Annotated in this window: 65 protein-coding genes and 1 pseudogene (1 of these 66 running past the window's edge); 56 read left to right on the top strand and 10 right to left on the bottom strand. The window is 37.1% G+C overall.

The genetic code is table 11. The features are described 5' to 3' along the window. The 14 genes from P9E47_RS04870 to P9E47_RS04805 form a co-directional block, all read left to right on the top strand. Positions 1-102: the 3' portion of a phosphoribosylanthranilate isomerase gene (locus P9E47_RS04870; RefSeq protein WP_326162714.1), read on the top strand. The gene continues 564 nt to the left of window position 1, outside the view; the window shows 102 of its 666 coding nt (coding positions 565-666); its start codon lies beyond the left edge, outside the window; it ends in the stop codon at positions 100-102. 99 nt (positions 103-201) lie between these two features. Further along, complete coding sequence (gene hisC / locus P9E47_RS04865; protein ID WP_326162734.1) at positions 202-1293, top strand: histidinol-phosphate transaminase; 1092 nt, start codon at positions 202-204, stop codon at positions 1291-1293. A gap of 12 nt (positions 1294-1305) precedes the next feature. Further along, positions 1306-2409 carry a prephenate dehydrogenase gene (locus tag P9E47_RS04860; RefSeq protein WP_326162712.1) on the top strand — a complete coding sequence of 368 codons (1104 nt, stop codon included), beginning with the start codon at positions 1306-1308 and terminating at the stop codon, positions 2407-2409. 12 nt (positions 2410-2421) lie between these two features. Continuing rightward, on the top strand, positions 2422-3717 hold the full coding sequence (aroA, locus tag P9E47_RS04855) for a 3-phosphoshikimate 1-carboxyvinyltransferase (RefSeq protein ID WP_326162710.1): 1296 nt from the start codon (positions 2422-2424) through the stop codon (positions 3715-3717). Between the two features lie 75 nt (positions 3718-3792). Next, positions 3793-4686: a hypothetical protein gene (locus tag P9E47_RS04850; RefSeq protein ID WP_003331140.1), complete on the top strand. Its 894-nt coding sequence runs from the start codon at positions 3793-3795 to the stop codon at positions 4684-4686. A 73-nt stretch (positions 4687-4759) separates the two neighbouring features. Further along, positions 4760-6022: a tetratricopeptide repeat protein gene (locus tag P9E47_RS04845; protein ID WP_326162709.1), complete on the top strand. Its 1263-nt coding sequence runs from the start codon at positions 4760-4762 to the stop codon at positions 6020-6022. Between the two features lie 115 nt (positions 6023-6137). Continuing rightward, the gene (locus tag P9E47_RS04840) at positions 6138-6701 is read left to right on the top strand and encodes a ReoY family proteolytic degradation factor (RefSeq protein WP_003331138.1); all 564 of its coding nucleotides are present in this window, start codon (positions 6138-6140) and stop codon (positions 6699-6701) included. A 119-nt stretch (positions 6702-6820) separates the two neighbouring features. Continuing rightward, entirely contained in the window at positions 6821-7285 is a 465-nt protein-coding gene (locus P9E47_RS04835; protein ID WP_326162707.1) for a DUF2487 family protein, read from the top strand. A 141-nt stretch (positions 7286-7426) separates the two neighbouring features. Next, positions 7427-7924, top strand: coding sequence for a ubiquinol-cytochrome c reductase iron-sulfur subunit (locus P9E47_RS04830; protein ID WP_003331135.1), 498 nt, complete (start codon positions 7427-7429; stop codon positions 7922-7924). Positions 7925-7938: 14 nt separating this feature from the next. Beyond that, on the top strand, positions 7939-8613 hold the full coding sequence (gene qcrB, locus P9E47_RS04825) for a menaquinol-cytochrome c reductase cytochrome b subunit (RefSeq protein WP_003331134.1): 675 nt from the start codon (positions 7939-7941) through the stop codon (positions 8611-8613). A gap of 31 nt (positions 8614-8644) precedes the next feature. Further along, positions 8645-9418, top strand: coding sequence for a menaquinol-cytochrome c reductase cytochrome b/c subunit (locus tag P9E47_RS04820; protein ID WP_003331133.1), 774 nt, complete (start codon positions 8645-8647; stop codon positions 9416-9418). Between the two features lie 71 nt (positions 9419-9489). Then, entirely contained in the window at positions 9490-10083 is a 594-nt protein-coding gene (gene lhaT / locus P9E47_RS04815; protein ID WP_003331132.1) for a lipoprotein heptaprenylglyceryl N-acetyltransferase LhaT, read from the top strand. 58 nt (positions 10084-10141) lie between these two features. Continuing rightward, complete coding sequence (gene ypjB / locus P9E47_RS04810; RefSeq protein WP_003331131.1) at positions 10142-10924, top strand: sporulation protein YpjB; 783 nt, start codon at positions 10142-10144, stop codon at positions 10922-10924. An 82-nt stretch (positions 10925-11006) separates the two neighbouring features. After that, positions 11007-11687: a zinc metallopeptidase gene (locus P9E47_RS04805; RefSeq protein ID WP_003331130.1), complete on the top strand. Its 681-nt coding sequence runs from the start codon at positions 11007-11009 to the stop codon at positions 11685-11687. A 31-nt stretch (positions 11688-11718) separates the two neighbouring features. On the opposite strand, the gene P9E47_RS04800 is transcribed toward P9E47_RS04805, so the two are convergent. Further along, on the bottom strand, positions 11719-12594 hold the full coding sequence (locus tag P9E47_RS04800) for a YitT family protein (protein WP_003331129.1): 876 nt from the start codon (positions 12592-12594) through the stop codon (positions 11719-11721). Positions 12595-12771: 177 nt separating this feature from the next. Between P9E47_RS04800 and P9E47_RS04795 the strand changes: the two genes are divergently transcribed. The 17 genes from P9E47_RS04795 to P9E47_RS04715 all read left to right on the top strand — a co-directional run bounded on the left by P9E47_RS04795 (position 12772) and on the right by P9E47_RS04715 (position 28259). After that, positions 12772-13074, top strand: a complete 303-nt coding sequence (locus tag P9E47_RS04795) for a nucleotide pyrophosphohydrolase (RefSeq protein WP_407697166.1) — start codon at positions 12772-12774, stop codon at positions 13072-13074. 10 nt (positions 13075-13084) lie between these two features. Further along, complete coding sequence (gene dapB, locus P9E47_RS04790; RefSeq protein WP_003331127.1) at positions 13085-13885, top strand: 4-hydroxy-tetrahydrodipicolinate reductase; 801 nt, start codon at positions 13085-13087, stop codon at positions 13883-13885. Between the two features lie 10 nt (positions 13886-13895). Further along, positions 13896-14291: a methylglyoxal synthase gene (mgsA, locus tag P9E47_RS04785; protein WP_003331126.1), complete on the top strand. Its 396-nt coding sequence runs from the start codon at positions 13896-13898 to the stop codon at positions 14289-14291. Further along, positions 14284-15423 carry an N-acetyl-alpha-D-glucosaminyl L-malate synthase BshA gene (gene bshA, locus P9E47_RS04780; protein WP_326162706.1) on the top strand — a complete coding sequence of 380 codons (1140 nt, stop codon included), beginning with the start codon at positions 14284-14286 and terminating at the stop codon, positions 15421-15423. Before mgsA ends, bshA begins: the two co-directional genes overlap by 8 nt. Before the next feature lie 13 nt (positions 15424-15436). Beyond that, positions 15437-16654 carry a CCA tRNA nucleotidyltransferase gene (locus P9E47_RS04775; RefSeq protein ID WP_003331123.1) on the top strand — a complete coding sequence of 406 codons (1218 nt, stop codon included), beginning with the start codon at positions 15437-15439 and terminating at the stop codon, positions 16652-16654. Next, positions 16624-17601 (top strand): biotin--[acetyl-CoA-carboxylase] ligase, encoded by a 978-nt coding sequence (locus P9E47_RS04770; RefSeq protein WP_003331122.1) that lies wholly within the window; start codon positions 16624-16626, stop codon positions 17599-17601. The genes P9E47_RS04775 and P9E47_RS04770 overlap by 31 nt, the downstream gene beginning before the upstream one ends. 289 nt (positions 17602-17890) lie before the next feature. Continuing rightward, positions 17891-18724 carry a 3-methyl-2-oxobutanoate hydroxymethyltransferase gene (gene panB / locus P9E47_RS04765; RefSeq protein ID WP_003331121.1) on the top strand — a complete coding sequence of 278 codons (834 nt, stop codon included), beginning with the start codon at positions 17891-17893 and terminating at the stop codon, positions 18722-18724. Positions 18725-18727: 3 nt separating this feature from the next. Beyond that, on the top strand, positions 18728-19573 hold the full coding sequence (panC, locus tag P9E47_RS04760) for a pantoate--beta-alanine ligase (protein ID WP_326162704.1): 846 nt from the start codon (positions 18728-18730) through the stop codon (positions 19571-19573). A gap of 11 nt (positions 19574-19584) precedes the next feature. Beyond that, positions 19585-19971: an aspartate 1-decarboxylase gene (gene panD, locus P9E47_RS04755; RefSeq protein ID WP_003331119.1), complete on the top strand. Its 387-nt coding sequence runs from the start codon at positions 19585-19587 to the stop codon at positions 19969-19971. A 117-nt stretch (positions 19972-20088) separates the two neighbouring features. Then, positions 20089-22869, top strand: a complete 2781-nt coding sequence (gene dinG / locus P9E47_RS04750) for an ATP-dependent DNA helicase DinG (protein WP_326162702.1) — start codon at positions 20089-20091, stop codon at positions 22867-22869. Between the two features lie 193 nt (positions 22870-23062). Beyond that, the gene (locus P9E47_RS04745; RefSeq protein WP_003331117.1) at positions 23063-23233 is read left to right on the top strand and encodes a YpmA family protein; all 171 of its coding nucleotides are present in this window, start codon (positions 23063-23065) and stop codon (positions 23231-23233) included. 9 nt (positions 23234-23242) lie between these two features. Then, entirely contained in the window at positions 23243-23776 is a 534-nt protein-coding gene (locus tag P9E47_RS04740; RefSeq protein WP_003331116.1) for a cell wall elongation regulator TseB-like domain-containing protein, read from the top strand. A gap of 2 nt (positions 23777-23778) precedes the next feature. Beyond that, entirely contained in the window at positions 23779-24963 is a 1185-nt protein-coding gene (locus tag P9E47_RS04735; RefSeq protein WP_326162700.1) for a pyridoxal phosphate-dependent aminotransferase, read from the top strand. A gap of 138 nt (positions 24964-25101) precedes the next feature. Beyond that, complete coding sequence (asnS, locus tag P9E47_RS04730; protein ID WP_326162699.1) at positions 25102-26394, top strand: asparagine--tRNA ligase; 1293 nt, start codon at positions 25102-25104, stop codon at positions 26392-26394. Positions 26395-26480: 86 nt separating this feature from the next. After that, positions 26481-27179, top strand: a complete 699-nt coding sequence (locus tag P9E47_RS04725) for a DnaD domain-containing protein (RefSeq protein ID WP_326162697.1) — start codon at positions 26481-26483, stop codon at positions 27177-27179. A gap of 52 nt (positions 27180-27231) precedes the next feature. Beyond that, a complete protein-coding gene (nth, locus tag P9E47_RS04720; RefSeq protein WP_326162695.1) occupies positions 27232-27885 on the top strand; it encodes an endonuclease III in 654 nt (217 codons plus the stop codon). Further along, complete coding sequence (locus tag P9E47_RS04715) at positions 27885-28259, top strand: YpoC family protein (RefSeq protein ID WP_003331110.1); 375 nt, start codon at positions 27885-27887, stop codon at positions 28257-28259. The genes nth and P9E47_RS04715 overlap by 1 nt, the downstream gene beginning before the upstream one ends. 39 nt (positions 28260-28298) lie before the next feature. Here the strand turns inward: P9E47_RS04715 and P9E47_RS04710 are convergent, their stop codons facing one another. Both P9E47_RS04710 and recU read right to left on the bottom strand, forming a co-directional pair. Further along, a complete protein-coding gene (locus P9E47_RS04710) occupies positions 28299-30860 on the bottom strand; it encodes a transglycosylase domain-containing protein (protein WP_326162694.1) in 2562 nt (853 codons plus the stop codon). Between the two features lie 25 nt (positions 30861-30885). Next, positions 30886-31491 carry a Holliday junction resolvase RecU gene (recU, locus tag P9E47_RS04705; RefSeq protein ID WP_003331108.1) on the bottom strand — a complete coding sequence of 202 codons (606 nt, stop codon included), beginning with the start codon at positions 31489-31491 and terminating at the stop codon, positions 30886-30888. Positions 31492-31611: 120 nt separating this feature from the next. Here recU and P9E47_RS04700 point away from each other — a divergent pair, with 120 nt between their 5' ends. Further along, positions 31612-32553, top strand: a complete 942-nt coding sequence (locus P9E47_RS04700; protein ID WP_003331107.1) for a DUF2515 domain-containing protein — start codon at positions 31612-31614, stop codon at positions 32551-32553. Positions 32554-32923: 370 nt separating this feature from the next. Beyond that, positions 32924-33226 (top strand): hypothetical protein, encoded by a 303-nt coding sequence (locus P9E47_RS04695; protein ID WP_003331106.1) that lies wholly within the window; start codon positions 32924-32926, stop codon positions 33224-33226. 35 nt (positions 33227-33261) lie between these two features. Here the strand turns inward: P9E47_RS04695 and P9E47_RS04690 are convergent, their stop codons facing one another. After that, on the bottom strand, positions 33262-33423 hold the full coding sequence (locus P9E47_RS04690) for a hypothetical protein (protein ID WP_087946156.1): 162 nt from the start codon (positions 33421-33423) through the stop codon (positions 33262-33264). Positions 33424-33496: 73 nt separating this feature from the next. Beyond that, a complete protein-coding gene (locus P9E47_RS04685) occupies positions 33497-33859 on the bottom strand; it encodes a hypothetical protein (RefSeq protein ID WP_003331105.1) in 363 nt (120 codons plus the stop codon). Positions 33860-34018: 159 nt separating this feature from the next. On the opposite strand from P9E47_RS04685, the gene P9E47_RS04680 reads away from it, so the two are divergent. Further along, on the top strand, positions 34019-34189 hold the full coding sequence (locus P9E47_RS04680; protein WP_003331104.1) for a hypothetical protein: 171 nt from the start codon (positions 34019-34021) through the stop codon (positions 34187-34189). Between the two features lie 67 nt (positions 34190-34256). Next, positions 34257-34418: a hypothetical protein gene (locus tag P9E47_RS04675; protein ID WP_157382104.1), complete on the top strand. Its 162-nt coding sequence runs from the start codon at positions 34257-34259 to the stop codon at positions 34416-34418. A gap of 32 nt (positions 34419-34450) precedes the next feature. Here the strand turns inward: P9E47_RS04675 and P9E47_RS04670 are convergent, their stop codons facing one another. Continuing rightward, positions 34451-34612 carry a hypothetical protein gene (locus tag P9E47_RS04670; RefSeq protein ID WP_161773161.1) on the bottom strand — a complete coding sequence of 54 codons (162 nt, stop codon included), beginning with the start codon at positions 34610-34612 and terminating at the stop codon, positions 34451-34453. Positions 34613-34757: 145 nt separating this feature from the next. Here P9E47_RS04670 and P9E47_RS04665 point away from each other — a divergent pair, with 145 nt between their 5' ends. The 11 genes from P9E47_RS04665 (at position 34758) to P9E47_RS04615 (ending at position 47274) form a co-directional block, all read left to right on the top strand. Beyond that, positions 34758-36965 (top strand): helix-turn-helix domain-containing protein, encoded by a 2208-nt coding sequence (locus P9E47_RS04665; RefSeq protein WP_326162692.1) that lies wholly within the window; start codon positions 34758-34760, stop codon positions 36963-36965. 99 nt (positions 36966-37064) lie between these two features. Next, the gene (locus P9E47_RS04660; protein ID WP_003331102.1) at positions 37065-37688 is read left to right on the top strand and encodes an enoyl-CoA hydratase/isomerase family protein; all 624 of its coding nucleotides are present in this window, start codon (positions 37065-37067) and stop codon (positions 37686-37688) included. Between the two features lie 306 nt (positions 37689-37994). After that, the gene (locus P9E47_RS04655) at positions 37995-39569 is read left to right on the top strand and encodes a long-chain-fatty-acid--CoA ligase (protein ID WP_003331100.1); all 1575 of its coding nucleotides are present in this window, start codon (positions 37995-37997) and stop codon (positions 39567-39569) included. Positions 39570-39596: 27 nt separating this feature from the next. Continuing rightward, positions 39597-40454, top strand: a complete 858-nt coding sequence (locus P9E47_RS04650) for a 3-hydroxyacyl-CoA dehydrogenase family protein (protein WP_003331099.1) — start codon at positions 39597-39599, stop codon at positions 40452-40454. A 20-nt stretch (positions 40455-40474) separates the two neighbouring features. Beyond that, on the top strand, positions 40475-41254 hold the full coding sequence (locus P9E47_RS04645) for an enoyl-CoA hydratase-related protein (RefSeq protein ID WP_003331098.1): 780 nt from the start codon (positions 40475-40477) through the stop codon (positions 41252-41254). Between the two features lie 36 nt (positions 41255-41290). After that, positions 41291-42484, top strand: coding sequence for an ABC transporter substrate-binding protein (locus tag P9E47_RS04640; protein WP_003331097.1), 1194 nt, complete (start codon positions 41291-41293; stop codon positions 42482-42484). A gap of 66 nt (positions 42485-42550) precedes the next feature. Further along, entirely contained in the window at positions 42551-43423 is an 873-nt protein-coding gene (locus P9E47_RS04635) for a branched-chain amino acid ABC transporter permease (protein ID WP_003331096.1), read from the top strand. Positions 43424-43434: 11 nt separating this feature from the next. Beyond that, positions 43435-44493, top strand: coding sequence for a branched-chain amino acid ABC transporter permease (locus P9E47_RS04630; protein ID WP_003331095.1), 1059 nt, complete (start codon positions 43435-43437; stop codon positions 44491-44493). A gap of 2 nt (positions 44494-44495) precedes the next feature. Next, positions 44496-45263: an ABC transporter ATP-binding protein gene (locus P9E47_RS04625; RefSeq protein ID WP_003331094.1), complete on the top strand. Its 768-nt coding sequence runs from the start codon at positions 44496-44498 to the stop codon at positions 45261-45263. Continuing rightward, positions 45264-45986, top strand: a complete 723-nt coding sequence (locus P9E47_RS04620) for an ABC transporter ATP-binding protein (protein ID WP_003331093.1) — start codon at positions 45264-45266, stop codon at positions 45984-45986. 139 nt (positions 45987-46125) lie between these two features. Beyond that, a complete protein-coding gene (locus P9E47_RS04615) occupies positions 46126-47274 on the top strand; it encodes an AbrB family transcriptional regulator (protein WP_003331092.1) in 1149 nt (382 codons plus the stop codon). A gap of 5 nt (positions 47275-47279) precedes the next feature. Here the strand turns inward: P9E47_RS04615 and P9E47_RS04610 are convergent, their stop codons facing one another. Then, entirely contained in the window at positions 47280-48059 is a 780-nt protein-coding gene (locus P9E47_RS04610; protein WP_326162690.1) for an IclR family transcriptional regulator, read from the bottom strand. A gap of 151 nt (positions 48060-48210) precedes the next feature. Then, on the bottom strand, positions 48211-49005 hold the full coding sequence (locus tag P9E47_RS04605) for an IclR family transcriptional regulator (RefSeq protein WP_326162689.1): 795 nt from the start codon (positions 49003-49005) through the stop codon (positions 48211-48213). A 151-nt stretch (positions 49006-49156) separates the two neighbouring features. On the opposite strand from P9E47_RS04605, the gene P9E47_RS04600 reads away from it, so the two are divergent. The 7 genes from P9E47_RS04600 (at position 49157) to P9E47_RS04570 (ending at position 53907) form a co-directional block, all read left to right on the top strand. Beyond that, positions 49157-50359, top strand: coding sequence for a 4-hydroxybenzoate 3-monooxygenase (locus P9E47_RS04600; protein WP_326162688.1), 1203 nt, complete (start codon positions 49157-49159; stop codon positions 50357-50359). A gap of 134 nt (positions 50360-50493) precedes the next feature. Next, positions 50494-50856, top strand: coding sequence for a GntR family transcriptional regulator (locus P9E47_RS04595; RefSeq protein ID WP_003331087.1), 363 nt, complete (start codon positions 50494-50496; stop codon positions 50854-50856). 2 nt (positions 50857-50858) lie between these two features. Continuing rightward, positions 50859-51557 (top strand): ABC transporter ATP-binding protein, encoded by a 699-nt coding sequence (locus tag P9E47_RS04590; RefSeq protein ID WP_326162687.1) that lies wholly within the window; start codon positions 50859-50861, stop codon positions 51555-51557. Positions 51558-51572: 15 nt separating this feature from the next. Beyond that, positions 51573-52397: a hypothetical protein gene (locus P9E47_RS04585; protein ID WP_003331085.1), complete on the top strand. Its 825-nt coding sequence runs from the start codon at positions 51573-51575 to the stop codon at positions 52395-52397. Positions 52398-52533: 136 nt separating this feature from the next. Continuing rightward, the gene (locus tag P9E47_RS04580) at positions 52534-53241 is read left to right on the top strand and encodes a nucleotidyltransferase domain-containing protein (protein WP_326162686.1); all 708 of its coding nucleotides are present in this window, start codon (positions 52534-52536) and stop codon (positions 53239-53241) included. 191 nt (positions 53242-53432) lie between these two features. Further along, the gene (locus tag P9E47_RS04575) at positions 53433-53576 is read left to right on the top strand and encodes a hypothetical protein (RefSeq protein ID WP_157382100.1); all 144 of its coding nucleotides are present in this window, start codon (positions 53433-53435) and stop codon (positions 53574-53576) included. Next, complete coding sequence (locus P9E47_RS04570; RefSeq protein WP_081585672.1) at positions 53557-53907, top strand: calcium-binding protein; 351 nt, start codon at positions 53557-53559, stop codon at positions 53905-53907. The genes P9E47_RS04575 and P9E47_RS04570 overlap by 20 nt, the downstream gene beginning before the upstream one ends. Positions 53908-53995: 88 nt before the next feature. Here P9E47_RS04570 and P9E47_RS04565 read toward each other — a convergent pair whose 3' ends face one another. Further along, on the bottom strand, positions 53996-55411 hold the full coding sequence (locus P9E47_RS04565; RefSeq protein WP_326162684.1) for a hypothetical protein: 1416 nt from the start codon (positions 55409-55411) through the stop codon (positions 53996-53998). A gap of 156 nt (positions 55412-55567) precedes the next feature. Here P9E47_RS04565 and P9E47_RS04560 point away from each other — a divergent pair, with 156 nt between their 5' ends. Further along, positions 55568-55759 (top strand): hypothetical protein, encoded by a 192-nt coding sequence (locus P9E47_RS04560; RefSeq protein ID WP_003331081.1) that lies wholly within the window; start codon positions 55568-55570, stop codon positions 55757-55759. After that, positions 55759-55999, top strand: a pseudogene (locus P9E47_RS04555) (transcriptional regulator); the annotation flags it as partial. The gene P9E47_RS04560 and the pseudogene P9E47_RS04555, both read left to right, overlap by 1 nt. 351 nt (positions 56000-56350) lie before the next feature. Here P9E47_RS04555 and P9E47_RS04550 read toward each other — a convergent pair. Beyond that, a complete protein-coding gene (locus tag P9E47_RS04550) occupies positions 56351-56434 on the bottom strand; it encodes a YjcZ family sporulation protein (RefSeq protein ID WP_233276060.1) in 84 nt (27 codons plus the stop codon). 375 nt (positions 56435-56809) lie between these two features. On the opposite strand from P9E47_RS04550, the gene P9E47_RS04545 reads away from it, so the two are divergent. Further along, a complete protein-coding gene (locus P9E47_RS04545) occupies positions 56810-57655 on the top strand; it encodes a PAS domain S-box protein (RefSeq protein ID WP_326162682.1) in 846 nt (281 codons plus the stop codon). The last annotated feature ends 16 nt before the right edge of the window (positions 57656-57671 follow it).

Raw genomic sequence — 57671 nt, 5'->3', positions numbered from 1 at the left:
ATTTCAAGCGGCATTGAAACGAATGGTAGTAAAGATGGCAACAAAATCCAGGTGATTATGGAAAGGTTAAAAAAATCCGGTCATAGTCTTTACCAATTCTAATCCTGTGATACAATGAAAAGAAGAATCCTTTTTCGCTTTAATGCGAGAAAATAAACTAATCATACTAAAAGATACAGGAATGGTGGGTCTGAGATGAAAATTAAAGTAAATGAGCAGCTCATTGGGTTAACACCGTATCAGCCTGGTAAGCCAATCGAAGATGTAAAAAGGGAGCTTGGGTTAGATAAAATCACGAAGCTTGCTTCTAATGAAAATCCATTTGGTAGCTCCGAAAAAGCTAAAGAAGCAATCCGAAACAGTTTAGATGAACTGGCACTTTATCCTGATGGATACGCACGAAATATGCGTGAAAAAGTGGCTCAGTTTATTGGTGTTGATGAAAACCAACTAATTTTCGGAAATGGTTCGGACGAATTGATTGCCATCCTTTGTACAGCACTTTTATCACCTGCAAAAAATACGGTAATGGCCAATCCATCGTTCTCCCAATATAGCCATAATGCAACGCTTCAAGGAGCAGAAATTCGTATGGTTGAAAATATTAATGGAGAACATGATTTAGATGGAATGCTAAAAGCAATTGATGAAAATACAGCAATCGTATGGGTATGCAATCCAAATAATCCAACAGGAACATATATTAGCGAAGAAAAAATCGTTAACTTTATTAAAAACGTTCCTGAACATATTCTGATCGTAATGGATGAAGCCTATAATGAATATGCTGTCGCGGAGGATTACCCAAATACATTATCATACTTAAAAGATTATCCAAATATGATTATTCTTCGTACATTTTCGAAAGCATATGGACTTGCCGCTCTTCGTGTTGGTTATGGGGTTGGTGATCCTGAACTAATCACGGCACTTGATCCGGCAAGAGGACCTTTTAACACTTCCCGAATTGCCCATGCAGCTATTGTAGCAGCAGTGGATGACCAAGAGTTCATTCAAACATGTGTAAAAGCAAATCGTGAAGGATTAGAGCAATTTTATCAATTTTGTAAAGAAAACAGATTAGATTATTTCCCTTCTCAAGCGAATTTTATTTTGATTGATTTTAATCGCTCTGGACAAGAAGTATTTGATTATTTATTAAGAAAAGGCTTTATTGTTCGTTCAGGCACTGCTCTAGGTTATCCAACCTCTGTAAGAATTACAGTTGGTAGCAAAGAACAAAATAAGGAAATCATTCAAGCTTTAACTGAAATGCTTGGGGAGTCTCGTTAGGGGGACATTTCCTTGGAAAAAAGAGTTTTTGTAATCGGGCTTGGTCTAATCGGTGGTTCGATTGCGTTAGCGATTAGACGTGCTCAAGAGGATGTAACGATTGTAGGTTTTGAGATCAATGAAGAACGGCTCGGTTTGGCGAAAACGCTAAATGTTATTGACGAAGGTGCTGTATCAATTGTGCAAGGGGCAAAAGACGCTGACCTGATCATCATCTCTGCTCCTGTCGGGCAAGCCGAGGAAATAATGGAGACGCTTGTGAATATTGAGATGAAACCTACTGTAATCATCACTGATGTTGGGAGCACGAAACAACAAATTATGAGTAAGGCAATTCATTTACACAAAAAGGGTGTTACTTTTATTGGTGGTCATCCAATGGCAGGCTCCCACAAAAGTGGTGTAAGTGCTGCAAGACCTCATCTGTTCGAAAATGCGTTTTATATTTTAACACCGGAAAAAAACACTCCGGCTGCCAAAATCGAAGAATTAAAAGATTGGCTCAGTGGGACAAAAGCAAACTTTTTAATTATGTCTCCAAAAGAGCATGATGAACTGACTGGGGCGGTCAGTCATTTTCCGCATATCGTTGCGGCAAGCCTTGTTCATCAGGTTGCTGCTATCGATGAGAAAAATTCGACGATATCAAGTATTGCGGCCGGTGGTTTTAGGGATATCACAAGAATTGCATCGAGCAGCCCTACAATGTGGCGGGATATTCTTCTTCATAATAAAGATACTCTGCTTGCCCTTCTAGAGAAGTGGCGGATAGAGATGGACCGCGTTAAAGATATGATTGATACGATGGATAGTGATGCGATTTACTCCTATTTTAATTCAGCAAAAGAGTTCCGTGATGGATTACCGGTTAAGCAAAAGGGTGCGATTCCGTCTTTTTATGATTTATATGTTGATGTACCGGACCATCCGGGTAGTATTTCCGAGGTTACTAGTATACTTGCTAAAGAGGAAATTAGCATCACCAATATTAGAATCATTGAGGTTCGGGAAGATATAATGGGGGTCTTAAGACTAAGCTTCCGCAATGAGGATGATCGCAAGAGGGCACAAATCTGTCTTGCCAAACATCAATTTGAATCATTTATTGAAATGTAAGGATGTGGTTATTTGTCATCTAAACAATTAGTAACGAACGTATCAAGTCTTAAAGGAACAATTCAAGTACCAGGCGATAAATCAATATCACATCGTGCTGTCATGTTCGGATCGATTGCAAAAGGAAAAACTACGGTTACCGGCTTTTTGCCAGGTGAGGATTGCTTAAGCACCATCAACTGCTTTCGAAAAATGGGTGTGAGGATCACACAAACGGGTGAATATGTTGAAATTGAATCAGATGGTATTAATGGCCTAAAAGAACCTAAGGATATTCTGGATGTTGGTAATTCGGGAACAACGACAAGATTAATGCTTGGTATTTTAGCAACTAGACCGTTTCATTCTGTATTAATTGGCGACGAATCGATCGCGAAACGACCGATGGGCAGGGTAACAAATCCGTTAAGACAAATGGGGGCGGTCATCGATGGACGTGAAAACGGCATGTACACTCCCCTATCTATTAGAGGTGGAGATACAGTTGGAATACAGTATCATTCCCCAGTAGCAAGCGCCCAAGTCAAATCTGCGATATTACTTGCTGGCCTTGGCTCAAAAGGAGTAACAACTGTTACGGAACCAGCATTATCAAGGGATCATACTGAAAGGATGCTTGAAGCATTTGGTGCTGCAGTTATACGTGACGGTTTATCCGTCTCGATTGAAGGCGGCCAAACACTAACTGCAACGGAAATTAAGGTACCTGGAGACATATCCTCTGCTGCGTTTTTCTTAGCAGCTGGGGCGATTGTTCCGAATAGTCGAATCATCCTTAAAAATGTAGGGATGAATCCAACCCGAACAGGTATTGTAACAGTTTTACAAAAAATGGGTGCGGAATTAGAGATCACAAATGAACGAATTGTCAACGGCGAACCAGTTGCTGATTTAACGATTTCAACTTCAAATCTTACAGCAACGGAAATAAGCGGTGATATTATCCCTGCATTAATTGACGAAATCCCTATTATTGCGCTTCTAGCGACACAGGCTGATGGCCAAACGGTGATCCGTAATGCTGAGGAGTTAAAAGTAAAAGAAACGAACCGGATTGACACGGTAGTAACAGAGCTTAAAAAAATGGGTGCGATGATTGAAGCTACAGACGATGGAATGATTATTCATGGAAGATCGCCTTTACATGGGGCAGAAGTTAATAGCTATGGTGACCATCGAATCGGAATGATGTTAGCCATTGCTGCCCTTCTGTCAAAATCTGACACAATCCTTCAGGATGCAGATGCGATTGCAGTATCCTATCCGAATTTCTTTGATCATTTAACTGAACTTGTTAAAGAAGACTAGTTCTAATATGTCCTTTCCTATCATAACTTGTGTTAAGAAAAATTGTACAAGCATGATAAGGAGGGGCATTTTATTTTGAGCTATATTATTGAAGATGCGAATGTCGTTTCAGACCAGGGCATCCTGAATCGATCCTTTTTAATTCAGGAAAATAAAATCAGTCATTTTGGCAGATCATTAAGAAAATATCAAGGTATGAGGATGAATGTTTCTACTTATTTTATGACACCTGGTCACACTTTCATTGATTTTGATTTAATCAAGTGTGATAACTTGAAGGATTTCAAACAAAGGTTAATAAACTTAATTTCTAAAGGCTGTACAACAGTTTTAGCTCCTTGCTATATTCCTTATGAACTTGATTTTGAAAAAAATATTCGCGGAGCAAGGCATAGAATGATAAATAGTACAATTGATTTTACTATTGGTGTGCACATGACAGCTGAAAAATTGACCCCATCCCTTGTTAGGTTGTGTAAACGTCATAAACTCCCCTACATTATTGCTGAGATAAGTGAGCATACCGATATCCATTCAATTCCATGGGGGTGGATTAGGGATGCCGGGTTTCAATTTCAAGTCCCAATCTATCCTTTATGGAAAGTAGAGGACGAAAAAGTGTTAAAAACGCAGATGGATAGATGGGAATACGTAACATCCCTCAACAAAATCCCAACATATCTTCAGTTTCCGATAGATTTAAGACCAATACCAAGAGTTATTCGTAAGCAAATCGGACTTTTTCCGAAAAAAGGAGAGCTCTTAATCGGGAATGATCTCGATTATAATTTATATCAATATCCAGAGTTTGTGTTGAAAGTTGAAGATACAACCAAACTTGATTATGATAAAATTGATCCGATTATTACAGTTCATAAGGGCAGATTATTAAAGACCAAGCTTGAGACGAATTTTTTTCCGGGATATGGGGAAGAATTAAAAATTAAAGCACCAGGTCTTTTTAGTTGAATCAAGTGGCTATAGCCCCACCTTTAGCGCTGGCTGTGGTGGGTTTTTATTTTTAAATTTAAGGAGTTTGGATATGGACGAAAAGTTACTTAAAGCCATTCAATTAGTTGAAAATGGAAATATAAATGAAGGTCTTCAGTATTTACATAGTCTCATAGATATATCAAATCATGAGGAAAAATTAATGATTGCCGATCTTTATTTACAATGGGGTTTTTTAGACGAAGCTAAAGAAATTGTGAATGAACTACTGGAATTGTATCCTGATGAAGGTCAATTATATATTTATGCTGCGGAAATAGCGATTGAACAGGATTACGAAGGCGATGCACTGGACTACTTGGAAGAAATAAAAGAAGATGATCCTGCCTATCTTCAAGCCCTGATTTTGATGGCTGATATGTTTCAAATGCAGGGCCTTGATGAAGCGGCTGAACAAAAGCTTTTAAAAGCGAAACGATTAGCGCCTGAGGAAGCATTGATTGACCTTGGATTGGGCCAATTTTATTCAGATATTGGCGAATATCAAAAGGCGATTCCATTTTTTCGAAATTTAATAGATACAAATGTAGAGATTGAACATGCAAACGTCCATCTATTGTTAGCGGATGCTTTTGTTCATACAGGGTGTTTCGAGGAGGCTCTTGCAAGCTATGAAAAAGGGCTTACGAATAAAATTGAAATTAATGGGCTTTTTAACTACGGTTTAATGGCTTATCAACTTGAACGATATGAGCTTGCTGTAGCAAAATGGAATGAACTTAAACTGATGGATCCAGACTATGTACCAGTATACCTTTATTTGGCGAAAGCCTACGAACAAATGGGGGCATTAAATGAAAGCTATCAAACGACGCAAGAAGGACTGCAAATAGATCCGGAGTATAAGGAACTGCTTGTGTTTGCTGCAAAGATCGCTATGAAGATACAAAATGATAAAGACGTGGAGGCCCACCTTGTAAAGGCAATCGAGATTGATTCTGGTTTTGTTGAGGCCATTCATTTATTATCAAGCTATTATCTTTTTCATGAGCAATATGAAGAAGTTGTTAGTCTCCTTGAAACAGCAGTTGCAGGGGACGAATATGACCCACAATTTGACTGGGATTTAGCCGTTGCAAAAAATAATTTAGATAGATATAAAGATGCATTAAACCACTATGAGAATGCATATACTTCTTTTAAAGACAATATACAGTTTCTTCAGGATTTTGGTTATTTTCTTCTAGAAGATGGAGACCAGAAAAAAGCGAAGGATATGTTTGAACGAATTCTTGAAATTGACCCGCAGTGTATGGAAATTGAAGAAGAGTTGTTGCGTTTGGAAGGAAAGTAGTTTTTTTTAGAAAACGTGTAGAAATTTGTCATGAATTTTAAGCAGGATTTTGTATATTTCTTAAAGAATTATATTATTAAAACGGAGAGAAGAAAACGCAGAGGAGGGATTTTTTTTGGCAACCCCTGTATCTGTCAATGAAAAGAAAGAATTCGTGCGCTGGTTTTTAAATCATTATCAGTTAAAAAGACGGGAATGTGTTTGGATTTTGAATTATTTAATGAGCCATGACCAATTGATGAAGAATGTTCATTTCGTCGAACAGGCTGCATATTGTCCAAGAGGAATTATCATGTCAACCCATTGTGTGGATGATGTACCGTTTCGATTTTATAAAGATAATGTAATGACAACCGATGCAGAAAAATCCTTTCATGACATTCGCTTAAATCGTGATCAAGACATCTACATGCAACTAAATTTCAAATCATCTTTTTCTTGCTCAAATTATGTTGCAGTACTGGAGGAAAATAAGTTTATCCCAAACCATCTTCAGATTAATGAAAAAGATCAGCAACTAGCTCAAAAATTTCTGGATGAATCTTTACGATCTTTCCAAAGAGATAAGCTTCTCGCGCAAATCGATGAGGCTTTAGACAAATTAGATTTTGATAAGTTTATGCATCTTTCCGCACGTTTAAATTCATTGCTGGAATGCCAAAATACTTCCTCGATTTAGAGGAAGGTTTTTTTTTGTCTAAAAAAATGTTTTAATATAAGAAAAGCGGAAGCGACCGGTTAGCGAAGTCAACTAGCCGCTGGGAGCTGGAGCTAGACATTTAAAAGGGGAGAATATGCATGAAATGGGTTAGTGCAGATATTGAAATGTACATGAAAGCAAGAGAATATGTAGATACTGTTATTGTACCACTTATACCGATTACCTTTAAGGGAGACATGATTCCAACTGTCGAGATGGGTGAATTTATTTCAATTCTAGCTTTAGAGCTTGAAAGAGAATATAAAGGCAGACTCATTGTCCTACCTGCTTTTACATATTTAAGAGAAGAGGAGCCATCCACTTTAATTAACAGAGTCAATCTATGGAATAATAATTTACTTCAAGATGGTATTAAAAATGTAGTGTTATTAACTTCAGATTCTGATTGGAAGCTCAATGAAAAAGATGTACAAGCTACCTTGCTTTGGGTGCCTTCCATATCCTTTAAAGATCTAGATAAAAAATACATAGAGCAAATGGTAAAATCACAGATGAAGTCAATCCATTCACTGGTTATCAATCTGTGGAAAAAAGAGAGTTGATGCTAATTTTACCCTTGTTTTTTCGACAGATTTTATTGACCAAAGGACAAGTTTGCGCTATCATGAGTATGTCCTAGTAATATGTGTGTTTATTAATGATTTGTCCGGATGGACTATCCTGTTAATAGAGGGGGGAAAAGAATGAGTAAGGGAAATAAAGTAACTAGACGTCAATTTCTTAGCTACACACTAACAGGTGTTGGTGGATTTATGGCAGCGGGCATGCTTACTCCAATGGTGCGTTTTGCGATTGATCCGGTGTTAAAGCCAGCTACTAAAGGTGAATTTGTTGCAGTAGTTGAGGAATCTAAGCTTACATCTGAACCACAACGTTTTGACTTTACAGTACATCAGGTTGATGCTTGGTATGAGTCAGATGTAACAATGTCAGCATGGGTTTATAAGAAAGATGATGGCAGCATTCAAGCAATGTCACCAGTATGTAAACATTTGGGCTGTACTGTAACTTGGAATGATCCAAAGTTTGCAAACGAATTCTACTGTCCATGTCATGATGGAAGGTATGAAAAGGATGGCACTAATATACCTGGTACACCACCGCTTGCACCATTAGACCTTTATGACCACAAACTTGAAGGCGGAACTTTATATCTTGGTAAAGCTAGACCACGAGCATAGGAGGGGCGTAATAAATGCTTAATAAAATTTATGATTGGGTAGATGAGCGTTTAGATATTACGCCGGTATGGCGTGATATTGCTGACCATGAAGTACCTGAGCATGTTAACCCTGAACATCACTTTTCAGCATTTGTATACTGTTTTGGCGGACTTACATTCTTCATAACTGTCATCCAAGTTTTATCTGGAATGTTTTTAACAATGTACTATGTTCCAGATATTAAAAATGCTTGGGAATCAGTATACTATTTGCAAAATGAAGTGGCATTTGGTGTAATTGTGCGCGGAATGCATCACTGGGGAGCAAGTTTAGTTATTGTTATGTTATTTTTACACGTTTTACGTGTGTTTTTCCAAGGAGCTTATAAAAAGCCACGTGAATTAAACTGGGTAGTAGGCGTATTAATTTTCTTCATTATGTTAGGACTTGGTTTTACAGGATACCTATTACCATGGGATATGAAAGCATTATTTGCAACAAAGGTAGGTTTACAGATTGCAGAGGCTGTTCCATTACTTGGACCTTCAATTAAAACATTATTAGCAGGTAGCCCTGAAATTGTTGGTGCACAAACATTAACGCGTTTCTTCGCAATCCATGTATTCTTCCTGCCAGCAGCATTATTTGGTTTACTGGCTGCCCATTTCATTATGATTCGAAAACAAGGTATTTCGGGTCCATTGTAAAATACATATGTAACATAAGGGAGGGAAGACGATGCATCGCGGAAAAGGTATGAAATTCGTTGGGGATTCTCGTATATCTGCTGAAAGAAAACCCAATGTACCGAAGGATTATTCCGAATATCCAGGAAAAACGGAGGCATTTTGGCCGAATTTCCTTTTAAAAGAATGGTTGATCGGGTCTGTATTCTTAGTTGGATACCTTTGTTTAACCATTGCGCATCCATCACCATTAGAGCGTATAGCTGATCCGACTGATACAAGCTATATTCCATTACCAGACTGGTATTTCTTATTCTTATATCAATTACTTAAATATGAGTATGCATCAGGTCCATATACAGTAATCGGTGCGATGATCATTCCTGGTCTTGCATTTGGTTCGTTACTATTAGCACCTTGGTTAGACAGAGGTCCTGAGCGCCGCCCATCAAAACGACCAATTGCAACTGGTTTAATGTTATTGGCACTAGCTGCAACAATCTTCTTAACTTGGCAATCAGTAGTTAACCATGACTGGGAAGCTGCTGCAAAACAAGGTGAAATCAAGCAAACTGTTGAATTTGATAAAGAAGATCCAGGCTACAAAGCACTTGAAGCTAGCGGCTGTTTAAACTGTCACGGTACAGATTTGACTGGTGGACCAGCAGCACCTGCTTTAACAGAGACTGGCGCAACTTTATCCGCTGAGGAAATTGCTGATATCGCTGTTAACGGCCGTGCAACAATGCCACCAGGTATGTTCAAAGGTTCTGATGAGGAACTAAAAGCACTTTCTGAGTTTATACACGGTCTTAGTGCAAAATAATTTTACAAATTAAAAGCTGACTTTCAGTAGAAGGTCAGCTTTTTTATTAATTTTAATCCGGAGTTGAGTAGATGAAGCTATTAATCCACTTTTTAGGTATGCGCCCAATTTTATGGCTACTGCTAGTTATTAATATATTTGGTACGATTTGGGGTTACATCTGGTACGGTTGGCAATTAGCGGAAACACCTCCCCGATTTCTACTCTTTGTTCCAGATAGCCCTACGGCAAGTTTATTTTTCGTGATTGTTTTAATTGCATTTTTATTAAGGAAAAATTGGCCAATAATAGAAGCATTAGCAATTGTAACCCTCTTTAAGTATGGGATTTGGGCCGTTGTGATGAATTTATTAGTTTTAAAAGTTGAAGGTAGCCTGCCATGGGAGGGATACATGTTAATCGCCTCTCATTTTGCGATGGCTGCCCAGGGTCTGTTATACGCACCATATTACCGCCTAAAAGCTTGGCATTTAATAGTCGCAGCTGTTTGGACTTTACATAATGATGTAATCGATTATGTGTTTGGAATGATGCCAAGATACGGTGTACTCAGTGATTTTACCCCGCAAATCGGTTATTTTACATTTTGGTTAAGTATCGCATCAATTTTAATTACATATTGGCTATGTATCCGCGATAAACATTATCAAGCTGAGTTGCAATAAAGTTCTACTCTTGTCCCTTCTTTCATACACTCATACAAAGTATATGGGGGGACAAGTGATGACTAAAAAGATTGTAATGGTTTTTGTATTTTTGTTATTTGTAATTCCTCAACAAATGATATACGCCAACAATAATAATAGTTGGACATACTTAGATAATATGGCTGACAAAGCACTTATACTTACGAAACAAGAAAAATTCGATCAGGCTAAACAGGTATTGGAACAATTTTCGGAACAGTTTTTGAAAACCTACCCGAAAGAAGATCATATTACCATGAATGCTTTACGTGTTATTTCTATAAGTAATGATGAGGCTGTTAAGGCGTTAACAGCGGTGTCATTAGAACATAAAGAGAGAGTTCGAAAAGTTACGCAGCTCAGGCTTGCTTTAGATGCATTGCATTCCGAACATCAGCCTTTATGGATGGAGATGGAAAAGCCGGTTTTGGATAGTTTTAAACAAATGAAAGAAGCTGCTTTAGATGAAGACAAAGGAAAATTCAAGCTGCAATTTAATGTTTTTACTACAAATATAGATACGATCTACCCTAGTTTAGTAATCAGTCTTGACCCAGAAGCTATTTCACGCTTAGACTCCCATATCCGCTTTCTTAGTGATTATGAACGTGTAGATGAAAAAAACAAAGAGAATCACCTTAAAATAATGGAAAAGGATATGTATAAACTATTTGGCAAAACTATTACAGACGAGACTGACCCATCTTTAATTTGGGTTATGATGACAACAGGCAGTATTATTCTTTCTGTTCTATTATATGTCGGCTTAAAAAAATTCAAGGCTGAGCATATTACAACGATTAAATACAGAAATCGGTAAGGAAAAAGGGTTATTAATTGACTAAATATTAAGCATTCAATAAAATTAAAGTATAAAAAATTTTCATGGAGGAATCGAAAGAATGGGCTTTTTAGTTTATTTTGCAATCATCATCCTCATCCCATTATGGGCACAAATGAAAGTGAAGGGTGCATATCGCAAATATTCTCAAGTTCCTGCATCTTCTGGGATGACTGGTGCTCAAGTAGCGAGGACAATTTTGGATAATAACGGTTTATACAATGTAAGAGTTGAAGAGACACATGGGGTTTTGTCAGATCATTATGATCCTCGTTCTAAAACCGTCCGCTTATCTTCTGGAAATTACCATGGGGTTTCCGTTGCTGGTGCAGCAGTTGCCGCCCATGAAGTCGGGCATGCGATTCAGGATGCACAAGACTATGCATTTTTACGTTTTAGACATGCTTTAGTGCCAGTAGCAAATCTTGGTTCAAATCTTTCTTGGATTCTCATTATGATTGGGATTTTTGCTCAAATATCAGGATTCTTGTTGTTAGGTATTGGCTGTATGGCAGCTGCAGTTCTTTTCCAAATTGTAACATTACCGGTTGAATTCAATGCATCAAGCCGGGCGATGGATGAAATTGTTTCCGCCGGTGTAATTCGCAATGATGAAGAAAGAGAAACTAGAAAGGTATTAAATGCGGCGGCATTAACCTACGTAGCAGCTGCACTTGTAGCTGTTCTAGAACTTGTACGTTTATTGTTAGTTTACACAGGTATGGTTGGAAATGAAGATTAAGATAGGGGGCTGATCATGTTCAGCCCCTTTTCTAACGTTCTATTGGTTTTTTGTTTTCATCTAATGTAAAACCTTCACCTAACACATCATGTACATCAGTGACAGTTACAAAGGCGTGGGGGTCAACGGAATGAATTAGGCTTTTTAGTTTTACAATTTCATTTCGCCCAACAACACAATATAGAACATTACGTTCTTGACCTGTAAAACTGCCCATTCCTTTTAAGATCGTTACACCACGGTCCATATCTTGCATTATTAGTTTTGCAATTTCGTTGCTTTTCTCAGATATAATAGTGGCACCTCTGGCAGAATAGGCCCCCTCTTGCATGAAATCAATAACCCTAGCACCAACAAAAACGAGAACAAGGGTATACATAGCTTCCCGGTATGACAAATAGAAAATTAAAGAAGCGGTGATCACACAAGCATCAAACAAAAACATCGTCCTTCCCATACTCCAGCCGATATATTTGTTAACCAATCTCGCAATGATATCGACACCACCTGTTGTACCCCCATATCGAAAAATGATTCCCAATCCAACCCCAATAAAGACACCTGAGAATAAGGCAGCAAGAAGTAAGTCCTCATGGAGAGGAATATGGAAAGGGCTAAAACGTTGGAATATCCATAAAAATATCGATACAGATACCGTTCCAATTATGGTATAAATAAAGGTTGTTCGACCCAAATACTTCCAGCCAATAAAAAACAGCGGAATATTAAGAACAAGGTTGGTTATGGAAGGATCAAGCCTAAATAAGAAATATAAAAGCAAGGTTATACCGGTAAAGCCGCCCTCTGCTAAATTATTTTCCATATTAAAATGGACTAATCCAAAGGAAAAAATAGCAGCCCCAAAAAGAATAAAGAGAATATTTGTTAGTTTTATACCTATCTTCATAACGAGGCCTCCTAATTAAGAAAAACAATATCATTATAAATTAGTTTGGAAAAAATGTTAAGAATTACTCTAAAAAGAAAAGGAATGGTTTGTCAAAAGACCTAAATTTAGCTAACATTAATATCAACAGACGAAATAGAGGTGAAGAATTAATTGAGTCAAAAGTCAATCGATGAGATGCAGAAAGAAGTTCATGAATATATAAATCAATTTAAAGAAGGTTATTTCAGCCCATTAGCAATGTTAGCGAGAATGACGGAGGAACTTGGTGAACTTGCCAGGGAAATCAATCACTTTTACGGAGAAAAACCAAAAAAAAGTGATGAAGAAGAAAAAACGGTAGAACAAGAGCTTGGGGATCTTCTTTTTGTGTTAATTTGCTTTGCAAATTCATTAAATATCAGCTTAGAGGAATCGTTTAATTTAGTTATGAATAAATTTAATACTCGAGATAAGGACCGCTGGACAAGGAAGGAATAGGAGGAGAACAATGGAGAAAATTACAATTATTTTAGCAGGACCACGTGGAAAGATGGGGATGGAGGCTTTAAAGCTCATTAAAGAAACGGAACATTTTGAACTAGCCGCGGCAATTGACCGAAAAAATGGGGGTAAACTAATTTCAAATATCGAGGGTTTGCCAGCCCTGGATGCTCCAATCTATGAGGATGTTGAACAATGCTTCCGAGAGATCAAAGCAGATGTATTATTAGACTTAACAACTCCGGAAATCGGCAGAAAACATACTGAGGCGGCCTTAAGGCATGGAATTCGACCTGTAGTTGGGACAACGGGCTTCAATGAGGAAGAATTGGAGGATTTAGCAAAAACAGCTGAGGAAAAAGGGGTTGGGGTTATTATTGCACCGAACTTTGCGGTTGGTGCTGTATTAATGATGAAATTTGCACAGATGGCAGCGAAGTATTTCCCGGATGTTGAAATTATTGAACAGCACCATGACCAAAAGCTCGATGCTCCTTCAGGTACAGCCATTAAAACAGCTGAATTAATTTCAAAAAGCCGAAAAGAAAAACAGCAAGGTCATCCAAATGAAAAAGAAACGTTACAAGGTGCAAGAGGGGCAAATATGAACGGCATGCGTATTCATAGCGTTCGACTTCCTGGTTTAGTTGCTCATCAAGAAGTTCTTTTTGGGGGAAATGGACAAATCTTAACGCTTCGCCACGATTCATTGCACCGCTCTTCCTTTATGTCGGGTGTTAAACTAGCTATAGAGACCGTAATGAATATTGATATTTTAGTTTACGGGTTAGAAAACATCATTGAGTAGGGGGATTGTGATGAATATTGCTTTAATTGCTCATGACAGAAAAAAAGAAGCGTTGATTCAATTTGTTTCAGCGTATACTCCAATTTTTGAAGACCATATATTATTTGCAACAGGTACAACAGGGAAAAAAATAATAGAGGCAACCGGGCTCCCTGTGCATCGCTTTCAATCAGGACCACTAGGTGGAGATCAGCAAATCGGGGCTATGATTGCCAATAATGAGATTGACTTAGTTATCTTTTTTAGGGATCCGTTAACGGCACAGCCGCATGAACCGGATGTCAGTGCACTGCTCCGGCTATGTGATGTATATGATATTCCGCTTGCATCCAATATGGGGACTGCTGAAGTGTTGATCCACGGATTGGAACGCGGCGATTTTAATTGGAGAACTCTAGATGAATGAAAAACTAAAAATTGGTATAACATGTTATCCAACGGTTGGCGGTTCAGGTGTTGTTGCGACAGAACTAGGAATGTTGTTAGCTGAAAGGGGTCATGAAATTCATTTTATTGCATCAAGCATCCCTTTTCGGTTAAATAAATGGTATCCGAATCTGTATTTTCATGAGGTTGATGTGAATCAATACTCAGTTTTTAAATACCCGCCTTATGATTTATCTTTAGCAAGCAAAATGGCCGAGGTGGCAAGGCGGGAAAATTTAGATTTGCTTCACGTACATTATGCAATTCCACATGCGATAAGTGCCTACTTGGCAAAGCAGATGGTCGGAGGTGATCGTCTGAAAATTATCACGACCTTACATGGAACTGATATTACAGTGTTAGGGCATGATCCTTCCCTGCAGGAGCTAATTCGTTTTGGAATTGAACAGTCAGATAGAGTAACAGCCGTATCAAAAAATCTTGCCCGGGAAACTTATCAATTGGTAGAAACGAATAAGGAGATAGAAACAGTTTATAATTTTATAGATGATCGTGTTTATTATCGACGTGAGCGCCCTACTATTAGACATAGCTATGGGATTCAAGAGGATGAAAAGGTCATCATTCATATATCAAATTTCCGGCAGGTCAAACGAGTTCCGGATGTAATTGATGCCTTTGCCCTTATTGAAAAGCATGTGAAGGCAAAACTACTTTTAGTAGGAGATGGCCCTGAATTTACAGTTGTTTGTAAAAAGGTAAAACAGCTTGGACTGGAAAATCGTGTTCATTTTCTTGGGAAGCAGGAAAATGTAGAAGAGATTCTATCATGCAGTGATCTCTTGCTATTACTTTCGGAAAAAGAAAGCTTTGGGCTTACTCTCTTAGAAGCAATGGCCTGCCGTGTACCTTGTATTGGTACAAATATTGGAGGAATTCCAGAAGTGATCGAAGATGGGATTAGTGGCTTTATTTGTGAATTAGGAGATACGAGTGCAGTGGCTGACAAAGCTATAACACTTCTATCTGACCGTGAATTACATAATAAGATGAGTCGACAAGCGTTTTTACGCACGAAAAATATTTTTAACCCGAAAAAAATAGTAGATCAATATGAAAAAATTTACTACGAAACCGTTTGTCCGGTATAAAGAGAGGGATAACATGGAAGAACCGTTTATAAAAGCAAAACCAATTATTGAAACTTTAATAGAAGCTGGATTTGAAGCCTATTTTGTCGGCGGTTCTGTCCGTGATCATCTTTTAGGGCGTTCAAGAGGTGATATTGATATCGCAACCTCTGCATTACCAGAAGATGTTCAAGCGTTATTTGATAGAACGATACCAGTAGGAATAAAACATGGAACGGTTGTCGTTTTACATAATCAAGAAATGTATGAAGTAACAACATTTAGAATAGATGGTGATTATCAAGATTTTAGACGCCCCTCGAAAGTTGAGTTTGTTACCTCACTTGAAGAGGATTTAAGTCGCCGTGATTTTACCATTAATGCCATTGCAATGGATATTCATGGCACCATTATCGATCCATTCGAAGGACAAAAGGATTTAAAAAATAAATTGATCCAAACAGTGGGAAATCCGGATGATCGTTTCTTAGAAGATCCGTTAAGAATAATGCGAGCGATTCGTTTTGTGAGCCAATTAGATTTTGAACTCAGTCCGGAAACGAAGAAATCGATTAAGAGGCATGCTCATTTACTAACTAAAATCTCAGTGGAACGGGTACTAGTCGAATTTGAAAAGCTTTTAACAGGGCAAACGGCAAATAAAAAGGCAATCATGCTCATCGCTGAACTGCAAATACAAAATTACCTGCCACTGTTAGACAATAAAGCGGAGGAATTAAGACAATTTGCAGTCCTTTGTTCGCAACAAGCACTAACCTTAGAGGAACAGTGGGCATTATTAATTCATATTCTTAAGATAGAGGACATTGAGTTCTTTTTTAGACAATGGAAAAGTTCAAATGAAAGAATAAAAACATGTAGGCTTTATTTAAATGTGATTGCAGAGCTTAAGAATTGCACGAACCTTTCGCGTTATACAGTGTATACATATGGGCCGGAAGCAGTAAAATCCGGCATCAGGTTATATTGTTTACTAGAAAATAAACAGTCTGATGCAGTGTTAACAGAATTGCAGACCATCACCCAAAGCCTCCCAATAGTAGCTAGAAAAGAAATGGCAATCACTGGAAATGATTTAATCGAATGGTATAGCAAAAAGGGAGGACCTTGGCTTTCGAAAACTATTGAGATTGTTGAAAGAGCCGTTGTTAATGGAGAGGTAGAAAATAATAAAGAAAACATAAAGGAGTGGCTTCTTACATGCAATCCTCCATCCGAAAACAATTATTAAAATTATTCTCAGATCATGAAGGGGAATTTTTATCGGGACAATTGATTAGTGACAAACTAGGTTGCTCTAGAACTGCAGTTTGGAAACATATTGAGGATTTACGGAAGGACGGCTTTGAGTTGGAGGCTGTTCAACGTAAGGGCTATCGTATCATAAAAAAACCTGATAGGATCAGCGGAAATGAAATACAGCTAGGTCTACAAACAAACTTTATTGGTCGTGAAGTTCATTATGAAGAATCGGTTACTTCAACGAATACACTGGCATTAAAGGATGCTTATGATGGTGCCCCGGAAGGCGCCATTGTTGTCAGCGAAGAACAAGTATCCGGTAAAGGGAGGCTTGGCCGTTCTTGGTATTCTCCTAAATTTACGGGGATATGGTTCAGTGTAATCCTAAAGCCCAATATTCCACCGCAACAAGCACCCCAGCTTACGCTTCTAGCGGCTGTAAGTGTCGTAAGGGGGATTGAAGCGGCCATCGGGTGTAAATGTGAGATAAAATGGCCGAATGATATCTTAATAAATGGAAAGAAAACCGTAGGGATATTAACCGAACTACAAGCGGAAGCAGATCGGATTAATGCGGTTATAATCGGCATTGGCATTAACGTGAATCAGCAGCTTGAACATTTCCCGGACGACCTAAAAGAAACAGCTACGTCTTTATCCATTGAGACAGGAAAAAAGCTAAATCGTTCAATGGTTTTGCAAGCAATTTTAAAAGAGCTAGAAGACTTATATGTGGATTATTTGGAAAATGGGTTTCAAGTTGTAAAAGTACTATGGGAAAACTATGCTGTTAGCATTGGAAAACAAATCAAAGCCAGAACTTTAACAGAAACTATCGAAGGAAAAGCAATAGGGATTACCGATGATGGTGTTTTATTACTAGAAGATAAAAATGGCACTATTCACCATATATATTCAGCAGATATTGAAATTTAGGAGAAAGATTAATTAATATAATATTCCGACTAGTTGAAAATATCCCCTGTTTTCTGTTATACTTGCAATGTTACATGGGTAGTATCTGTAAGAACTACACCGCTGAATGCAAGTACTGCAGATTAATTGAAATTTATACTGCCTTGATCCATAAAACGGACTAGGACAGGGGATGAATTAACCACATTGCTTACCCGTCTTTCCGTATGGAAAGACTTTTTTGTTTTATTTCTATTTGGGTAAAGAAATGGCGGTCTTCATTCCCTCATCTACTTGAGGAGGGAAACAATTGAAAACAACTACTGATTTCCAAAAAATGAAAACAAATGGCGAACCGATCGTGATGCTGACGGCCTATGATTTTCCATCAGCAAAGCTTGCTGAAGAAGCAAATGTTGATGTAATCCTTGTTGGGGATTCACTTGGAATGGTCGTACTAGGGTATGAGTCAACCATTCCAGTAACGGTGGAGGATATGGTTCATCATACAAAAGCAGTGCGGCGGGGCGCAAAAAATACATTCATCGTAACGGATATGCCATTTATGAGCTATCATACATCAATAGAAGACACAATGAAAAATGCAATGAAATTAATGCAGGATGGCGGAGCACATGCCCTAAAGCTTGAAGGGGCTGGGGATGTTTGTTTCACTATTTCACGTTTAGTGGCTGCGGGAGTGCCTGTTGTCGCTCATCTTGGACTGACACCGCAATCCGTCGGGGTGTTAGGCGGCTATAAAGTGCAAGGCAAGGATTCAGAAACAGCTAAAAAATTGATTGAGGATGCCAAGGAAGCTGAAAAAGCCGGAGCGATGATGCTTGTCCTAGAATGTGTGCCCAAACAATTGGCAGAGGTAATTACCTCGGAGATTTCAATTCCAACGATCGGAATTGGAGCGGGAAACAAAACAGATGGACAAGTATTGGTTTATCATGATGTCATTCAAAATGGTTTTGGCCATATTCCTAAATTTGTTAAACCATATGCCGATGCAAATTCAGTTATTCAAAATGCGATTCAACAATATAGAAGTGAAGTAAAGACACGTGAATTTCCAGATGATCTTCATTCTTTTACGATGAAAGAAGAACAACTTGTGTCTTTATACGGAGGAAAATAAGACATGCAGGTAATACGTTCTATTAAAGAAATGCAACAAATGGCAAAAGAGCTTCACAGGGAAGGAAACAGAATAGGTTATGTTCCCACAATGGGCTTTCTGCATGAGGGCCACTTAACATTAATTAACGAAGCAAAAAAGAATAACGACAAAGTCGTTATCAGTATTTTTGTCAATCCATTGCAATTTGGACCAAATGAAGATTTTGATGCCTACCCTCGCGATATTGTACGCGATGAAAACCTAGCTCAAAATGCCGATGTAGATATAATTTTTTACCCGGAAGTCGGAGAAATGTACCCGGTCGAACTGTCCACTACCATCAGTGTCAATAAACGTGTAAACGTCCTTTGCGGAAAATCAAGAGAAGGTCATTTTGATGGTGTCGCTACAGTTTTAATGAAACTATTTAATATTATCATGCCTGACCGTGCCTATTTTGGTTTGAAGGATGCCCAACAGGTTGCTGTAGTTGATGGGTTAATAAATGATTATAATATTCCGGTTGAACTTGTCGCTGTTGGAACCGTTCGGGAGGAAGACGGTTTGGCGAAAAGCTCTCGAAATGTTTATCTAACTGAACAAGAGCGTAGTGTTGCGCCTGAACTGTATAGAAGTTTACAAAAAGCAGTTCAACGTATTTTAGATGGAGAAAAAAATCTTGATCAAGTTAAAACTGAAGTCATAAATGCTGTTCATGAAAAAACGTCCGGGATCATTGACTATGTAGAAATTTATTCTTATCCGGATTTATTGGAATTAAATGAACCTAATGGCAAGATGATTATTGCACTTGCTGTGAAATTTTCAAAGGCACGTTTAATAGATAATATTACGTTTTCGATTTAGGGGGAAATATTTTGTTTAGAACATTAATGAATGCCAAAATACATCGGGCAAGAGTAACAGAAGCGAACTTAAATTATGTTGGCAGTATTACGATTGATGAAGATCTCTTGGATGCAGTTGGAATCGTTGAAAATGAAAAAGTCGCGATCGTCAACAACAACAATGGTGCAAGACTTGAAACCTACGTCATTGCAGGTCCACGAGGCAGCGGTGTTATTTGTTTAAATGGTGCTGCTGCACGTTTAGTTCAACCAAATGATATTGTCATTATTATTTCGTATGCGATTGTCCCAGAAGATAAAATTGCTCAGCATAAACCAAGAGTGGCCATTATGGATGAAAAAGATAACTCAATTAAACAATTAATTTATGCTGAACCTGCTTCAACTGTATTATAATGATATAGAGACGAATAAAAAGGCTTTCGCTTAATTTTAGCGAAAGCCTTTTTATACTATCAAAGTTTATACTATAATTTGTAGATAGTAAAAGAAAACGGGTTTGAGGGTGTAAGGATGAAAAATCGTTTTTTTGTTATAGATGTGGAGACGACCGGAAATAAAATTGGTACAGATAAAATCATTCAAATTGGTGCTATTCTAATTGAAAATGGTGAGATTATTGAGCAATTTGCCAGTTTTGTCAATCCAAATATGAAACTTTCTTCTTTCATTAAACAATTTACCGGGATTGAAGATGAAATGCTCAGCAAGGCCCCTACCTTCGATTTAATTGCACCAATGCTATCAGAAATGCTGGAAGACTCTTATTTTGTCGCTCATAATGTTCCGTTTGACATTGCTTTTTTAAAGGCTGAGTTTCGAAAATGTGGGGCAAAATGGAGGAATTGCCCGACTTTAGATACGGTTGAACTTTCAAGATTATTGTTTCCAACTTTAAATAGTTACAAATTAAATCAGCTTGCTACCGAATTGTCGATTGAACATGATCAGCCCCATCGTGCAGATAGCGATGCTGAGGCAACCGCACAATTATTGGTGAATTTATTAATAAAGCTTAAAAGCCTGCCATTAGTTACATTGAAAAAAATGCAATCCTATGCAGTATCTTTCCAAAGCAGCCTAAAGAACCTGCTTAAAGATATAATCAATGAAAAAAAACAATTATTACTGACCGATACAGAAGATTATGATATCCACCGTAATATTGCATTGAAAGTACAGAGAAGACAAAGCCAAATTGAAAATGAAAGACTTAATTTTGATGACTTTGAAACCAAATCAATCATCCCCCTGCTTAAAAAAGTAGATCCAAAATTTGAGGTTCGGGATGGCCAAATTGAAATGATTGAAACGATTGAAGAGGCATTTAAAACCCGAGTGCATGGATTGCTTGAAGCGGGAACCGGAACCGGTAAAACAATTGGCTACCTACTTCCATCAATTCTTCACGCCAAAAAAACAGGAAAGAGAATTGTGATTAGCACGTATACCACCCATCTGCAGGAACAAATAATGGGGCAGGAGATCAAAATCCTTAAAAAAGCTCTTCCATTTTCATTCAAAGCCACTATATTAAAGGGGAGGCATCATTATCTTTGTTTAAGGAAATTTGAAGAGTGCATGGAAACGGATAGTGATGATACGTATGATACTATATTTACAAAATCCCAAATACTAGTATGGCTAACAGAAACAAGTAATGGTGACGTTGATGAAATTAACTTATCATCTGGGGGAAGGCTTTTTTGGAATAAAGTAAAAAGTGATTCTTCCTGTTGTAGCAGCAAAGAATGCCCATGGTTTTCAAGATGTTATTACCGTCAAAAACGAAACGCAGCTGAAGTTTCCGATCTTATTATTACGAATCATGCCCTTCTTCTTTCAGATATGAAAAGTGACTTTTCATTAATACCAGCTTACAGTGAGCTTGTGATTGATGAGGCCCATCATCTTGATGATGTTGCCAGTGACCATTTAGGGATAAAGTTGGATTATACATCTATTCAAACATTGCTAAATCAAATTGGTCTTTCTGATGGAATAGAGCTGCTTCATAAAATTAAGTTGGCAACAAAAAGCATGAACATTGGCCTTTCATCCGAAATTGATAAGGTTGAGGAGCAATATATTGAAACTAAAAATATGATTGACGAGTTATTTAGAACAATCCGAACTTATACTTTAGCCCAGAAACAGCAAAGCAAGAATGAGATAGGCCGGATCACATATCGTTTTGATTCATCAAGTGAAGAAGGTCCATTATGGAAGAGTGTGAAAAGCTATGCATTTTTAGCAATTGAAATGCTCGAGGATATAAAATTTAATATTTTATCGATAGGTGAAAAGCTTGAAGCTCCATTCGGACTAATAACGGACATTAAATCGCTTGGAAAGGCTTTGGGGGATATTAGCAATGGTCTTTCCAAACTGTTATTTGAACATGAATCTAATAATGTAACATGGGTCGAAATTGAACCTAAGGGTGCACAGAACTCTGCCTTCCTATATTGTCAACCGATCGATATAAGTGAATTATTGGCTGACCGCTTGTTCGCTAAAAAGGAAAGCGTAATACTGACATCGGCAACCCTAGCAATAAATGATTCTTTTCAATATATAAAATCCAGCTTAGGTCTTTTGGATTTTGAAGTAATTACAAAAAAAATAGCTTCTCCTTTTTCTTATAAGGATCAGGTTCAGCTTATGCTACCTATTGATGTTCCGGAAATTAAGGATGTAGAGCAAACGGAATTTACCTGTGAAATCGCAAGTAAGATTATTGAAATTGCCAGGGTAACCCGAGGAAGAATGCTCGTTTTATTTACATCCTATGATATGCTTGAAAAAACTTTTTACAATGTTAAGGCTGCTGCTGGATTAGACGGATTTGTTTTAATTGGCCAAGGGATTTCAAGTGGAAGCCGCGACCGATTAACAAAAAGCTTTAAACAGCATGAACAGGCAATCCTTTTTGGAACAAGCAGCTTTTGGGAGGGGATCGATATCCCCGGGGAGGATTTAAGCTGTATTGTCATTGTAAGACTGCCATTTTCTTCGCCAGATAATGCAATCATGGCAAGAAAGTCAGAATTGATGAAACAGGAAGGAAAAAATGCTTTCATGGATCTGTTCTTACCTCAAGCCATATTAAGATTTAAACAAGGTTTTGGACGCCTGATTCGTGCGAAAAATGATCGTGGGGTTGTTTTTGTACTAGATCGCCGCCTCTCAACAAAAAGCTATGGAAAAAAATTCATTCATGCGTTGCCTCCGATTGAAATATATGAAGAAAAAACCGACGTATTATTAAAAAAGTTATCCGATTGGCTATGAGACATTTTTTCAAAAGAAAAAAGGGGCTACCTTAAGCCCCAAATTATGGTGTTGGAAGGAGATAGTTTTTATTAAATATTGTATAATGGGAAAAGAGACGAAGTAAAAAACTTATTTCTTAATACTATATTTCACTTTTACGGTTAACGATATGTGTAACAAAATTTGTTTATCTTGATCTTAGGGGGAGCGTATGAATAGTAAAGTGGAGGTCTTGGCGACAGTACGGATTCAAAATTCACCGGATCTTTATAAAATTGTTGATATTTTGAATCGAACACTGAAGGAAAGGGATGTAATGTTTGGGTTGGCTCTTGACCAAGAAGACCCGAATAAAGCAATTTTTACTATATATCAAACTTAGAGGTTTACTATGAAAAAATGGTTGTATATAATACCCTTATTAATGATTATCATAATTTGGCAGGCTTCCCACATTTATCATGAAAGTATGAGCTTCCAAAAAAAAGGTGAGAAAAAAGCAATTGCTTTTGCTGAAGAAAATGTAAAAGGATTGTCATCTATTTATGATGCAGAGTACTACCATGGAAGATTGGCTTATACCGTACTTTATGGAACAAACGATAAAGATGAGGATATCATCGTTTGGGTACCAGATTCAAAACAGGGGAAGTTGATTACAAAAAAGGCCAGTGAAGGGTGGTCAATAGAAAAAGTAAAAAAATATGTGATTGCGAATCAAAATCCTTTAAAATTAATTGATATAAGACTTGGTGCTGAAGTAATGAAGGATAATCGGACAAATAGAACTGAGACAACGCCGCTTTGGGAAGTCACTTATTTAGACCAAGAAAAGCGTTATACATATTATTTTATGAAATTTGAAGATGGATCATTTGTGAAAAGGTACAGTCTTAAAAAAGACCGCTTTGAGGAGGAAATTTAGCAATGGAATTAGCAAATCGTGTATCATCCTTAACACCATCTACAACACTTGAAATTACTGCAAAGGCTAAAGCATTAAAGGATGCGGGCCATGATGTTATAGGTCTTGGTGCTGGGGAACCAGATTTTAACACACCACAGCACATTATTGAGGCCGCCGTTAAAGCAATGAATGAAGGTCAAACAAAATACACACCTTCTGGTGGTTTAGTGGCATTAAAGGATGCAATTATTGAGAAGTTTAAAAAAGATCAAAACCTTACTTATGCCGGGAATGAGATTATTGTTTGTGTGGGAGCAAAGCACGCCTTATATACATTATTCCAAGTTATTCTTAACCAAGGTGATGAAGTAATTATCCCAACACCATATTGGGTTAGCTATCCTGAATTCGTAAAATTAGCTGAAGGTACTCCTGTCTTAGTTGAAGGTAAAGAAGCAAATGATTTTAAAATTACACCAGAACAATTTAAGGCTGCGATTACACCAAAGACAAAAGCTGTTGTAATTAACTCTCCTAGTAACCCTACGGGGATGATCTATACTGCTGAGGAGTTAAAAGCATTAGGTGAAATTGCCCTTGAACATAATATTCTCATTGTTTCCGATGAAATATATGAGAAGTTAGTTTATGGTGATAATGTGCATGTATCAATTGCAACGCTATCACCTGAGCTTAAGAAACAAACCATCATTATTAACGGAGTTTCAAAGTCACATTCCATGACAGGCTGGCGTATTGGATATGCAGCTGGTGACAGCACAATCATAAAAGCGATGACTAACTTAGCAAGTCACAGTACATCCAATCCAACATCAATTTCACAATATGCTGCCATCGCTGCCTATACTGGACCGCAAGAGCCCGTTCATGAAATGAAAAAGGCATTTGAAGAGCGCTTAAATAAAATCTATGAACAGCTAATGGAAATTCCAGGATTCCAATGTGTGAAGCCGCAAGGTGCTTTCTATTTATTCCCGAATGCAAGTGAGGCAGCTAAATTGGCTGGTTACGACGATGTTGATTCATTAGTAAAAGCGTTATTAGATGAAGAAAAGGTTGCTATAATTCCTGGTTCTGGATTCGGTGCACCTGAAAACGTACGTCTATCTTATGCAACATCATTAGATCTTCTTGAAAAAGCGGTAGCTAGAATTAAACGTTTTATGGAAAACAAAATCAAATAAAATCGGGAGAGTAAGGCGGTGTAAGTTTACCCCGCCTCTTTTCTGTATAAAATGAATAGGTAAATAATACAATGATAACCAAGTACTATTAACTATTACTTTAACTTTATTGCTTCGGTATAGTAGGAGGTAAAAAGAATGAAAACAACGATTTCAAAAGTAAGCAATTTTGTTGGACAAGAGGTAACGATTGGAGCTTGGCTGGCAAATAAACGCTCGAGCGGGAAAATTGCCTTTCTACAACTTCGCGATGGAACAGGGTTCATTCAAGGAGTTGTTGTTAAAGAAGAAGTGGAAGAAGACGTTTTTGCAAAAGCAAGAGCAATTACCCAAGAAACATCACTGTGGGTAACAGGGACAGTTCGAGAAGATGACCGCTCGCCATTTGGCTATGAGCTAGCTGTGAAAAATATTGAAGTCATACATGAATCTGTAGATTATCCGATTACTCCAAAAGAGCATGGCGTTGAATTTTTAATGGATCATCGTCATCTTTGGCTTCGTTCAAAGCGCCAGCATGCCATTATGAAAATTAGAAATGAAATTATCCGCTCTACGTATCAATTTTTTAATGATAACGGATTTGTTAAGGTTGACCCACCAATTTTAACCGGTACTTCTGCAGAAGGTGGCAGTGAATTATTCCATACTAAGTATTTTGATGAAGATGCCTATTTATCGCAAAGCGGACAACTTTATTTGGAAGCGGCAGCGATGGCTTTAGGTAGGGTATTCTCTTTTGGTCCAACATTTCGTGCCGAGAAATCAAAGACAAAAAGACATTTAATTGAATTTTGGATGATTGAACCAGAGGCGGCTTTTGTTGAACATGATGAAAGCTTAGAAATTCAAGAGCAATATGTCAGCTTTATCGTTCAGTCTGTTTTAAAGAATTGTAAATTAGAGTTGAACACATTGGGACGTGACTTATCTAAGCTTGAGAATATTAAGGCTCCTTTTCCTCGGATTACTTATGATGAGGCAATTGAAATATTAAAGAAAAAGGGAATAAATGATATCGAGTGGGGAGAAGATTTTGGTGCTCCACACGAAGTTGCGATTGCGGAAGAATTTGATAAACCAGTATTTATTACACATTATCCGGCCCAAATAAAGGCCTTCTATATGAAACCAGACCCGAAACGTCCTGAGGTCGTATTATGTGCTGATTTAATTGCACCTGAAGGTTATGGTGAAATCATTGGCGGTTCACAAAGAATTGATGATTTAGAATTGATGCAAAAACGCTATGAAGAGCATCATTTAACAGGTGGCTCCTATGAATGGTACTTAGACCTGCGTAAATATGGTTCCGTTCCTCATTCCGGCTTTGGACTAGGACTAGAGCGGACTGTAGCCTGGATTACAGGGGCCGAGCATGTTCGGGAAACTATTCCATTCCCACGACTTTTGAATCGTTTGTATCCGTAAATAGCAAATTATATGAAAAGGCTGACCGCTTTTTGGTCAGCCTTTTTCGACAGTACATGTTATAATATCCTAGAGGTGTTAGCCAGATGAAAAAAGAAATAGTGATCGATTGGTTGGCTGAAGGGAGTGTTGCAATACCAAAGCTTCTGTTGAAATATTATAAAAGCATTGGCTTAAATGAAGAGGAGTTTGTACTGCTCCTGCACGTTTATTCATCAATTGAAAGCGGAAATTCATTTCCAACTCCTGACGAGCTATCAGAAAGAATGAGCTGTCATAAGGAGCACTGTATGGAAATTATTAAATATTTAATTCAACACAGTTTCTTGCAAATTGAGGGTGCAACCGGCATGGACGGTATAATACATGAAAGTTATACATTACGTCCATTATGGGAGAAACTTCTGCATTTTTTATCAGAGCTTGAGAACAAACAGGTTAAGCGTGAAAATGAGCAAGTTGAAATTAATGTTTATACTATGTTTGAGCAGGAATTTGGACGTCCATTATCACCAATGGAATGTGAATCGTTGACGATGTGGCTTGATCAAGAAAATCATAGCCCTTTATTAATAAAAGCTGCCTTACGAGAAGCTGTAATGAGTGGGAAGTTAAACTTCCGTTATATTGACCGGATTTTATTTGAATGGAAAAAGAAAGGAATTGAAACACTTGAACAAGCACAGGATCAAGGGATGAGATTTAGAAGCCATCAACGGGTCAAATCCCAGCCAATAAAGCAAGAAACAACTTCGATTCCTTTCTATAATTGGTTAGAATCTTAAAGCGGGAATCTATAGTCTCGCTTTTTTTGAGGGGAAAGGAGGAGCTATATCCATGCTCAATAAAAAACAAATTGAACGTGTATTAGACACGATGGGAGAAATGTTTCCGGATGCCCATTGTGAATTAAACCATTCTAACCCATTTGAACTTGTAATCGCTGTTTCTTTATCGGCGCAATGTACGGATGCACTTGTCAATAAAGTAACAAAATCATTATTTGAAAAATACAAAAAACCGGAAGACTATTTAGCTGTATCATTAGAAGAGCTGCAAAATGATATTCGCTCGATCGGTTTATTTCGTAATAAAGCTAAAAATATCCAAAAGTTATGTAACATGCTACTTGAAGAATATGGTGGGGTAGTTCCAAAAGATCGCCTGTCATTAATGAAGCTTCCTGGAGTTGGCAGAAAAACAGCTAATGTCGTGATGTCAGTTGCCTATGGAATTCCGGCTATTGCTGTTGATACACATGTTGAACGAGTTTCCAAAAGGCTGGGTATTTGCAGGTGGAAGGATTCTGTTTTAGAGGTAGAAGAAACACTTATGAAGAAAGTACCGGAGGAGCTGTGGAGCCAAACTCATCATCGACTAATTTTCTTCGGTCGTTATCATTGTAAAGCGCAAAGACCACAATGTGAGATTTGTCCTTTATTGGATATTTGTCGTGAAGGGCACAAGCGAATGAAAGGAAGTAAAAAATAATGTCTGAAAGACATTTCCCATTAGATACAGTCTTTAATCAATGGTATAGTGAAAAGGATGGGATTGCAAAGTTTTTTAGAGATCGCAATACACAAGCAGCACGAGCTCCGATGAAAAAACATATAGCGAATTTCTTTGCTGTTTTGTTTGAAATCAATAATCTTCAATTAAATAACAGTGACGAGGTTATTGAGCAAGTTGACAAATTAAAGATTAAACCTATTAACAGCAAAGAAAGATTATCATTTTTGATAGAAAGTCCAACTCATTATCATTCTTTTATACAGTTATCTGAGATGTTTGAGGAACTTGAGAAGCAATATAGAAAACTTCTTGCGATAGAACAAAATAAAACCCGCATCACCGATCAGTAATTGGGATGCGGGTTTTATCATAAACTTTACTTTTACTTGCTATTGTCTAATAAGGTTAATTAGCTCCTCAATGTCTTCTTCGCTGATTCCATTATTATTTCCGGTGTCACCATTACCCGGATTAGGTTTTTTGTTATTATTTTGGCCATTTCCGTTATTATTGCCGTTACTAGGTGAACCTGGCTCCGTTGGTTCTGTCGGGTTTTCAGGATCAGTTGGATTGACAGGAGCCAATGGGTCAAAGATACTTGTCTCTATATTCGCTACCACAGGTTCACTTACATTTTCTCCGTTAGTATCATCAACAACAACGATTTCAAAGCCATATGAGCTTTCAGGATATGGGTCAGTAATTGTGACAGTCATTTCTTTTCCGGACCAATATGGGATAAAGTTACTGTTATTTATTGCTGTATTAACAACAAAGGAAACGCGTTCTAGCAATTTCTCATCATACTGCCATTTAAGGACAATTTTATTTGCTTCATTATCATAATTAACTTCAACATTTTGAACCGGTGGAATTGTATCAAACTGATCCGATGTTTCCGTCGGTTCTGTCCCTTTAACAAAGTATTCGTATACTACCTGGTCGCTAGGGGTAAAAACACTTGGCAGTTTAGGAGGGTTTGATCCTTTTACAACCGGTGATTTGACAACACTATTAGGAACTGTAAAATCCCTTTGTTTTTCACCTTTTGTGATTTCACTCATAACAACTTTGAATACTTGCTTAGCGATGCCTGAAGACTTGCTGGAAATATAATTTCCCTTTCCATGTTCACTATATCCGGTCCAAACCGAAATTGTATAGTCGGGGGAATAACCCGTAAACCATACATCCGGAATACCACCTTTAGGTATATCGTATTTTTTCTTTGTTTCATCATCAAAGTTTGTTGAACCTGTTTTTCCGGCAATATGGACTCCTGATACATTGGCAGAACGTCCTGTTCCAGATTTAACAACTGATTTAAGCATATCTGTGACCATAAACGCTGTATAGTCTTTCATGACAACCTCTTGTTCCGGCTGCATATCAATTTCACGACCATCAGGGAAGACAACTTTTCTAATCGTATGCGGCTTCGTATAGATCCCGTTGTTTCCAAAAGCACTATAGGCACCAGCCTGGTCCATCGGTGACATACCGTTAAAACCACCGATACTATATGCTTCATTGATTCGGTCCTCTACTCTAACCCCAAGTTTTGCTGCAAACTCACGTGATTTTGAAGGTCCAATCTCCTGAAACGTTTTAAGAGCCGGAATATTCCTTGAATCGGCCAAAGCGTCGCGAATAGACATTTGTCCTTTGTAACGGCCATCCCAGTTTTTAACGGCTGGGCCATTAGTGTAGCCATGCGGTTCATCCACGATTTGATGATAGGTCGACCATTGTAAATGTTCAATTGCCGGACCGTAATCAAAAATTGGTTTTGCCGTAGATCCAGGCTGACGTTTCATATCTGTGGCGAAATAGGATGTACTTTGATGTCTGCCACCACCAATTGCTAACAATTCACCTGTTTTTGTATCTTGAACGACTAGCCCAACTTGGAATCGATCATCAGGATAATTAATGTACTCATTCGTATCCAACACTTTTTCCACGAACTTTTGAGCATTAGGATCTAATGTTGTATAGATACTGACACCACTTGATAGAACATCTAGATCTTTAACCTGTTCTATTTCCTCTAAAACTTGATCAATAAAGGCATCATGTGGGTTTGTTTTTTCTTCTTTTTTAACAATGTAGTCGGTAACATGAGTTGCCCTTGCTGCGTTTGCTTGTTCTTTTGTTATTTTTCCATGCATTTCCATGTAGGATAGAACGGTATTGCGTCTTTTTTCAGCCAAGTCAGGATATTTATATGGGTCATACCCGGATGGTCTTTGCGGTAATCCAGCTAATAACGCTGCCTCCGGTAGTTCAAGGTCCTTAAGATCCTTTCCAAAGTAGGTTTCGGCTGCCTTGGCAACACCATACGCCCTGTTTCCGTAATTTATTTTATTCAAATACATTGTAAGAATTTGCTGTTTTGAATATTTTGCGTCAAGCTGAATGGCCAACCACTGTTCTTGAACCTTCCGCTTAACTGTTTTTTCCGGTGATAAAAATGAAAGCTTAACGACTTGCTGTGTGATTGTACTTGCCCCTTGTGAACCGAAGCCGTTTTTTACGTTCGCGATAATGGCACCGCCGATTCGGAATAAATCAATTCCAAAATGATCGTAAAAGCGCACATCCTCTGTGGCGAGGACAGCATCCTCCAACACTTTAGGAATCTCATCATAGGTAATATTCGTTCGCTTTTCATTACCAAGTTCAGCAATTAAATTTTTATCACGGTCATAAACCTTCGTTGATTGAGGAATTTCCAAAGCCGCTGCATCTAATTTTGGAGCATCCAAAATAAAGGCCACAGCCGTGATTCCTCCTGCAACTACTCCAATGACACCAATCATAAAGATAATAAATACGATACGTTTAAATAATTTGCGAGCACTTGATTTACTTTTTACATTCACTTTCTTTTCAGTTTTATTTTCTTTTAAGGCTCGCCTTTCTTGTCGTGTACGATAGTTTTCAGACACCGTAATAACCTGCCTTTCAAACTTCCTATAGATTAAAATAGATGCAATCAATGACTTTTAAATAATCAATTCTTGGATTGAGACTGATTGAAATCGGGTACCCACGTTCTTCAATATATTTTTTAGGAATTGATTTTCTGCCTCCTTTTGATTGTTCATCCCAATAAGAAAAAAGATGCTGTGCTTCCAAAAAAAACACTTCATCAGTAATGGAGAACCGTAAAAGAATAAAGCAAATCCCATTTTGCTTATACACAGCCTTCATGTGATTAATCTGATGTTCATGGAAATTATGCAAAGGAAATGACGTTTTATTTTGTGTTTCCTTTGCTTCGAAGTCAACATATTTTCCTCGGTAAACACCATTATAATCTGTAGTCGATTGCTGTTTGAAATATGCTTCTTTTATTACGGCTGCACTTCTTTTTGGATAATCAACAGATACAATTTGTACGGGTGTGGGTTTTTTATGAATGACAGCCAAACCCTGGACTAAGTAATACTGATTGCTTGCGTTAATATCCTCTTCAAGAGTCATACCGCGATTACTATAAGTCAATTTTTTTATATCTGTTGTTAGCTTTTTTTGTGGTGGCACAAAAGCTTGTCCATTCGGATATCGAATCGTCATCTTTTTCAGACCCTCTCAGGAAATTGCTCCTCTAAAATACTAAATATAGCATATTTTGTTGAATTTCGCACATGTTATTTGTGTACTCTAAACGTTAATACAATAAAGGAGATAATTATTTTGAATTTGATTTCCTACATCAATCGGATTGTCGCTAAGGGCAATGTAGATAACATCTCACGGACTCAGTATTATTATAGATATTATGTTCGAAATCCTGAAATAGAATGGTCCTTTTTAGCTAGTATCGTTTCAAGAAATGCCGGTTGGAATATGACTGATCTTAAGGGCATCTACCTCCCGCAGGTACTGCCCAAAAGCTTGCGAGAGCAAATGTTTCATACCTATGAACGGGCAAATTGGCTCATTTTTTTAGACGCATTTCCGCAATTAATGTTACATGAATTATCAAAACGATATAATACCTCGTTTTTTCATTTGTTAAAATACTTTCATGTTTCAGAGTTTATGCAAAAGGAATGGCGAACTTTTTGGGAGACGAAGGACCGGAAGCGGTTAATGGCTGCTCTAATTATTAATGAACAAAATGTTATTCAAAAGCCTGTTATTTCCCACCCATATTATAAAAGAAAGGTCTTTCATTCTTTCCCATTTTTAGTTCAGGATTGGCTACATTATAGTTCGGTTTTGTTTCCGACGATAGCAGGAAAATTGTATGGATTTTCTGTTCATGATTTTACAGATGTCGATGAAAGAATTCGATTAGGGAAAAAATTAGCATGGCTATTGTTCCATCCGGACTATTATCATGATTTCAAACAGTTTTCTGAGCGAACAGAGCATACGGGCTCGAGGCAGGATTATGAACAGTATATCGGTATGGGAAAAAGAAGGGACACCCCTTTTTTAAGAATGGCTTTTCCAATTATTCAACATCATCGTGGTGATTTTTCAGATTGGTACAAACCTATCAAAAGAACAGAGAAATGGTTTAAGCCGATTCGAACCCCCAAAAAATATCAGATTACAAATTGGTATTTAAACAAACAAAATCATCTACATAATGCGATTTCTATTTTAACTACAAAAAACGCTTGGTGATCCAAGCGTTTGATTGCACTTTTCTATTGTCTAGCTCGCCCCCGATTTTCCTATTCAGCCGGTCTGTTTGGCCCCTCAAGCTTTTTATTTCCATAGCCTGTTTTTGTTTCTTCATGTATAGCGCCGGAATTTTTCTTTTGCTTTCGTTCTTTAGCCATGATTTGATTATTCCTCCTTTTGTAGATAAGCCTCCTCTTTATTATTGATTTAGATGAAAAATATATACAAACTGATAGTGGTTGTCGAATCTATACTATTTTTAAGGATTTGCACTTCTTTTGCCGAATAAAAACTAGTTTTGTCAACCGTGAAGGGACTTTGAAAAATTTCTAGAATTAAACTAAAAACAAGGAAATCGGGAGGGATTTAAATGGGTGTTAACGGTCAATTTGATAATGCAGCCCAGAAAGCATGGGAGGAACGGTTTGATAAGCTTTTATCAAGATTAGATGATATCGAAAGGCAGCTATCTCTAAAAGCGGATGATGTTGTTTCGATGCAGGTCTTGCAGCATCGAAATGAATTGGAACAACTGGAATCTCGCCTAGAATTAATCGAAATGAGAATGGAACTCTTAGCGCAAATTGATGAAACGAAAATAGAAGTTGTTGAAAGTTATAAATTAAAAAAGCAACCATTTATGAATAAAATAGCAAGTATTTTTACTCTATAGGAAAAGAGAAAAGAGGCTGCATGACAGCCTCTTTTCTAATACTCAATTTCATCATAATCCTTTGGTTGTGGAACTGGCTGCATATTTGCAAAATCTAAATTCGTTTCTGTTAATTCCTCAGAAAACTCCAATTCACTGTGTATTTTGCGTGGATGAAGCCTCTTTTTTTGCTGCTTTTGATACCGTGGATATGGCATTAACAATGCACCTCTTAGTTATAATCTTCGTACATTATTAATATTTGATTTTGCAATGATTTCATTCATCGATTTATCGCATTGTTGTTGAAGCCCCTTGTAAAGTAAAACGGATGATTGTGCGTAATACACGTCTCATTTGATTCGTCGAAAAACGATAGGCTCTGAATAGATAAGTTAACCATTGAATTTGTTGGATCATGCTTTCGTATATATTATTTGTTTTATTGTTTATAGTTCCGCTGACTTGATGTGCATGGGACAGTGTGAATTGAATAACAGTCCAAATGATGTATGTGATCATTTCTTGATCCATCCCAGCAGTTTCAAGTTCATGTATTAGGTGGGCATGTTCCTGCCGAAAGGCATTGTAAATATGATTAGCTGTATTTTGTTGGCGGTAAAAATAGTCGTAATCTATTTGATAATAGTACATCCTTAATTCCTCCAATAAACAAAAGTCATTACTTTATTCTATGAGGGAATCAGAATTATGTTATTTGTACTAAAAAATATCCCTTTTTTGTTTGTGTGAATGAAATGTAATAAGGAAATTCAAACTATGAAGGAATAACGAAAAAGGAGTGGGTCAAAAATGACGACAAATCGAAATAGTAAACATGGTAGTAAAAATCAAAGTTCCCCGGAGCTTGGAACAAATGATGTAATGCATGGGGTCGAGATGGAAAGCGGGAATAATAATAAAGGCAAGGAATATCGTTCAAGAATTGGAAGTAAGTCAAAGAAACTCCATCATGAATCGTAACGTGTATGAATGAATAATTTAATGCCTAAGCTATAAAGAAATTGTCTTTAAAGGGGAGTGGTGATATATGGATGATAAATTATTAGCTTGGCAAACACAGCTCGAAAGCGAAAGAACGTCCCTTTTACAACTTCAAAGTAGTGGTAATTTTACCGATGAACAGGCCGGAAGATTATTGAATATTGAATCTATGCTTGAGCAAATCGCAATTAATCAATTTTTAAGTTAAGAAAAGCCGCCCATTATCCAGGCGGCTTTTCTTTATTGATCGTAACGCTCTCGTGCAGCATGCTCGGAAGCATTGACTTCTTTGCTGAAGGTTGCCTCAGCATACTCATTGCCAAATTCCTCTGCCAAAACATCTAATGGAGCAGCACTTTTCTTTTTATCAAATACTTCACGTTTCTTTTTTTGATTCGTCATTCATAAAACCTCCTAAAACTATAATTCATTACTTCATATCATATCGTCACCAAAAAAAGATAAAAAAATGTAAAAGATTAAAAGGTGTAAAATTTCAAATATTATAAAAAGTTGTTAAAATATGTTATGGAAGGGAGAGATTAAAGTGAAGCTTTCTAAACGAGATATTTTAGTAAAAAGAATTGAAAATCATCTTCGGCTTACATCAAGACAACTGGTGAAATTCGACACAGAGGAAGAGACTTTACAATATTTAATTAATTCATTTAGATCAGAACTTCATTGTGATTTTGTTGGTATTTTTTTGAAAGAGGAACATCAGTTATTTCCTAAGGCGATAAGTGGTGGTTCGGAGTCATTCGCAAATTCATTTCCGTTAAAAATTTCAGATTGTTCAAATGAGTTATTGATAAAAAGCTTGACGATAGAAAATTCTAATATTCCAGATTGTCAATTTTCAAGGTTATTGATGATGGAAAGAATTACAACCTGGTTCACTCTCCCTTTAAAAGAAGCGAATCATATTTCGGGATTTTGTGTTATAGGTTTTACGACAGCCGTCCCTTTATTTGTTGAGATGGATGATATATTTAATGAGTTTAGTAAAGATGTGGCCGTCGCTATCTCACTTGCTAAAGGGAAGGAAAAACAAAAAGAAAAAATTATTGGTATCGAGTGGTTTAGCCAAAATCTCCTGATTGATTCCACAATAGAACAGTTAGTAGAGAGAATTGTTGAACGTGCTGCCAAAGGCACTAAAGCAAAAGTAGCATGCATTTATCTATTTGATGAGAAAGAAGATTGTTTTGTTTTGCAATCACCTGCATATGGTGTCGTCAAACAACCGGAAATCATTGCAATTGCAGATGATTATATTTTAAAGCATCATTTTCCATGTTTAGAAACACCAGGCGGTGGACAGCTTACAGTTCCTTTAGTTATCAATTTGAAAACAATCGGTGTTTTACATGTAGAGGACAAGCGTAAAGGTGTTTTTACAAGTGATGATTTTGAAGTCTTGGAATTAATGTCCACCCATGTTGCTTCAATGCTCGAGAATGCAAGATTATATAAGAATGAAAAAGAACATAAACAACAGCTCCATTCCTTATTGAACTACCACCAGGAGCTTATTAAAAAAACAGTGGACCAAGAAGGGTTTGAAGGAATTACAGATGCTTTAAGCAAGCTGTTATTAAAATCAGTAATATTATTTGATCGGTTTTTGCGTCCGCTCAGCTTTAACTTAATGAATCTAAAGGAAAGCGACTTACAGATAATTGGTGAATTTGCTGAGAAAATAATATTGAATAATAGAAAAAATGAAATGATGATTCCGATTGCTAATGACCGAAGTGAAAATTTTCATTTTTGGCCAGTGAACGGCGCGGGAGATTTATTAGGCTATTTAGCTGTCAACATACCATCTGATGAGTTTGATGATATAGCCAGAATAAGTATTGAACTAGCATTGAATGTTTATTCTGTTCAATTTGTTAAGCAAAAGATCGTTTTAGATACAAAAGAACAGGTCAAGGATAGCTTTATTAATAAATTATTAGCAAAAAAGGTGGAAGATCCGAAAAGTATTATGCAATACGCAAATCTATTTAATTGGGATTTGCGGAAGGAATATAGAATTTCTGTGTTATCTATCATTCTTGATGACGATGAAATAAAAAAAGGTAATTTACTAGAACAACAAGCAAAGAAGTCATCCATCTGGGAACGATTAAGAGCAAGTTTGCAGCTGTTTGATCCGGATTTTATCTTTTCAAATAAAGGTGATGATTTTATTTTATTTGTTGAATCGGCAAAAGAGCGGAAAAATCCTGAGAAATATTGGGATACTCTATATGAATATTTAAACAATAGAATGAAAAGGGAGAAAATATCAGGTCAGTTATTTATTGGTGTTGGCGGAAAAACAAATGATATACATGAATATTACAATTGTTATCTACAGGGACTACAAGCTATCCATGTAATTAATCAGCGTATTCCCAGGACCGGATTTGCATTATTTGAAAAGCTCGGTGCCTATACTTTACTTTATCATTTAAAGAATAACGACTTTGCCTCAGATTTTATTAATCGACATTTAAAGCCCTTATTACAATATTCAGATCAAAAAAATGTGGATTTGTTTCAAACGCTCCGAGTTTATCTTTTTCAAAATGGTAATTTAAAAGAAACGGCAGATACTCTTTTTATACACAGAAGTACATTACAATATCGAATCGAAAAGATCCAAACCTTATTGAAGGTTGATATTAATGATTCAGAAGAGCGTTTGAATTTAATGATGGCTTATAAACTTTATGACTTACAACGGGTTGCTCCTAATAATTAAGGAAATTGAATGGGATGTTTCGTACACGGCATACATATGAAAATATGAAAATCGGTCTTACAATGTAGAAAATATACTTTGTTGTTTGGAGGAACAGACATGGTTGATTCATTAAAATATGAAATTATGAATAATGTGGCATATGTTTCTATTGATCTTATTCCTTATAGTCCATTAAACAATGAATTATATAAAGAACTTGCTTTTGTGATGATGGAAATAGATAGAGATGATGACGTTAATGTTGCAGTAATTTCGATTGAAAATGATAAGATATTTGATTCAAAAGAGAAAATAAGAAGGATAATTAATTTCAATGAAAATAGAAGCATTAACCCCTCACAAATATCTAACTATGCTTATCGTGTTATAAAAAAAATGACCAAGCCCGTTTTGGGAGCTATTAATGGGTTGGCCATTGGGGGAGTGTTTGAATTAGCCCTATCATGTGATCTCCTTATTTGTTCTGATCGGGCTAAATTTGCATTTCCAGAAGTCAACTTGGCCATTCTGCCAAGTGGCGGAGGTACACAACGTTTACAACAAATAGTCGGACAATCAAAAGCGAAGGAACTTCTCTACTTTGGTACGATGATTGATGCCCAAAAGGCAATGGAGATTAACCTGGTAAATTCAGTTGTCCCATATGAACAATTAATGCGAACAACAAAAGAATGGGCTGAAAAGTTAGCTAAAAAAACAATCCATGGTGGAAAGTATTAACATCAATATATATATAGGCAGTCCCAAACATAGGGGAGTGCTTTTTTTTTATTTCTATACTTTTTAAATCTATTAATATAATAAATCCGTATAATTGCTGAAAAAGAGGTGTGCTTTTCATATACCGTGTAGGTGTTTTTATAAAGTGTAATTATTTATAATCAAGTTACAGAAAATAGAAAAATATCTGAATTATCAATCGCTGTTTATCTTTGTACTAGAGTTACAACTTTGCTAGATACATACGGATATCATTTGGAAGCGGTTGCAATGTGTGAATTTTTTCGATTGAGGGGGAAAGAGAACTTGTTTAAATTACGCTATGAAATGTCAGTTTCACAATTGTTACGGACTGCCATTGAAAAATGCCCTGACAGTGAAGTCATTGTTGATGAGATTAGAAGAATGAAATATTCCGAACTTGATAAGGAGTCAACTGAATTAGCGGCCGGATTAACTACTTTAGGCGTAAAAAAGGGTGATCGTGTTGCGGTTAGCCTGCCCAATTGGCATGAATTTATCGTAATTAAATTTGCGCTAGGAAAGATTGGAGCTATTCTAGTCCCGTTTAACACGCGCTTTAAAATTGGTGAAGTGGCCTACATTCTTCAAAAATCGGGAGCAAAAGCGGTTTTCTTCCCACGTGAGTTTGACGATATCAATCATTATGGACAGTACCTTGAATTGAAAGAAAGCATCCCCACCCTCCAACATTTAATTGGGGTCCGTTTCAAAGCCGAATCAGTTCAAAGTTTTGAAGATTTGCTTGAATTAGGAAAGGGAGTTCCATTTACAGAAGTAGAAATTGACTCCAAGGAAGATGTTTCCGCAATCTTATTTACTTCTGGAACGACAGGAAAACCGAAGGGCGCCATGCTTACCCATAAAAATTTAGTACATACAGCGGTAGCTGGCGGGGAGTGGATGAGATGTACACCAGATGATGTATTTTTAATGCCTACACCAGTTTTTCATGTTATGGGGCTTATGTTTATTCTTAGAACGGTCGCTTCAGAAGCACGAATGGTGTTAATGGAGGTATTTAAGCCAGAAAAAGCGCTTGCCCTGATAGAAAAGGAAAAGGTAACCATCCATCCTGGTGTTCCAACGATGTTTATTCTTGAATTAAATCACCCTAATTTTAAGAAGTACGATCTTTCATCATTAAGAACTGGAGAAATGGCGGCGGCACCTTGTCCAGTAGAAATCATTCATCGTATTCGAAAAGAAATGGGAATGAATGTACTGGTAGGTTATGGAATGACCGAAACATCACCGACCTTAACAGCAACAGGATTTGACGACGACAATATCACACGGGCTGAAACAGTTGGACGTCCATTGCCAGGTGTAGAAATTAAGATCGTGGATGAGAACAGAAATGTGGTCGAACTAAATACAATTGGTGAATTAGCTTGTCGCAGCTTTGGCCTAATGAAAGGCTATTATAAGGATCCAGAAAAAACAGCGGAGGCAATGGATGAAAATGGTTGGTATTATAGCGGTGATCTAGCCACTCAAGATGAAAAAGGCTATATTCGCATCGTTGGGCGCAAGAAGGAAATGATCATACGCGGTGGATACAATATTTATCCAAGGGAGGTAGAAGAATATTTCTATACCCATCCAGGGGTAATGGAAGTGGCGATTGTCGGATTGCCAGATTCAGTTTTGGGTGAGGTCTCGTGTGCATGTATAAAACCGAAGCCCAATGTAGTTCTCACGGAGGCTGAAATGAAAGATTTTATTAGTGAGAGAGTGGCAGATTATAAGGTTCCAGACCGAATTGTATTTGTTGATAGCTTTCCAATGACCGCATCTGGAAAAATTAGAAAGCTAGATCTCAAAAGTCAATTACAGTCTGAGTACCAAGCAAAATAATAGATCATAAAAATATGGAGGTTTGTAATGAATATCAAAACAGTTGGAGTCGTCGGCGCAGGTTCAATGGGCGGAGGTATCGCTAATTTAGCAGCAATCAATGGCTATAATGTGATTTTAAGAGATATTAGTGATGAATATCTCCAAAGAGCATTAAATAATATGGATAAGTTCATGAGTAAAAGTGTTGAACGAGGGAAAATGACGCCTGAACAAAAAACAGAGGCATTAGCTCGAATTCAAACGACAACAAATCTTGAAGATATGAAGGATGCCGATATCGTTATCGAAGCAGTTATTGAAGATTTAGATTTGAAAAAAGAGGTTTTTACACAGCTTGATGAGATCGTCCGAGAAGGAGTAATTTTGGCAACAAATACATCATCAATGTCAATTACACTTATTGCTGAAGCAACAAAGCGCCCAGAACGTGTTGCAGGAATGCACTTCTTTAATCCTGCTCAAATTATGAAGCTTGTTGAGGTTGTTAGAGGCTATAAAACTAGTGATGAAACAGTAGCAGAGCTTAAAGAATTTTCATTAAGTTTGAAAAAAGAGCCGATCGAAGTGAAGAAGGATGTACCCGGTTTTATTGTGAACCGGATTATGACACCGCAATTTATTGAAGCAATTAAGCTATTAGAAGAAGGTGTTGCATCAGCCGAAGACATCGATAAGGCTGTTACTTTAGGTTTAAATTACCCAATGGGGCCATTCACACTACAAGACTATGCCGGTGTTGATATTGGTTATTACGTCATGGAATACTTTGCTAAGGAATTTAACGATAATAAATGGGCACCGCCATTATTATTAAAACAATTAGTACGAGCTGGCAGATTAGGTAAAAAGACAGGCGCTGGCTTTTACGATTACAATAACTAAAAATTTGGAGGAATTACAAAATGAATTACGATTTTTTACAATGTGAAATTGAAGATAATATTGCGATTGTTACGATCAATCGACCACCGCTAAATCCTTTAAATACGGCTGTTTTTAATGAGTTGGGTTCCTTAATGTCAGAATTGGATATGGACCCTGAAGTGAAGGTTGTGATTATCACTGGCAGTGGCGAAAAAGCGTTTGTTGCAGGGGCGGATTTACATCAAATGATGAACCTCTCCCATGTCGGTATGATGGAAATGAATAAAATTTCTAGAAATGTATTTAGTCAAATCGAAAATATATCAAAACCTGTTATTGCAGCCATTAATGGCTTGGCTCTAGGTGGAGGTTTGGAGCTTGCATTAGTTTGTGATTTCCGCATCAGTTCTGAAAAAGCAAAATACGCCTTCCCAGAAGTTGGACTAGGAATTATTCCTGGTGGCGGGGGTACTCAGCGTCTGCAAAGAATCGTTGGACAGGGAGTAGCAAAAGAACTTCTTTACTTTGGAGACATGTTTAATGCCGATAAAGCCTTGGATATTCATTTAGTTCATAAGGTAGTGCCAGCCGATGAAGTATTACAAACAGCAAAGGAATGGGCAGGAAGATTAGCGGAAAAGCCGATCATGGCTTTGCGCATGATTAAAACAGCGGTGAATACTGGTGCGAATGTTGACATTGAATCTGGGTTAACAATCGAAAGCGCCTGCTTCAGTAATGCCTTTGCGACAGAGGACCGTAAAGAAGGCATGCAAGCGTTTGTTGAGAAAAGAAAGCCTGTCTATACTGGCCAATAATCATCTATCTAGGGTAAAAATAGGAGGAATTAGGATATGAAAAAGCTGTTTAAAAGGAAGTCTTTACTCATAACTTTAATGTTATCTTTGCTATTAGTTTTTACAGCTTGTGGAAATACACAAACGAATTCTAGCAGTAGTACTGGTGAAAGCAGTCAAGGAGAAGCAGGTGGCGCGGGTGATGTGATCAAGATTGGGGCTATCTTTTCTGAAACTGGACCAGCATCAACATTAGGTAAAACACAGGCTAATCTAGTGAAGCTATTACAAAAACAGCTTGATGAGCAAGGTGGAATTGATGGTAAGAAGATCCAAATTATTATGCAAGACTATGAAACGGATGATACAAAAGCCGTCGTCGCAGCGGATAAGTTAATTTCCGAAGGTGTTGTCGCAATTGTAGGAGCAACACAATCTAGTACAACAATGGCAATTGTTCCCAAAATTACAGGTGCAGGTATTCCATTGATGACAACTGCACCAATTAACCCAGATACTAAAGGTGTTTTCCAAATGGCACCAAGCAATGTAACCGCAGGTGAATTAATTAAAGACTTCCTACAAGAAAGAAATATTTCAAAAATAGCTTGGATTAATGCACGTGATGGGTATGGTGTTGATGGATTGCCATCATTTGAAAAAGTAGCTGCAGAAAATAATATTGAAATTGTTGCTCATGAAGAATTTGATGCCAATGCTACGGATATGACTATTCAATTAACAAATATTCGTAAAGCCAATCCAGAGGCGATTATCGTTTGGTCAAGAACACCTGGAGCAGGTATTGTTGCAAGAAACTTCAAGTCTTTAGGTTTTGATATCCCAATGATTCAAGCAAATGCAGCAGCAAACCAAGGATTTTTAGACCAAGTGAAAGATGATAATGAAGAAATCTTTATTGTAGGTGCCAAATTAAGTGTTGTTGATCAATTACCAGCTGGTCCGCAAAAAGACAACTTAATGAAATTGCGCGATGATTACAAAGCAATGTTCAATAGTGAGCCGGATAACTTTACTGCACATGCAGCCGATGGATTTAATTTAATTTTTGAAGCGATTAAGGCTGGAAATACAACGTCTGAACAAATTGCAGAATACCTGCAAAACAATGTTAACGATTACCTCGGCCTATCAGGCACATTTAATACAAAGTCTTATGTTGGACCAAACGAAGATGGATTCTCAATGTTAGCCATTGAGAACAACACTTGGAAATTTAGTGAGCAATAAATAGAAAAAAGCACAATGGCAGAATAATTTTTCTGCCATTGCCTTTTAAGAAGGGAGTTAATTGATATGGATTTAATCATGCAATATATTGTAACCGGGTTAACGGTTGGTAGTATCTACGCCCTTATTGCGATCGGATTTGTAACGATTTATAACATCACCGGTGTTTTAAATTTTGCCCAAGGTGAATTCGCAATGATCGGCGCTTTAACATGTATTACTTTTGTTAATGCCGGATTACCGATGTTTATTTCTATTGTTTTGGCCATTGTCGCAACCGCTATCATTGGATTCGCCATCGAAAGAACAGCTATTTCCCAGGCTCGTAACAGCTCAGTCATGAACCTCATCGTAATCACTGTAGGATTGTCTATCTTTTTAAAAGGGCTAGGGCTAATCATTTGGGGTACTTATCCAAAACAATTGGCTCCCATTATTAGGATGGACCCTATTAATTTTATGGGGGCGGTTATCAATCCACAAAGTATCGTCATTTTTATTGTTTTAGCTATTCTTCTATTTGTATTATATGTCTTTTTTGATAAAACCTATATTGGTTCTGCCTTAAAGGCGAGTGAAAAAAATCCTCGTGCAGCAAGACTAATGGGGATTAATACGAAAACAATGTCGGCTTTAGCCTTTACTTTAGCCGCTGCATTAGGTGCGATTGCCGGTATCATGATTTCTCCATTAACAGATGCAACTTATGAAATGGGATTTTTAATTGGTATTAAAGGATTTGTTGGCATGGTGATTGGCGGGATGAATAATATTTCTGGTGCTGTCATGGGTGCATTATTAGTAGGGTTATTAGAAGCATTTTCCGGTGGGTTTGTTTCAACCTTTTATAGTGATGCGATCACATTCTTAGTTTTAATCGTCGTTCTTTTCCTTAAGCCAAATGGCCTATTTGCAAGAGCAACCGGAGAAAGAGTATAGGAGGGAGCCAGATGACAAAGCTTGAAAATATATTATACGGGAATCGTCTAAAGCCTCTTCTTGTACTAGCAGCGATTATATTACTATTACCGACCTTTGTTAAGTCACAATATATTTTTACAATCCTTATTTTAATTGGGATTTATGCGATCGTTACGGTTGGTTTAAGCTTATTGATTGGGTATGCCGGACAGATATCCCTCGGTCATGCTGCTTTCTTTGGCATTGGCGCGTATGCTTCAGCGATTTTAAGTGGTACCCACCAAATGTCTCCTTGGCTTGCAATGCTAATTGGAATGGTGGCGACGTTTATTCTTGCCTATATCATTGGTATTCCAATCCTAAAGCTTAAAGGTCATTTTCTTGCACTTGCTACAATCGGGATCAATATTATCGTCTATATCTTATTGTTAGGGCTTAATAATATTACCGGGGGAGCAGCCGGGTTTGTTGGTATTCCAATCTTAACCTTATTTGGTTTCTCGTTAAACGATAAATTATTTTTCTATTTTTTCGTTTGGATTGTCGCTTTCCTTATTATCATTTTATCCACGAACATCGTTCGTTCCCATGTTGGGAGATTGTTAAGAAGTATCCATGATAGTGAAATTGCAACGGAAACATTAGGTGTGCAAGTTTCAAAATATAAAGTAGCGATTTTTGCATTGAGTGCGGCATTTGCTTCGATTGCAGGAAGTATTTACGCCCATTATATTACCTTCATTTCGCCACCGACCTTTTATATTACAAAATCCATTTTGTTCTTGATTATGGTCATGGTTGGAGGAGCAAGTTCTGTATGGGGTGCTGTTTTAGGTACAGCCATCATCATGTTTTTAAATGAGTTGATTCGTTTTGTTGGTCATACGTATTTTGGCATTAGCGGTGAAGTTGAAATCGTTGTATATGGGTTAATCATTATTTTAATCATGATGTATTTGCCCAAGGGACTACTGCCATTATTTTCGCAAATATTTCAGAAAAAACGAAAAAATGAGCCAATCCCAGCAATCGATGAAAACCATGTGACTAGCTCTACATCAAAAGTATCGTCACAGGAAGGAGTCTAATTATGTCAAATTTACTAACTGTAAACGGTTTAACGAAGCAATTTGGTGGTGTTCTGGCAGTATCAGACGTCAGCTTTGAGGTTAATAAAGGGGAAATTGTCGCTGTTATTGGGCCAAATGGTGCCGGCAAAACAACATTATTTAATATGATCTCCTGCTTCATGCCACCTACAAAAGGTGAAGTACATTATAAAGGTACAAGATTAACGGGACAAAAAATACCTAATTTAGCACCTCTCGGGATATCGAGGACATTTCAAAATCTACAAATCTTTGAGAATATGACTGTCCTTGAAAATGTGATGATGGGTACGCATGTAAAATTGAAAACGAATGTTTTAAGTGCAGCTTTTAAGCTTCCAAGGGTAAAAAAAGATGAAAAAATGGCCTTTGAAATGGCGATGGAAGTATTGAAGTTCGTTGAACTGGAAGACTTGATGTTTGAAAAGGCAGGACAGCTTTCCTACGGTATGCAGAAGCAATTGGAATTTGCTAGAGCGATTGTTTATAACCCAGAGTTTATCATGCTCGACGAACCGATGGCAGGATTAAACGATACCGAGACAAATAGAATGGCAGGATACATTCAAAGATTGAAAAATAAAGGTACATCCTTCTTATTCGTTGAGCACAAAATGGCAACCGTCATGGAACTGGCAGATCGCATCGTTGTGATTGATTTTGGAAAGAAAATTGCCGAAGGAACACCAGATGAAATACAAAGAAATGAAAAGGTAATTGCAGCATACTTGGGAGAGGAGGCGGTCTAAATGCTCAATGTTCAAGGACTAAGCACTCACATTGGTAAAATACAAATCCTCCACGATATTGATTTTCATGTCAATAAAGGGGAAATAGTTGCGATTATTGGTGCCAATGGGGCAGGGAAAAGCACGCTGTTAAATACATTGGCGGGTTTAATTCAACCATCGGCAGGTACTGTCACACTGGAGGATGAAGTTATTAGCGGCTTCCCTGCTAATAAGGTTGTTGGTAAAGGTTTAAGCCTTGTACCTGAGGGACGCCAAGTCTTTTCGAATTTAACTGTAAAAGAAAATCTATTATTAGGGATGTTTTCTAAATACTATAAGAATAAAAATCTAGCTTATGAAAACTTAAATAAAATGATTGAAATGTTTCCTAACTTGAATAAGCATCTTCACAACTTAGGCGGTAATCTTAGTGGAGGAGAACAGCAAATGCTAGCAGTTGCCAGAGGGTTAATGTCAAACCCAAAAATTATTTTGCTTGATGAACCTTCCATGGGACTTGCACCTTTAGTTGTTAAAGAAATATTAGATGCCTTGGTAGTTATTAAAGAGCAGCTTGGAACGATGGTGATTTTAGTCGAACAAAATGTTAAAGCTGCACTTAAAGTTGCCGACCGTGCCTATGTCATTGACCAAGGCAGGATTCTTTTAAATGGAACTAGAGAAGAAATTAGTTCAAATCCACAAGTGATGTCAGCCTACTTGGGAGTGAAAATGGCTTAAACATAATCATGTAGAAGCCAAAGGCAAAATTACTGAAATTTTCTGTGAAAAGGAATATAATCATTTTTAGGAACTGTCCTTCTGGGGCAGTTTCTTTTAAATTTGTTATATGAATTGATGGTAAAAGGAAGGAAAAAGTATGAAAGCAACGACATCTGATTTATTATATCAAATCTGGTTTATCATATTATGTGGATTGGGAGGACTATTGCTTTCGTTAATGGGTCTGCCAATTGGGTGGATGATTGGTTCATTAATATTTGCCTGCTTACTATCTTTATGGCCACCAAAAAAGTCGGGGGTAAATGTAAAAAAAGGACTTAACCGATTTTGGTTTCTAATCGGACAATATTTGCTTGGAATTGAATTGGGGAGAAATGTCAACACGTCTGTTATGACGATCTTCCAAGAAAATTGGATTACGGTTATTCTTGTCATTTCAACTTCGATCCTTTTTTCATTCGGTACGGGTCTTTTCTTATACCGCTTTAGCAGGGCCGATAAGCTAACGGGCTTATTAGCGACATCTCCAGGTGGAATTGCAACAATGCCTACGATCGCTGAAGAAGTAGGGGCCAATATCGGAGTTGTTACCGCTGTTCAGGCTATGCGAGTATTCTTGGTTGTTACGATAATCCCAGTCGTTTTGTTTTGCATTGTTAATGGCAGTGGGACAGAAGGTCTTACAAGCAATCCTGTTGTTGAAAGCCCGATTCAAGCTGCCGGATATCCGCTGTTCGTTTGGACAATTCCAATCATGCTTGCGGCGTTTGCTGGTGCCTTTATTGGGAAACGCATTAAATTACCGGCACCATGGTTAATCGGAAGCTTGCTTGGCGTGATTATTTTTGAATCAGCTTCTACTACTTTTGTTGACAGCACTCTAACATTCTTTTGGCCACACTCAATCGTTGTGATTGGCCAAATTTTAATAGGAACAAGCATTGGTTCACGGTTCCGGAAAAGTATGTTTATTGGTTTGAAACGTATCATGATCGTGAGTACGTTAGGGACCTTATTATTAATTGGCGCCATGTATTTCTGTGCTTATATTGTCTCAAGCTTCACTGGAATTTCACTAATTACTTCTGTTCTGGCATTTGCACCAGGTGGTGTAGTTGAAATGTCAACAGCGGCGGTATCTTTACATGCTGATTCGACCTTTGTTGTTGCTGTCCAAACATTGAGAATTATTATGGTTATTTTACTGCTGCCATCCTTTATTAAGTTCATTCACAAAAGAGAAGTAGCGAAAAAAGAAAATGCCGGCACAAGTATTGTTGGCTAAGGGAATTATCTTTTGGAGAAAATGAGTTGTTCCGAAACCTTGTCAGCGGCCTGTTTTACAATTTTCACCAATCTAGGTAAAGTATCTTGATTAATGCGTGAAATGGGTCCCGCAATGCTGATCGAGGCAATGACATGACCGCTGATATCTTTCACTGGAACTGCAATCGAAGAGACGCCTTCATGGAGTTCCTCTTCACTGATTGAATAGCCTTGACTCTGAATTTTGAGTAACAGCTGTTTGAATTTATCTGCGGTTGTTATTGTATTGGCTGTATATTGCTGCAATCCACAAGCAATCACCTGCTCAATCATGGTTTCAGATTGAAAAGCAAGAATGACCTGCCCTGAACTTGTACAGTGGATTGGATTTTGTTTACCGGCATGTGAAAGCAGGTGGACAGGGTGTTTGCTGTCCATTCTGATAAGATAGATAGCTTGATAATCTTTTAGAATCGCAATATGGGCAGATTCCCCTGTGTTTATGGCGAGGTTTTCCAATACAGGAATGGAAATACGACAAAGCTGATTTTGCGTAATGATCGTATTTCCCATTCCTAATATGGAAGCACCAAGTCGAAATTTCTTTGATTGCGAATCTTTAGTAAGGAAACCTTCAACTATTAAAGTATAGGTTAAGCGGTGGGCTGTGCTTATGCCAACTTGTAATTTATCAGCTATTTGACTTAATGAGAGCTCAGGCTCATCCATCGTGAATAAATTTAAAAGTTGTAGTGCGTTTCTCAGTGATGAAATGGATTCTTTATTTATAGAAGGATATCTCATCTTCAAATCCCCACTCTTTTATCGTGTCTAGCTTCAGCGCCCAGCGACTCGTAAACTTCACACGACTCCCTACGATAAGTCAACATCGTCTCGCTTCACTCGTCGCCGGATATCCTTTATCTCAGTCACCGTGCTCCAGTTTATACGTCGCTTAACGGGCGCTTCCGCTTTTCTCGTCTAATGCTTTTATATATCCTAGTTTTTCGGATATTTCCTCAGCAGCTTTGATGACCTCGGCAATGTAGTGTAATCTGTCCCTGCCTATTCCACGTTCCTTGGGCCCGACAATACTTACTGCCGCCACTACTTCATTTGTGTAATCACGAATTGCTGCTCCGATGCTGATAATCCCCTCCTGCATTTCATCAATACATAAGGAATATCCATTTTTCCGAACGTTTTGTAATTCCGTCATTAATTTTTGAGGGTCTGTTATGCTTTTTGGTCCCATCATCGGTAAACCTCTGTCAATCAGTTCTCGTAAGGCAGCTTCGGGCTGGTAGGCTAATAATATTTTTCCGGAACCCGTGCATGTTGGTGGATTTTTTTTACCGATATTCGTGAAAAGCCGAACTGGATTTTGGCATTCAATTTTATGTAAATAGGTGATCTCTAAATCTTCAAGAATAGCTATGTGAGCAGTTTCTTCTAATTTATGGACAAGTGACTTCAATGTTTCTTTTGATTCTCTATGAATTTCTAAATGGGATGTGATGACACCACTTAAACATAGCAGCGAGAAGCCTAATCGATATTTGTTGCGAGTTTTTTCCAAATAGCCTTCCTCCACTAAATCGCTGGTGATGCGGCTAACTGTACTTTTACTTAATTTTAGAGTAGTTGCAATATCCGTAATGCCCCAAACTGGCCTGGCTGGGGAGAATAATTTAAGAATTTGCAAACCTCTTTGGACGGACTGAAGAATCGAATTATTTGGTTCCGACAAATTCAAAAAAATCACCTCGAAAATTTCAATTTGTTCCGTATATAAGAAAGATAGCATAATATTCTAAATATTTCTATTATATTATTCTAATTAAGAGAAGTAAACGTTTACAGATAGGTTTATCAAATAATGAGAAAAGGAATGATTGAATATGCGTACACAAGTAGGAATTATTGGAGCAGGACCAGCTGGATTAATGCTAGCTCAACTTTTACATTTACAAGGAATTGATTCTATTATCATAGAACGTAAACCAAGAGAAGATATTGAGGGAACTGTTAAGGCTGGAGTACTAGAGCAATTCACAGTTGATTTATTAAATGAAATCGGTGTTGGCGACCGAATGATGCGGGAAGGCCACTTCCATGATGGCATTGAGCTGCAATTTAGCGGCAAAAGACACCGCATCGATTTAAGAGGATTAACGGGGGGGCAAAGAATTACAGTCTACCCGCAGCATGAAGTAATCATCGATTTAGTAAATGCTCGCTTTAATACAGGTCGCGACATCATTTTCAATGTATCGGAAGTTAGTCTACATGATGTTGATACAAAAGAGCCAAAAATTCGTTTTAAACAAAATGGAGAAACACATGAAATTCAATGTGATTTCATTGCAGGTTGTGACGGCTTCCATGGACCTAGTAGACTGGCTATCCCTGACAGCATCAGAAAGGAACATTTACATTTATATGCTCATGGCTGGCTTGGCATTTTAACAGATGCCAAACAAGCAAACCCGGAGTTAATTTACTCAAACCATGACCGCGGTTTCGCATTGTTAAGTACGCGAACATCAACATTACAACGTCATTATATTTCAGTAGACTATCATGATGATATTGCCAATTGGTCAGATGATCGAATCTGGAGCGAGCTGCATGCTAGAACGGCAATGGACGGCTGGACATTACCGGACGGCCCTATTAATTCAAAAAATATTGTACAAATGCGGAGCTATGTTCTAGAAACAATGAATTATGGTAGACTATTTATCGCTGGAGATGCGGCCCATACAGTACCGCCAACGGGTGCTAAAGGCTTGAATCTAGCAGCCTCTGACGTCAAGATTCTAGCGACAGGGCTTGCTGAATTCTATAAATCTGGTTCAGAGGATATCTTGGACCGCTATGCTGAGATAGCACTTCGTCGCATTTGGAAGGCAGAGCGCTTCTCTTATTGGATGACAAGCATGCTTCATCGTAACCCGAACCATGATTCATTTGAACGCAACATCCAATTAACAGAATTGGATTATGTATGTACTTCCGTTGCTGGATCAAAAACATTGGCAGAAAACTATGTAGGTTTGCCAATTCAGTGGGAAAACAAATCGTTGATTGAGACGAAATAATTGACTATCAATACCGGACGTGCTTTTAGAGGTAAATCTAAAAGTACGTTCTTTTTTTGTTAGTTGACAGTATTTGGGTATTAGTGTACTATATAACTAGTACACCGATACATATTGCTGCTGGAGGTGAGAAGATGAATTTCGAAAGCAATCTTCCAATCTATATACAAATCATGAATTTAATTAAAACGAAAATTGTTTCAGGAGAACTTAAAAGAGGTGATAAATTGCCATCGGTAAGAGAACTTTCTAAAGAATTAAAAGTAAATCCCAACACAATTCAGAGAGCATATCAAGAATTAGAACGTGAAGAATTTGTGTACACACAAAGAGGAATGGGTACATTCGTAACAGAAAATACTGATACGATACAAAATGTGAAAAAAAGTATGGCAACTGGTTTAATTGATCAGTTTTTCAGCGAGATGAAAAATCTCGGGTTCAAGAATGATGAAATTAAAGAAATGGTATCACACTGGTTGGCGAAGGAGGAATGAAAATGAACCACATTTTGGAAGTGAAAAATCTCACGAAGAAGTATTTAAATAAAACCGTTTTAGATCAATTAAGTTTGAACATAGAAGAGGGGAAAATAGTTGGAATACTTGGCCCTAACGGTAGTGGAAAAACTACGCTAATCAAGATATTAACAGGACTATTAAGACAAACAAGCGGTGAAGTTCTTATTGACGGTCGTAGTGTTGGAGTAGGTACAAAAGCTGTTGTTTCCTATTTGCCTGATCGTAATTTTTTATACAAATGGATGAAGATCGATGATGCTTGTAATTTGTATAAAGATTTCTATGCTGACTTTGATGAAAATAAGTTCGGAGAATTACTTGATTTCATGAAATTGGAAAAAATCATGAAAATAGACACTCTTTCAAAAGGTATGCACGAAAAGCTGAACCTATCTCTTGTCCTATCTAGAAATGCCAAGCTATATATTTTAGATGAACCGATAGCAGGTGTAGATCCAGTTGCTAGAGATCAAATCTTAAATGCGATTATAAACAATTTTAATGAAAAAAGTTCGATGATAATCACAACCCATTTAGTGAGGGACATGGAAAATATGCTTGATGATGTTGTCTTTTTAAAGGATGGCAATATTGTTTTAACTGGAAACGCAGAGGCCTTAAGGGAAGAAAAAGGAATGCAAATAGATGATATTTACAAAGTAGTTTTTGGTGAATAGGAGGGATTTTCGGATATGCTGAAATATATGAAATATGAGGTTAAAGGCACCTATAAATATATATTGAGCGTTTTAACGCTGGTGCTAATACTGATTACAGGTTTATATGCCTCGCAGGAGCAAATAGCAAGAGGTTCTTTTGGTGGCGGCCTTTTTATGGGGCTATCGATAATGATTCTTTTTGGAACAGCTTTGGTAACATTCTTATATATAGTAGGCTCTTTTAGAAAAGAACTATATGAAGATAGAGGCTTTTTAACTTTTACATTGCCTTTAAAAGGAATTGAAATTGTCGGTGCGAAATTAATAGTAGCTTTAATGTGGTTTTTCATTTTAGGTATTGCTATTGCCTTCTACAATTTAGTAATGGCGTTAAGTTTTACTCCATTTGAATTGAATATTTCTGAACTTTTCGCTGAGATCATAAATTTGGTGTCGATAAAAATTGCGCTTTTTAGCATAATCGCTACCGTTTATAGTGGAGTATATATGTTGATTCTTATTTACTTCTCAATGGCACTTGGAAAGGTTACGTTTCGGAATAAACGGATCGGTGGTTTGTGGTTTATCATTTTCTTAATCCTGAACGGAGTACTCTCTTTTGGTCAGTTCGGATTAGAGGTATTTTTCCCATATTATTTAGATATTGAATCATTTACAGTGGGAACGAAAGAGATCTTGAATTCGGGATATAATTTTGTATTGGGAAGTGGCGGCTTTCATGGCCAAGGTACAGGAATGTTTAATATAAATATAATTTCTAGCGTCTATAGCATCATAACAGTGGTAGCTCTTTTCTTAGGAACAGGCTATTTAATCGAAAAGAAAATTGATTTATAAATATAACAAATGTATTTAATGAAACCCATGTGTGGCCACACACTCAATACATTATGTTCCCTCGGACTAACGGTTCGGGGGATTTTTTGGAACACTTATCATTTACGTTAATATCCTAATATGGGAGGTGTTCCATATGAGAGACTCGATCAAGCGAATAGCTCAACAGTTTATCGTTTCCCACTATCCTGAATCAGATATAGTCTGGATAGGTGGAAGTGCTGTTTATGGAAATTTAACAACAGAATCTGATATTGACTTAATTATTATTGATGAAACAGAAACACCAAGACTGGAGTGTTATCACTTTCTTGGATGGAAAATTGAAGCATTTATTTATACGGCTTTGTCTCTAGAGTTTGAATTTCAAACAGCTAGATATAGAGGGATGCCCACCATCATTAAAATGTGTGCCGAAGGTCTACTTATAGAAGATAAACAAGGGAATGGAGAGGAATTCCAAAGGGAGGCAAAAATACTTTATGAGCAGGGTCCACAACTTTGGAATGAGGACAAAATAAATGAAGCAAGGTATCAAATTACAGATCTTTTGTCAGACTTTAGGAGTTCAGAAGACTTTGAAGAAAGTTTATTTATTTTAAATAAGTTAATAGATACGTTAACTGAACTGATTTTAAGGGCAGATGGAAAGTGGGTTGGTGTAGGAAAGTGGGTTGCTAGAAACCTTAAATCATATGATATAGATATGTGTGATAAACTAGTTAAATATACAAAAAAATACATGATTACAAAAGATAAAACTGAACTAATTTCATTCATTCAATCTACTCTAGATAATTATGGTGGAGAATTGTTTGTTGGTTATAAAGAATTCTTTCTGTAGATAAAAAATTACTTATGTACGAAGCTATCAAGAAAGAGATTATTAATACCCAAAAATGCATCAGCAGAGTACTAAACTCTAATCTGATGCATTTTTCAATGTTTAATCTTTTATAGATGACTCGAACAATGTAAAATTAATGTGAAGGCAGGTCACTAAAATTGAGGGACATATATTAGAGGATGTGTACTATGACTGGAACAAAAGAAAAAGTAGAGGAAAAGAAAGCGGAATTACTAAAGTTAACAATTGAGTTTAGTAAGAAATTTTTGAATGAAGAATATGAGTTTGTCATTGAAAAATTAACTCGGAGTAATGGGGTTAGAGAGAGGTAAAAAATATACAGAAGGTTATCTGTACGAATTACTCAAAGTAAAAGAGGAAAGTTTAATGAGTTTTTATGAATATCTATTACAACATATAACATTTCCTTTTTCTGCGTTATATACAGAGGAAATTGGTCCTTTAGAAATCGCAGAATTTGAAGTATACTGTATTCGATTAGATCAAGAGATGAAAGTAGACGAATATTATGGAATTCTTGTCGAGTGTAAGGTAGGGAGAAAAAAAGTAATACTGCCATTAGCTGGCATCAATTTGGATGAAGGACACAAAAATTTTAAATGGATAGATTTATATCAAGGTTGGTTTTGGTCATACCATTAATGTTAAAGCAAAAATATTACAAAAAATGCATCAGTTGAGTTAAAATCACTCATCTGATGCATTTTTGATTTTATAAATTCAAATAAAGTTATATCAAAAACATCGCTACAATAGTAGTAACAACCAAGCCAATCACTACCGGTACCAAATTCCGCCTCGCCAGCTCAAACGGATCGACACCACAAATCGCGGCGGCTGGAATTAATGCCCAGGGGACTAAAGTTCCCCCTCCAACCCAAATTGCTGCAATTTGCCCAAGAGCTGTTAAGGTTGCCGCACCTGCACCAATCGCTGTAGCAAACAAATTAGCAAGCGATCCCGCCAATGATATCCCCGAGAAACCGGAACCGTCCAAGCCAGTGATGGTACCAACTGTAGTTAATGTGATTGCGGCAATTTGTCCATTTAACGGTACGGTATGGGCAAGTGCTACCCCTAAGTCATTGACTATTCCTGAAGAATGAGCAGGGAGAAATTCTCCAATAATCTTTATAAAACCTGAATCACCAAGGTAGAAAAAGGCGGCAATAGGAATAACAGGCCCAAATACTCTAAAACCAAATTGGAATCCTTCGATTAAATATGAAGTTGTTTCTTCTAATCCGTTGTTTTTGTGCGCGAGTAGACTGATAAGAAGCAGAATGAAAATGGCTGTACCTCCAATTAATGCGGTTGCGTCCCCACCAGAAAGATTTAATACTGACATAGCAACTACGTCTAAAATAAATAGAATTGGAATAAGGAAGGCTATTAATTTTTTTGCTCCGGGAGTAAGAAGATTTTTTAATTGATCCATTTCTTTTTTAGAGAAATGCTTTTCAGAATGATCACCTACCACTGTTGTTTCAACTTTAAGCGTGCCATTTTTCATATCACGTTTTAAAAAGATAAAGGCCACAATCGTTGTCACAATACCCATTACGAAAACTAGAGGTATACTCGCTTGGACAACATCCAGCACGGGAATTCCGGCTGCATCCGCGGTTAGTTTCGGTGCACCTTGAATGATGAAATCCCCAGAAAGGGCAATCCCATGCCCAAATAAGTTCATGGCCATGGCAGCTCCCAAAGCTGGCAAACCGACACGAAGTGCAACCGGCAAAAGTACAGCCCCTAATAATGCCACTGCTGGTGAAGGCCAGAAGAACCACGAAATAACCATCATGAGAATACCAATGGTCCAATAGGCTAAAGCCGGAGTTCTTATTAATTTGGTAAAAGGTGAGATCATGACATCATTGACACCCGTTCTTGTTAGCGCTTTAGACATTGAAACAATAATGGAGATGATTAGGATAGTACCAAGGAGTTCCGTAATCGCAAAAATAAAGCTATTAAAAATGCTGCTAATGGAGGCACTTAAAGATTGTGTTGCCGTAAAAGCCAGTAAGAATATCCCGATGATACAAACTAACGATGTATCCCTTCGCATGACCATGAAGCCAATTATTATCAAAATAAAAGCGACATATATCCAATGAAGGGCAGTTAATTCAACTACCATTGTCTTTCCCCCTAAATTAAGCTAATACCTAAAACCGTAATATAGGATATGGCGAAGCCGTTAAGGTGTGATTTGAAAATTTTGTAAAAGTATTTCCAATTTCATATACACTAGTGATAATATTTAAATCGTCAACTAAATCAAAAGGGGGATTTTATGGAGACTTCTGAAAAAGATATTTTTTTAGAAAAAAATGCCTTGCTAAAAAATATATATAAAATTAAATCTGTTATTTCTTATAGTGATTTATCTATCGTATATTTAGTAGATAATCAAAAAAATAATAAAGTTCAAGTAATGAAAGAATATTACCCAAAATTGTTGGCTATACGTGATTTAGATCAATAGATGGGAATACGATGAAATCACTTTTGATGCTCCTCGATGTTATGAAGGATGGCAAGTTCCAAATATTCTTCAGTTTCATGGCTATCGAAGAGACAACCTTTAATAGTTGCTACATCAGGAACCGATAAGTTTATTGATAAATGTACAATACTAAAAAGAAAAGATTATAGTGAGTTCGCAATACCATATGTACCGAATTTTACAATTATTCAAAAAGATAAATCTGGTGTTGTTATTGATATGAACATATATCTTGAAATAATCGAAGATGCCATACTTAATTTAGTATGGCATTCAGGAAATTCAGCAATAAAAAGGACGTCTATGCTCAACAATAACATTTTTTCTAATAGGTTTAAAAATGTGTCGAGGCACATTTACTACATTTAAACGATTTACATGAACTACTGGATGGACAATAGGATGAACACACGGAACAAAACGATCTCGAACTACGTATTTTGGTGGACAAAAAATGGGTCGTGTATACATGACTTTACACCTCCGGTAATGAGCTTTAATAATAGGAAGCACGTTTAGAAAAGTACTTCCTATTATGGGAATAGAGGTTGGATTAGCCTTTAAATAGTACTAATAACCTCCGCCAACAAAAGCTGTTCCAACAATAATCAATAAAATGAAAAGAACAACAATTAAAACAAAGCTGTTACCCATTCCACCACCGCAATAAGCTTCCATCAGTATCACCACCTTTTTATAAGATAGTACATGTTATGAAATTCTCGTCTTACCAGATTCGGACAAATACGGAAAATATTTTAGACTAAAAATTCATTTTTGCTGTTCCGCATTTCGAAAATTAAGCGCAAGAGACTTATTGTGCACCAAGTGAGGTGAAAAACTATTTGTTGCATATAAAATGGATTTATCACTCCTGTTGTAGTGTATACCTCCTATAAATATACAAAAAGTGAAATATTTCCACCTTATTTAATAAATTATTCATTTTTCGACAGTATTTTTGGGAAAATTCTGTTAATCTTGGTTTTGCATGGCAATATTTAGTGAAAAAGGAGGCTGTGGGAAGTTATGATTACGGAATCTTGGTATACTCTGCATTCAAAATACAATTGTGAACATCATTATGGTTTTGACCCCAAAACTTTACCTAAGTTAATACAAACGATTACTCCAGATGAACTTGAAAAGAAGAACGACAAATACAGTGAGTTCATCTATCTAACTAAATACTTTGTAAAAAAATTATTTTACTTTTTAAATGATATTCCAGCAATGATTATTATTACTGATGATAGCTGCAATGTTTTAAAAGTTATGGGGAATGAGGATCTACAATACAAAATGGGAATTAAGGAAGGAGATTCTTTTGATGAGAAATACGCCGGTACAAATTCAATTTATCTTTGTCTAAATCACAATCTACCTATTCAGGTAAAAGGAAATGAGCATTTCCATAAGGTATTTTATGATATGTCCTGTTCAAGCTGTAAGTTTACATTGAATAATGGGTTGAAAGGCACGATAACACTTGCAACTACACTAGACAAATCCTCTTCCTTTCATTTAGGACTCGTTTCGTCAGCGGTTGATTCAATTGAACGAGAGATTGAATTGAATAAAATGAATAAGCAATTAAATCTTTTTAATCAAATCATTATAAAGTCAACAAAAAATGGAATTATTATTACGGATCAAAATGGTATGATAACCGATTATAATGTAGCAGCCGAAAAATACACAGGAATTAAAAAGACTGACATTATTGGGCGAAACATTAATACCTTTAATGATGAGTTAAAAGTTTTTTCGAGATACATTGAAAGGACTTTGAGTTTGAACGAGAAGTTTGAAAATATTGAGATTCATTTTTCAAATAATAAATTAGAGAAAATATTCTTATTTGACACTATATAATGGACCCAAGAAACTA

The organism is Schinkia azotoformans (assembly GCF_035811335.1).
GTDB lineage: Bacteria > Bacillota > Bacilli > Bacillales > Bacillaceae_J > Schinkia > Schinkia azotoformans.
Note: the sequence above shows the minus strand (reverse complement) of the source record. Positions and strands in the feature narration are given on the sequence as shown.

Coding starts and splice junctions, on each gene's coding strand:
- P9E47_RS04845 (WP_326162709.1), top strand. CDS start 4,760: ATGGACGAAAAGTTACTTAAAGCCATTCAATTAGTTGAAAATGGAAAT.
- P9E47_RS04835 (WP_326162707.1), top strand. CDS start 6,821: ATGAAATGGGTTAGTGCAGATATTGAAATGTACATGAAAGCAAGAGAA.
- P9E47_RS04830 (WP_003331135.1), top strand. CDS start 7,427: ATGAGTAAGGGAAATAAAGTAACTAGACGTCAATTTCTTAGCTACACA.
- qcrB (WP_003331134.1), top strand. CDS start 7,939: ATGCTTAATAAAATTTATGATTGGGTAGATGAGCGTTTAGATATTACG.
- P9E47_RS04820 (WP_003331133.1), top strand. CDS start 8,645: ATGCATCGCGGAAAAGGTATGAAATTCGTTGGGGATTCTCGTATATCT.
- lhaT (WP_003331132.1), top strand. CDS start 9,490: ATGAAGCTATTAATCCACTTTTTAGGTATGCGCCCAATTTTATGGCTA.
- ypjB (WP_003331131.1), top strand. CDS start 10,142: ATGACTAAAAAGATTGTAATGGTTTTTGTATTTTTGTTATTTGTAATT.
- P9E47_RS04805 (WP_003331130.1), top strand. CDS start 11,007: ATGGGCTTTTTAGTTTATTTTGCAATCATCATCCTCATCCCATTATGG.
- P9E47_RS04800 (WP_003331129.1), bottom strand. CDS start 12,594: ATGAAGATAGGTATAAAACTAACAAATATTCTCTTTATTCTTTTTGGG.
- P9E47_RS04795 (WP_407697166.1), top strand. CDS start 12,772: ATGCAGAAAGAAGTTCATGAATATATAAATCAATTTAAAGAAGGTTAT.
- dapB (WP_003331127.1), top strand. CDS start 13,085: ATGGAGAAAATTACAATTATTTTAGCAGGACCACGTGGAAAGATGGGG.
- mgsA (WP_003331126.1), top strand. CDS start 13,896: ATGAATATTGCTTTAATTGCTCATGACAGAAAAAAAGAAGCGTTGATT.
- bshA (WP_326162706.1), top strand. CDS start 14,284: ATGAATGAAAAACTAAAAATTGGTATAACATGTTATCCAACGGTTGGC.
- P9E47_RS04775 (WP_003331123.1), top strand. CDS start 15,437: ATGGAAGAACCGTTTATAAAAGCAAAACCAATTATTGAAACTTTAATA.
- P9E47_RS04770 (WP_003331122.1), top strand. CDS start 16,624: ATGCAATCCTCCATCCGAAAACAATTATTAAAATTATTCTCAGATCAT.
- panC (WP_326162704.1), top strand. CDS start 18,728: ATGCAGGTAATACGTTCTATTAAAGAAATGCAACAAATGGCAAAAGAG.
- dinG (WP_326162702.1), top strand. CDS start 20,089: ATGAAAAATCGTTTTTTTGTTATAGATGTGGAGACGACCGGAAATAAA.
- P9E47_RS04745 (WP_003331117.1), top strand. CDS start 23,063: ATGAATAGTAAAGTGGAGGTCTTGGCGACAGTACGGATTCAAAATTCA.
- P9E47_RS04740 (WP_003331116.1), top strand. CDS start 23,243: ATGAAAAAATGGTTGTATATAATACCCTTATTAATGATTATCATAATT.
- P9E47_RS04735 (WP_326162700.1), top strand. CDS start 23,779: ATGGAATTAGCAAATCGTGTATCATCCTTAACACCATCTACAACACTT.
- asnS (WP_326162699.1), top strand. CDS start 25,102: ATGAAAACAACGATTTCAAAAGTAAGCAATTTTGTTGGACAAGAGGTA.
- P9E47_RS04725 (WP_326162697.1), top strand. CDS start 26,481: ATGAAAAAAGAAATAGTGATCGATTGGTTGGCTGAAGGGAGTGTTGCA.
- nth (WP_326162695.1), top strand. CDS start 27,232: ATGCTCAATAAAAAACAAATTGAACGTGTATTAGACACGATGGGAGAA.
- P9E47_RS04715 (WP_003331110.1), top strand. CDS start 27,885: ATGTCTGAAAGACATTTCCCATTAGATACAGTCTTTAATCAATGGTAT.
- recU (WP_003331108.1), bottom strand. CDS start 31,491: ATGACGATTCGATATCCGAATGGACAAGCTTTTGTGCCACCACAAAAA.
- P9E47_RS04695 (WP_003331106.1), top strand. CDS start 32,924: ATGGGTGTTAACGGTCAATTTGATAATGCAGCCCAGAAAGCATGGGAG.
- P9E47_RS04690 (WP_087946156.1), bottom strand. CDS start 33,423: ATGCCATATCCACGGTATCAAAAGCAGCAAAAAAAGAGGCTTCATCCA.
- P9E47_RS04685 (WP_003331105.1), bottom strand. CDS start 33,859: ATGTACTATTATCAAATAGATTACGACTATTTTTACCGCCAACAAAAT.
- P9E47_RS04680 (WP_003331104.1), top strand. CDS start 34,019: ATGACGACAAATCGAAATAGTAAACATGGTAGTAAAAATCAAAGTTCC.
- P9E47_RS04675 (WP_157382104.1), top strand. CDS start 34,257: ATGGATGATAAATTATTAGCTTGGCAAACACAGCTCGAAAGCGAAAGA.
- P9E47_RS04670 (WP_161773161.1), bottom strand. CDS start 34,612: ATGACGAATCAAAAAAAGAAACGTGAAGTATTTGATAAAAAGAAAAGT.
- P9E47_RS04660 (WP_003331102.1), top strand. CDS start 37,065: ATGGTTGATTCATTAAAATATGAAATTATGAATAATGTGGCATATGTT.
- P9E47_RS04650 (WP_003331099.1), top strand. CDS start 39,597: ATGAATATCAAAACAGTTGGAGTCGTCGGCGCAGGTTCAATGGGCGGA.
- P9E47_RS04645 (WP_003331098.1), top strand. CDS start 40,475: ATGAATTACGATTTTTTACAATGTGAAATTGAAGATAATATTGCGATT.
- P9E47_RS04640 (WP_003331097.1), top strand. CDS start 41,291: ATGAAAAAGCTGTTTAAAAGGAAGTCTTTACTCATAACTTTAATGTTA.
- P9E47_RS04635 (WP_003331096.1), top strand. CDS start 42,551: ATGGATTTAATCATGCAATATATTGTAACCGGGTTAACGGTTGGTAGT.
- P9E47_RS04630 (WP_003331095.1), top strand. CDS start 43,435: ATGACAAAGCTTGAAAATATATTATACGGGAATCGTCTAAAGCCTCTT.
- P9E47_RS04625 (WP_003331094.1), top strand. CDS start 44,496: ATGTCAAATTTACTAACTGTAAACGGTTTAACGAAGCAATTTGGTGGT.
- P9E47_RS04620 (WP_003331093.1), top strand. CDS start 45,264: ATGCTCAATGTTCAAGGACTAAGCACTCACATTGGTAAAATACAAATC.
- P9E47_RS04615 (WP_003331092.1), top strand. CDS start 46,126: ATGAAAGCAACGACATCTGATTTATTATATCAAATCTGGTTTATCATA.
- P9E47_RS04610 (WP_326162690.1), bottom strand. CDS start 48,059: ATGAGATATCCTTCTATAAATAAAGAATCCATTTCATCACTGAGAAAC.
- P9E47_RS04600 (WP_326162688.1), top strand. CDS start 49,157: ATGCGTACACAAGTAGGAATTATTGGAGCAGGACCAGCTGGATTAATG.
- P9E47_RS04595 (WP_003331087.1), top strand. CDS start 50,494: ATGAATTTCGAAAGCAATCTTCCAATCTATATACAAATCATGAATTTA.
- P9E47_RS04590 (WP_326162687.1), top strand. CDS start 50,859: ATGAACCACATTTTGGAAGTGAAAAATCTCACGAAGAAGTATTTAAAT.
- P9E47_RS04585 (WP_003331085.1), top strand. CDS start 51,573: ATGCTGAAATATATGAAATATGAGGTTAAAGGCACCTATAAATATATA.
- P9E47_RS04580 (WP_326162686.1), top strand. CDS start 52,534: ATGAGAGACTCGATCAAGCGAATAGCTCAACAGTTTATCGTTTCCCAC.
- P9E47_RS04575 (WP_157382100.1), top strand. CDS start 53,433: ATGACTGGAACAAAAGAAAAAGTAGAGGAAAAGAAAGCGGAATTACTA.
- P9E47_RS04570 (WP_081585672.1), top strand. CDS start 53,557: ATGGGGTTAGAGAGAGGTAAAAAATATACAGAAGGTTATCTGTACGAA.
- P9E47_RS04565 (WP_326162684.1), bottom strand. CDS start 55,411: ATGGTAGTTGAATTAACTGCCCTTCATTGGATATATGTCGCTTTTATT.
- P9E47_RS04560 (WP_003331081.1), top strand. CDS start 55,568: ATGGAGACTTCTGAAAAAGATATTTTTTTAGAAAAAAATGCCTTGCTA.
- P9E47_RS04550 (WP_233276060.1), bottom strand. CDS start 56,434: ATGGGTAACAGCTTTGTTTTAATTGTTGTTCTTTTCATTTTATTGATT.
- P9E47_RS04545 (WP_326162682.1), top strand. CDS start 56,810: ATGATTACGGAATCTTGGTATACTCTGCATTCAAAATACAATTGTGAA.